Origin of the sequence: Proteiniphilum sp. UBA5384 (assembly GCF_002410825.1) — a bacterium.
Classification (GTDB): domain Bacteria; phylum Bacteroidota; class Bacteroidia; order Bacteroidales; family Dysgonomonadaceae; genus Proteiniphilum.
In genome coordinates, this window is record NZ_DHOS01000030.1 from 173,014 (window position 1) to 230,177 (window position 57,164).

Consider the following 57,164-nt stretch of genomic DNA (forward strand, 5'->3'; position numbering starts at 1 on the left):
TTTCCCCGTCTTTCGATTTCATCTGTACGATTTCAGGAAATTTGAACCCTCTTTCTAAAACATCTTTCAGTGAAGCCTGTTCCAGTTCCATGATAGTGCTTCCCTGACGATCACGAAGTATATTCTTGGGAGGCATGTCCATCCTGGAATAGGAGTCTATCAGGAATTTTCTGTCTGGCGATAGGGAGATGTCGTGATAACCGTTGCCCGGTGTAAGCAGGGTGCATCGGGTCCCGTCGAAACGGACATCGTAGTATTGGCGGTAATATGGATTTATTGTTTTATCTTCCCCGTATGCTTCAAAAATAAAAGAGCGCCCAAGCGTGTCAATCGAGTGGATGGGGCCGGCCACGAATGACCTGTCGGTGATCGGGTTTTTCAGCTTGCCGTCGCCATCATATAGATAGTACTGGCCGTAACCTGATCTTTCTGACCACCAGATAATATCTTTCCCATCGTTCAGTATATGGAAGGAGAACAGCGGTACATTGAAATGCGGGCTACAGGTTTCCGTTATCAGTTCGTTGAATTCACCGGTTTGCGCGTCCAGGCGGCATAGATCGATTTGGTCGCAGGAGCGGCTTTTCCGGAGAAAGTAAACATACCTGGAATTCTCCCCTGGGATCATCCTCGCATATTCCAGTTTTTGGTCCGGATATTTGCTGACATCTATTTTCCTTCCTTCTCCCCTGGCCGCATCAAAGAGGAACAACTCGTACTGCGGCACATATTTGTCACCCGGTATGGGAAATTTATACCGCTTGTATTCCGGTCGCGGTTGCGCAAGGCTATTGATAACTGCCATTTCCCTTACCCGGCGCTTGTCTTCCCGTATTATTACGAGATTTTTTGAGTCGTTGGCCCAATATGCCAGGGAGGTGGATCTTTTCTCGGCCATTTCGTTCTCCTTATCGCCGGAGGATGGTTGTGCAAGGGCGTTTCCCCGGATTGAAACTGTTTTTTTTGCTTCATTGTTACCGGAGAGTAAAAGGCTTATATCGTCGGCAATGAGCGTGCCATCTGTATTGATAAAAGGACTACTATTGACGTAGGAGTAGAATGGCTCTCCATCGAAAGTGAGCTGTAGCGCTTCGTCATCGGGCAGTCCATTTTTTTGGAGAAAAAGATTGTGATTCTGTCCATAGACATAATAAGTGCTGTCTTCCGAATATTTTCTCCAGGGATAAGGGTTTTTGAGATAGGGTGTATATTTCTTTTCCTCCCTTGAAATTTCTTCTAATTGTTTGGTATTTAGGTAATAGTAGAATGACTTTCCTGAATCTTGGAATAAGATTTTAGCCCCATTTTTTGTTCCCTCTACCCGTGCATAGATTTTATGTCTCTTGCGGTCATACTCCTTCCCGGTAAATCCGGACAGTTTCAGATAAAAATCGGCACCATCGAAAAGGCGTGTTTTCTTCTTTTTTACAGGATTTACGAGATAATGATGAACACCCGATTCATCTTCAAAGAAATAACAGAAACTCGCACCATCCTTTTCCCAGGAGGGTGATATGGTGGTCGAATAGATATATTTTTGGAGGCTATCTACGGAATAACTCTCTCCATAATCGAAATTGATTTGCCGGGCGGATATATTGATTGTGATATGAGTCAATGCGGCAAATAAGAAAATGAGTCTTTTCATTTGTTTCTTCTGAATATATTTGTTTTTTTATTATATATTATGTCGGCTTTCAGAAAAGCGTTGTAAGTATTAAGGATTCCTCCGGATGCTGATAAATCCGAAAACAATACATTTTTTCCCTTTTGCTTTTGTCCCGGAAGTTCCACCCGTTCATTTTCCCGTTTTGTAACGGTACTTACGATGATATCTTTTAACTGGGAGGCTGTCAAACCGGGAAAATAGGACCAGATCAATGCGGCTGCACCGGATACCATAGGAGCCGCCAATGAGGTCCCTCCATCTACAAAATCATACCCGTTGTCCGCATCAAGAGCATAAATATTGACTCCGGGGGCAAATAAATCAACCTCTCTTTTCCCGTAATTGGAAAGAGAATACAACTCCCCGTCGGCTTTTGTGGCTCCCACCTTTATATAACCGCCTGGCTTTTTCCCGTCCTTCATGTATCCGGTGGGATAGGAGACCAAGGAGTCAATATCCCTGCCTGTATTTCCGGAGGCTTGCACAAGCAATACATTTCGTTCACTGGCGTATTGGATGGCATCTTTCACCCACTCCTCGTGTGGGGAAAAATCTTTCCCAAAGCTCATATTGATAATGTTTGCTCCATTATCCACCGCATAACGGATAGCCAGGGCCACATCCTTGTCATACTCATCACCATCGGGTATTGCCCTGATGGGCATAATCTTCACATGACCTGCTATCCCGTCGATTCCAAGACCATTTCCGCGTACAGCGCCTATAATTCCCGATACAACAGTGCCATGATAGGCATACGTGTTGATGATAGGATTACCGTAAAAACGGTCATCTATATTCGTTATGTCATCACCTACCAAAGAATCACGAGGGGAAGAAATGTCGTCCAGACTTTGTACACGATTCTTGGCTAATTCAAAATTGGCAATATGATAATCGTACGTTTTTTTCCATGGGGTGAGCGAGTCATACATAAATGTACTGTTTGTGACCACCTCCAAATATTGAGAATAGATGGAATCTGTCGGGTGCAGGGAGGCGAGGTCGCTCAATACGAATTCTTTATTTCCATGTGTGTGAACCAATAAGGAGTCAATTGCCCGGAAAGATTCGGCAATTGCCTGCAGATAGGATGAATAATAAAGGTATGAGCCGATACCTGCTTTTTTTCTTACATTCAGGAAATAGTCATACTCTTCTTTTTCCTTACCGGTCAGAAGAGTGATCTGTTGTTTCTCCATGTCTTCATAGACGGGCCGCAGCCGTTTATACTCGCGGAAGGCTTCCGTTCCGACTTTCTCAAGGACTAAAGTGTCTCCTGTCTTACCCAAAAAATTCCAGCCATGGAGATCGTCCACATATCCGTTTCTGTCATCATCTTTTCCGTTAAGACGTTCTTTCTTGTTTAACCAGATGTTTGCTTTCAGGTCTTCGTGGTCAATATCCACACCCCCGTCTATTACGGCGACAATTATTTCTCTCTGTGGTTTATATTTCTTCTTCGCTATATATTGGTATGTTTGGGTGGTTCCTATTCCAAATACGGAATCAATGTCAAAAGAGAGATGATACCAGTCTGTATTTATATCTTCTTTTGTTTTTTGTGCAAAAACTAAAATATTACACGATAAGCAGATAAAGCCTAAAATTGCTACTATTCTTTTATTAAAACTAAACTTATAAATTAACATTAATATATTTCCCTTTGATAAAACTGATAATAATTCGCAAAGATAGACAAAAAGAATTACTTTTGTTTCAATTAATTATAAAGAGTTACGAAAAAATGTAGTTTTAAGGATAAATGATAGAAAAATGTGAATATTTTGCTTTTTTATTAATTTTATTTTTAATGAAAATAGAGGGTAAAGTTATCATTGACTTTACCCTCCCCTTGGACTAAATTATCAGATAAAAAGAGGCGGTTACTCGTCTTTTTCCTGTGCTTCGTAAGCTTTGAGCAGTTTTTCCTGTACATCGGAAGGAACGAGTTCATAGCTTGAGAACTTCATGGAGAAAGAAGCCCTTCCTCCAGTGATCGAACTCAATGAAGTAGAGTAGGAACTCATCTCTTTCAAAGGTACTTTTGCTTTGAGTTTTTCGAATCCTTTTTCACTCTCCATACCCATGATCATGGCGCGACGTCCCTGCAGGTCGCTCATCACATCGCCCATATATTCACCCGGCACGGAGACCGTCACGTCGTATACAGGCTCAAGGATTTTAGGCCCGGCATTCTTGAATGCAGTGCTGAATGCATTACGTCCCGCCAGCATAAAGGAGATTTCATTGGAATCTACCGGGTGCATCTTGCCGTCGTACACAATCACCCGTACGTCACGGGCATACGATCCCGTCAAGGGACCTTGCTCCATCCTGGCCATGATGCCCTTCAGGATGGCGGGCAGGAAGCGCGCATCGATGGCGCCACCTACGATACTGTTCACAAATATCAGCTTACCGCCCCAATCGAGGTTGATCTCCTGTGTGTCGCGGTTCTGCACTTTGTACTCCTGTCCGTTAAAGCGATAGACTTCAGGAACAGCCATTCCTTCGGTATAAGGTTCCACGATAAGATGTACCTCCCCGAACTGGCCGGCGCCACCCGACTGTTTCTTGTGCCGATAATCCGCTCGTGCTGCTTTGGTGATGGTCTCGCGGTATGGGATTCTGGGCTCCAAAAATTCGATCTCGATCTTGTCGTTGTTTTCCAACCTCCATTTTAATGTACGGAGGTGGAATTCACCCTGTCCGGAAACAATGACTTGTTTCAACTCTTTAGAGTTTTCCACCAGCCAGGTGGGGTCTTCCTCTTTCATGCGGGTAAGCGCTTCACTCAGTTTTTCCGAGTTCGATTCGTTCACCGCCTTGATAGCCCTGCGGTAACGGGGTTCCGGATAACGGATAAAGTCGAATTTGTTTTCATTATCTTTCGCGTTGAGGGTGTTTCCCGTACGCACGTCTTTCAGTTTCACGGCTGCACCGATACTGCCCGCCTGCAGTTCTACTGCCTTGTTGCGGATTTGTCCTGCTACGGTAAAGAGTTGTACAAGCCGTTCTTTTGAACCGCGGTTGACGTTGACGAGGTCGTCGCCTTCTTTTACTGACCCCGACATTACCTTGAAATAAGATACTTCACCGATATGGGGTTCAACTGTCGTTTTAAAGAAAAAGAGGCTGGTAGGTGCTGATGCGTCAGGTTTTACTTCATCACCATCACTATTGGCGGGAGAGGACACATCAAGTGGAGAAGGAGCGACCATGCTCAGGAAGTTCATGATGCGGTGTACAGCCATATTTTTTTCGGCAGATATACAGAATAAGGGAAAGAGGCTCCGGCTGATCATTCCTTTATGGATACCGTCACGCATCTCTTCTTCGGTAAGAGATCCCTGATCGAAATATTTTTCCATTAATCCCTCGTCATTTTCGGCTGCTGCTTCGAGCAGTGCCTGATAATATTCACCCGCTTTTTCCTGTTCACTTTCGGGAATATCCAATACGTCGGGAGCAGTGGCACCCGGTTTCCATTTGTATAATTTTTGTTTCAATACGTCCACGATCCCATCAAAAGAAGTACCGCTGCCGATAGGATACTGTACTGGCACGACTTTACTACCGTACTGGTCTTTCAGGCTGGCAAGGGTATTGTCGTAGTCGGCTTTCTCATGGTCCATCTGGTTCATCAGGAAGACAAGCGGCTTATCGAGTTCGTCCACATAGCGGAGCTGGTTGATGGTACCCACTTCTACCCCGCTGGTGGCATCAATCAGCATCAATGCCATATCGGTCACATGAAGGGCAGAGACAACCCCGCCCACAAAATCGTCCGAACCCGGACAATCGATGAAGTTCATCAGTTTTTCTTTCCATTCATAGGAGAAAACAGTTGAGAAGACGGAATATCCATATTCTTTCTCTACCGGAAAATAGTCACTCACGGTATTTTTCCCATCTACCGTGCCGCGTCGTTTTATAAGACCACACTCGAAAAGCATGGCTTCCGCGAGAGTGGTCTTACCTGAGCCTGCATTGCCAAGTAGGGCAATGTTCCTGATTTCGTTTGTCTTGTAAACTTTCATGATTAGAAAATATTTAAATTAATTAATGTGCCAATGTGATGAATCCCGATAAATCGGGACAAGTAGTACCTATGTGACAATTTGTCAATGGCATGAAAAAAGACTTTGCCGCGGTGTAACAACCGGCAAAGTCTACTATCTAAAATAGCGTCGCAATATATAAAAAACGTACGATAATTGTTGATTCTGCATCTATGTTATATAACATATTTATAGAGTATTTTGATAGCATGTAGTCAGGAGAAATAGTTTCCTCCGGTTGAAACATTTTTTTCTATGGGTTGTTTATTTCATACGTCTTGTATCGTTTGTCCTGCCATGAAAAGCAGGATTATTGTTAAATATGAAAAGATGAAGGATTCCTATTATAATTTACAGGTTGAAGAGGTTTTAGGACAGTTTGAGGTTTCGCCCGAAACAGGTCTTTCTGACGTGGAAGTAAGAGAGCGTCTTAGCCAGTATGGGGCTAATCAACTTGAATCACAAAAGCAAAAAACACTTTTGTTGATGTTCTTCGAGCAATTCAAGAGCATCATGGTGGTTATTTTATTGATAGCTGCTGTAGTGTCGGGGGTGATTGGCGTACTGGAAGGAGGAGGGTTGGTAGAGGCGTTTGTGATCTTAGCCATATTGGTGGTCAATGCGGCGATAGGTACCGCCCAGGAGAAAAAAGCACAGTCTTCACTGGAAGCGCTGAACAGGATGAGCACCCCTCATTCCAAAGTATTGCGGGACGGTCAGGTAGCCGAAATCACATCCACGGAGATTGTTCCGGGCGATATTATTGTGTTGGATACCGGTGATATTATCCCCGCTGATTTGCGCCTGATAGAAGCGGTGAATATGAAAGTGCAGGAATCGGCCCTTACCGGAGAATCGGTCCCTGTAGATAAGACTGAGAAAGTCTTGGATGCAAAAGACCTACCTTTAGGTGACCGTGATAATATGGCTTTCTCTACCAGTACCGTTACTTATGGACGGGGGAAGGGCGTAGTGGTGAGGACCGGAATGGAGACCGAAGTAGGTAAGATTGCCCATATGCTTCAACAGACGCAGGATACGGAAACACCAATGAGCAAACGGCTTGAACAACTGGGTAAGGTGTTGGGGTATGTGGCCCTTGGAATTTGTTTTTTGATATTTGTCGTCGGTGTCCTCTATGGTAATGGCTGGCTGGAGATGCTGATGATGGCTGTCAGCCTGGCGGTAGCAGCTATTCCTGAAGGACTGCAAATAGTCTCCACCATTGTTTTGGCAATCGGAGTGCAGCGACTGGTGAAACTGAATGCGATCGTACGTACATTACCATCGGTTGAGACACTGGGGAGCGTTACCGTGATATGTTCCGATAAAACGGGCACTCTTACGCAAAATAAAATGACCGTGGTGGAGGGGTGGGCTGGAGGCAACCGGATTGATTTTCGCAATCCGCCCCTTCCCGAAGAACTTGATAGTGATGAGCAGATGCTTCTCCATTCATCGTTACTCTGCACCGATGCGCATCTGAGGATATTGTCCGATGGTAAACATGAGACGGCGGGTGATCCTACGGAGATTGCTATTGTGGATGCAGCTCTTGCTCTGAAAATTAATAAAAATGAACTGGAGGGTCGCTTCTCCCGTGTGGAGGAAGTGCCATTTGATTCTGACCGGAAAAGGATGTCGACTATCAACCGAATAGGGGAAGGGAAATTCAGGGTAAACCTGAAGGGAGGTTTGGATGAGGTCCTTGCTATATCCTCCCGAATACTTATCCATGGAAATATAAGATCCATTACGGCAGAAGACATAGAGACCATCAAAGAAGAAAATAGGCGGATGGCACAGTCGGCATTGCGTGTGCTTGCTGTGGCCTATAATGATATTGACTCCCTGCCGGGGGAGGTGAGTGCCGGGTTCACTGAGAGGGATCTTATTTTTGTGGGGTTGCTGGGTATGATAGATCCGGCTCGGCCTGAAGTGGTAGAAGCGGTGAAAAAGTGTAAGACGGCCGGTATCCGCCCGGTGATGATTACTGGCGACCATAAAGTGACTGCGGTAGCGATTGCCGATGAGATAGGAATTTACCGTGAGGGTGATAAAGCAATTACGGGCACTGATGTAGAAGGGATGAACGATGAAACTCTCTATCGGGGGGTGGAAGCCTATTCAGTATATGCACGTGTGGCCCCCGAACATAAGGTGAGGATTGTGAAGGCATGGCAATCCTATGGTGATATCGTGGCAATGACGGGGGATGGAGTGAACGATGCTCCTGCACTCAAGCAGGCTGATATTGGTGTATCAATGGGAGTAGTGGGTACTGAAGTGGCTAAGGATGCTTCCGACGTAATTCTGACAGATGATAACTTCGCGACTATTGTAAGTGCGGTGGAAGAGGGACGTCGTATTTATGACAATATCCTGAAAGTAATACAATTTCTTCTCTCTGCCAATATGGGAGAGGTGTTGCTTATTTTTATCGCTTCAATAGCTAACCTGGGTAATCCATTAACTCCTATTCTTATATTGTGGATCAATCTGGTGACTGATAGTTTACCCGCATTGGCGCTAAGTATGGATCCTGCCGAGAATGATGTGATGACACGCAAACCACGTGATCCCCGACAGGGTTTTTTCACCAAGGGAATGATATGGAGGATCGGTTATCAGGGTACCGTTATCGGCCTGATTTCGCTGGCTGCTTATATGATTGGTTTCAGAGATGGCGGGCAACTTTTGGGACAGACCATGGCGTTTGCTGTGCTGGGATTCTCGCAATTGCTGCATGTACGTAACCTACATTCCAACAAACGCTCTTCTTTTCATACAAATATATCGAGCAATAAACCACTGCTCGGCGCCATCTTCCTTTCAGCTCTTCTGCTCCTGGCTGTACTGTTGATCCCCGGAGCAATGGACATTTTCGGTGTAACGGCGATGGATGGCATTCATTGGGCTTACGTAGGACTTCTCTCGTTAGTTCCTATTGTTGTCGTAGAATTGATGAAACTCTGTAAAATCAACCATAGTAGAGACGAATATTGAGTCAATATGATTATGTGGCAATCGTCCGGTAAGTATGTTCCCACGGTAGAACAATTAAAGGAGATTGCTCCTGCCATCATTGATATGGGTTGTTTTGCCAGGATGGAGACAAACGGAGGAGAGGTCGAACAGATCAACCTGCTGTTCGGGGAAAATCCGATGGCTTCTCGTGTAGCCAATGAAATGGCATTGAAATATGATAAATCGAACCATATTCTGCAATATTGTATGGTCAATAACGTCTCCGGTGTGATCGGGCCAGCGGTCGCTGTGGGGGATTGATCTCGTTTTCAGGTAAGGAAGAATAAGAAAATAAAACCTTTATAAAATGGGTGGTTTACGGACTGCACATTTTTTTGCCATAAAAAATGGATTTCCCGAAAGAAATCCACCTTATCTTAATTATTTAAGTTCCAGTTTAAAGCTTCTTTCGGATTTTTTTTGCAATTTCTTCAAATTCGTCTCCGGTGAGTTGCATTTTCGGATTGGCTAAACTCATGTCTCCTTCTTTTTGGATAGGAATTAAATGAATGTGTGCATGGGGTACCTCCAAACCAATCACCATCAGTCCTACTCTTTTACAAGGAATAGCACTCTGAATCGCTTTTGCTACTCTTTTTGAGAAGATAATCATATCCGCCAGAAGAGAATCCTCCAAATCGAAAAGATAATCGATTTCTTGTTTCGGTACTATCAATGTATGGCCTTTCGACATAGGGTTGATATCAAGAAAAGCATAAAACCGGTCGTCTTCGGCGATCTTGTAGGATGGGATTTCTCCCGAAATAATTCTGCTGAAAATAGTCATCTTATAAGAATGAAAATCTTGAATATTGATTTCGGGACTCTATATAGAAATTTCAACGATTTCAAATATCATTGTTCCGGATGGCACTTTAATTTCTGCCACATCCCCCACTTTTTTACCCATCAATCCTTGGGCGATGGGGGTACTTACCGCAATCTTACCGCTTTTCAGATCGGCCTCGCTTTCAGATACGAGCGTATAGGTCATCAGTTTTTTCGTCTGCAGGTTCTTGATCGTCACTTTGTTCATTATCTGTACTTCATCGGTGCCAATAGTGCTCTCATCAATAACACGTGCATTGGCTATCAGGTTCTTCAATTGCGATATCTTTGCCTCAAGCATCCCTTGCGCTTCTTTCGCCGCATCATATTCGGCATTTTCCGACAGGTCGCCTTTATCTCGCGCTTCGGCAATCTGACGTGATATTTCAGGTCTCTGTACAGATTCCAATTCGATCAAATCGTCTTTTAATTTCCGAAGTCCTTCTTCGGTCATATAAGTTACAGCCATAGTCTCTTTTTTTATTCTTTAAACTTAACGTAAAGAAAAAGAATTCCGGCCTTTATTACAAGACCGGAACCCCTTTTTTCCATGATTAAACTTCTACAAAGGTAACATTTTATTTCAATTGGACAAAATTTCCGGATATGTTTTATAACACTTTATCCAGTTCGGCGGATAGTTGACCATAATCCTCGATACGAGCTATTATGTCCCCTTCGCGGTTGATGAGGAATGCGGTGGGGATTTGCCGTACATTATAAGTCGCCAATAACGGGGTGTTTACCGACCGTGAGTCTCTTACGGTTATCCATGGTAGGTTGGCGGCTGAGGTCTTCCAGAAGTGCTCATCCGAATCGAGTGAAACTTGATAAATTTCCAGACCACGGGATTGAAAACTCGAATATAGTTTATTTAAATCTATATTATGTTTGGGAGAGAAATCAGCACTGTAAACTACGAAATCGAGTATTACTACCTTGCCTTTCAATGAAGATAATTCCACTTTCCTTCCATCCACTCCCGAAAGAATGATGTCAGGTAATCCGCTACCTTCCACTATAGGTATATTCTCTAATAATTTTGTTTGTTGCTCCTGCTTTCTACGTGCTTTTAATGCATTCATGGTGAATTCATAAAGATGTTTGCTCCTTTCCGTATCGGGATAGTACCGATTCCATGAAGTTGCCACCGCTCCAAACATTGCATAGTCCTGCTTGTTATAGGGATCGAATATGAGGTAATCGTTTATTTTCTGAAAAATGGCATAATAAGCAGTCGCTCCCGAAGGATTCCCCAGAATTAATCGGGATACCGATGTCTTGTATTTTTGTAAAACAGTATCCAGTTGTGAAATAAATACCATATCGTCGATAAATCCTGTTTTGTGTTGATTTTCAAGATCAGTGATTTTGCCGGCTGCTTCACGGGTGAGTCCGTCTACTTCTTTCATCTGATCATTGGTAGGAGAATTCTCTACCGTGAAGGAGTGATATAGGTCTGATGCGTCGGCGGAAATTTGAACTGTTTCTGTTGAATCCACAGCAAAAATGACAATCTGTTTGCCTATACGCAATTGATAAAATTCCGGATTTTCCGGTGCCGGTTGTTTAAAGTTAAACGATCCTCCATTTTTCAGAATAGTAGAATCGAGTAGTGTTATACCTGCCAAACCACGATGTTCCAGATACAATGTATCTCCTTGTGCAGAGCCAATAGTTCCCGTTACATTAAATGTTTCTCCCTGCTTGCAGGAGAAAAGTACTATGCCGGCCAGTAAAATCGGTAATAATTTTTTCATATTGTAATTCAGTTGTTATTCGATTATAATTCGAATCTGCGACAAATTTACATGAATTTCTTTTAAACCGGCATGATTATACCGATTATTATTAAATGTGAACTTTTCAATGTTAATTACGTTAAATCAAGGCTTGGAAATTATAAAGTTAAAAAAAATTAAAAAAAATCATCTCTGACTTGTTGTCGTTCTCTTTTTTATTTTTAGAAGTCAAAAATCGTTGCGCTGGATGTAAAAAAGCCTTATCATTGTACTGTATTTAGACACAATATTCATTGAAGGTATAAACACTTCAAAACTTAAAGGTGGCGTAATTATTTGAAAATAAATAGAATTCTGTGCTTTCTTTGTTGACGGCAGGAGAGTATTCCAACGGAGCCTATAGTTACGTCTCCTTGTATTTTTTTAAGTAAAAAATATAATTATGTCACCTTCTCATAAGGTGATTTAGTGAGTTGTATTGAAAATATAATTCATAGGTGTTGAGTATGAACGAACTATTAAATATAAATTAAATTCACATATTAAATAAACTAATTTGAATTGCATTATGGAGACAAGACAAACAAAAAGCAAGGACCTTTCTGCCGGTTTCATTATCATTGGGTGTTCAATCCTCGCCTGTATTTTCTTTTTCGGTGTATGTGCCCATCCAAGCCATTTCGACGAAAAGGGCCATCCCCTGCCGGGTGACGTTTTCGGTACGCTGTACCAGGGTGGTTATGTGATTCCCCTGGTAATCACGCTTCTACTGACCGTGATCACCCTTTCCCTCGAACGTTTCTTCGCATTGAACAGGGCCAGCGGTAAAGACAAAAATGAGCGTTTCGTTACAGGGGTAAAACGGAAAATCGATGAAGGCAATATCACCGAAGCCATCAAGCTTTCCGACGAACAGAAAGGCTCCATTGCCAATATCGTAAGGGAGGGCCTGGTGCGTTATGATGACGTGGAGGACATCCCCAATATCACCAATTCCGACAAGGCTGAACTGATCCAGAAGGAGATCGACGAGGCCACCACCCTGGAATTGCCCTACCTGGAGAAGAACCTGAACATCATCGCTGCCATTTCCACGCTGGGCACGCTGTTCGGACTGTTTGGGACTGTGCTGGGTATGATCCGCGCCTTTGCCGCCATGGGTAACGAGGGTGCGCCCGACTCCACCGCCCTGGCCGTGGGTATCTCGGAAGCCCTGATGAATACCGCCCTCGGTATCGGCACGGGAGCCCTGGCGATCATCACCTACACCTATTTCTCGGGCCGGATCCAGACGATGACCAACGCGGTCGACGAAATCGGGTTCGCCATCGGGCAATCGTTTATAAAACGTCACGGCGGCCTTTCCAGATAACCTCCCCCGTAGAACCAGAAGTCAAGATAATTCAGAGAAACAATGGCAAAAATAAAGAAACATAGTGTCTTCGTCGACATGACCGCCATGAGCGACGTGACGGTGCTGCTGCTCACGTTCTTCATGCTGACATCCACCTTCCTCCCCCAGGAGCCCGTCAGGGTGACGGCGCCGGCCTCGGTGATGGAGATCAAGGTGCCGGAGTACAATGTGATGAATATCCTGGTCGACCTCGACGGGAAGGTGTTCCTGAACATCGACCGTCCCGAGGTTCGGCTCGAGGCGCTTGAGAAGATGTCCGCCGAGTACGGGGTGATAGTTAATGAGCGCCAGAAGAAGGTGTTCCTGGAACAGCCCTTCATCGGTGTTCCGATGAACCGCCTCCCGGCCTTCCTTGATTTACCCTTCGGCGAGCAGGACGCGGCGATGCGCGAGTACGGGATCCCGGCCGACAGCCTGGACAACCAGTTCACCAACTGGATCCAGAAGGCCCGGGAGATAGACGGTGAAATGAAGATAACGCTGAAGGCCGACCAGTCCACCCCTTACCCCCTTGTGGAGAAGGTGATGAAGGACCTGGTCAGGATCAAGGCCAACCGTTACAGCCTGGTGACGGTGCTCAGGGGGGCGCCCGAAGGGTTTTAACCGGATTATTGCGTGAAGCCGGCAGCGGAGCCCGGCAAGCCGGGGCTCCGCCATGGCGGGAAATAGTGTAAAATTATTGAAATAACAGAGAAACAATATGGCAAATATAGATACAGGCGGGGGCGAGGTGCAGAAAGGCAAACCCAGGAAGGAAAACCTGCGGGTGGATTTTACCCCGATGGTGGACATGAACATGTTGCTGATCACCTTCTTCATGCTGGTTTCCACGCTGTCGAAACCGCAGGTGATGGACATCGCGATGCCCACCGACCAGAAGATCGAGGACGACCAGGCCCCCAAGGTGAAGGAATCGAAGGCGGTCACGCTCCTGCTGGGGGAGGACGACAAGGTCTACTACTACCTGGGCAAGCTCGATGAAAGCGCCTACAGCGACTATGGCGTGTTGAAGGAGACCACCTACTCGTCCAGCACCTCCAATGAGGGGCTGCGCGGCATCATCCTGGAAAGGAACGCCGAGGCGGTGAACCGGATGCGCGACCTCAAGCTGGAACGTGCGGAAAAGGGCAACAGGATGACCGAGGAGGAGTTCAACGAACGTTCCAAGGAGATAAAGGGTGACGTGAATGCCCTTACGGTGATCATCAAGCCGATGGAGACGTCCAACTACAAGAACCTGGTGGACGCCCTCGACGAGATGCAGATATGCAGCGTGGGCAAGTACGCTATCGTGGATGTGACCGAAGGAGATGAATTCCTGGTACAGAACTATAAGACCAAGGGCGCGTTCGGTGCTTCTAACCTGGCGCCCCAAGGCCAATAATACAAAGATACGATATGGATAAATTTATAAATTTAGATTCCACCGAGTGGTGTGACCTTGTCTTCGAAGGAAGAAACAAGCGGTACGGAGCATATAGGCTACGCCAGACCTCTTCCAAAAGATATCTTGCGGCATTCCTTTTGGTAGCGCTCCTCATGGTAGTCGTCTCTCTTCTGCCCCGGTTATACGGTGTGGTAGAAAACCTGACGCAAAAAAATATGGGCTCTATGGAACAAGTCGTTGAGTTGTCTGTTCTTCCGATTGAGGAACAAGTAAAACAAGAACTTATAAAAGAAGAACTTGTCCAACAGGACGAAGTTCCTCCGCCCCCTGCTTTGAAATCCTCCATGCAGTTTGTGCCTCCTGTTATTGCAAAGGATGAAGAAGTTTCTCCAGAAAACGAATTTGTGAAGACTCAGAAGGAGTTGCAGTCCTCAACCCTTCAAATATCTATTGCAGATGTGATGGGGACGGATGAGCAGCATGGCATTGATATCAGTGAGTTGAGTCGACCCAAAGTGGTTGTGGAAGAAAAAGTAGAAGAAAAACCTCTTGAGAGCGCAGAGCAGGCACCTTCATTTCCTGGCGGAATGGATGCATTGAATAGGTTCTTATCTGAAAATATCCAATATCCAATTATTGCGCAGGAAAGCGGTATTCAGGGTAAGGTCATTATCAAGTTCGTCGTTTCCAGAACAGGTGAGATCATGGATATCCAAATTATCCGTGGAGTGGATGCTTCGTTGAACCGTGAAGCTGTCAGGGTAGTACAGATAATGCCCAAATGGATACCGGGAAAGCAAAAAGGCAAACCGGTTTCAGTTTATTTTACGCTTCCGGTTGAATTCAGCCTGCAAAGTTAGTCTGAAAATAACTTTATACGAAAAATATACAGTATTCATAAATGAAAGTGTAAAGTAATATGTTTTTCACATTTTTATTCCGAAGGAATATTATTATAGAGATAATGATTGTGTTTGGCGTAATTTTTGCTGCTTATAGTATATTAAGAGGATATAGATTATGAAAAGAACAATGAATCAAATAAGACAGGCTCTTCTTCTATTCTTTATAATTGCCGAAGCCCTTTTTCTGTCATCATGTCATCAAAGGACGGTGAGGACCGATACGGCGACTTCCGGCATTGCCCAGATGGCTGTGGACGAAAGTTTTGCTCCTATTATAGAAGCAGAAATTAATGTGTTCGAATCGCTTTATAATGATGCGGCCATCATTCCTATATACGCTTCCGAACAGAACATTTATAAATCGCTGGTAGATGATAGCATACGTCTAATCATGGGAACCCGTTTACTGACGGAGCAGGAGCAGACCATCATTCAAGAGAGGAAACAGCGTATCCGCAGTCATAAAATAGCGATTGACGGGATCGCACTGATCACTCACAAAGATAATAATGATACTCTCATGACAATAAATAATATAAAGGACATAATGTCGGGAAAGATTGAAAGTTGGAAACAGATCAATCCCGAATCTCCTTTAGATACTGTAGCAGTAATGTTCGATACTCCCAGCTCGAGTATGGTACGGTATATCCGGGACTCAATCTGTGATAATGACCCTTTTGGCAAGAATGTGAAAGCACTTTCTTCCGATAGTGCTTCAGCTGATATAACCAGGGTGGTTTCTCATGGCAAGGTGATCGAATATGTTGCCTCACATCCGAACGCACTGGGATTCGTCGGGGTGAATTGGATTGCTAATCCTGTAGATACTGCTAACTTGAGTTTTATCGATAATATAAATGTCGTATCAGTGAGCAACGCATCGCAGGCTACTCCCAATAACAGCTACAAGCCATACCCTTATCAGTTGGCATTAGAACTTGCCCACCGGGAATCGCCACGTGACTTTCCGACAGGAGGCTACCCTTTGATACGCGATATATATATAATTATCACGGATCCTACAGGTGGGCTCCCCTCGGGATTTTTTAATTTTATTGCGAGTGACAGGGGGCAAAGGATCATATTGAAGTCGGGTATATTACCGGCAAACCGGCCAGTCAGACTGATTCAGGTATCGGATGATTTTTAGTCTAATTTAAACCTACCCCTTTTTTAAGTGGAAATGTCTAATTCAAAATAATTTCTCTAGGCTATAGCGATAAATAGTGCTGGAAGTTGCAATTAAACTGTCCTTTATTTGCAATATATGTTAAAAGTAGGCAGTGAAAAACCGGTGTCGGAGATTTAAAAAAAATTTTTGACAAGGGACGGGTGTAAAGTTCAAAGACCTTATTATAAGAGGTTTCTCTCAATTCATATCTTGGTGCGGATTTTTTATTTCTTTACAAGATTACTCTATGAATATATGTTACCTGTATTTGACCGGTGCGTTATCGGGTAAATTTTTATTGTTAACGGTGCCGGCTTCCCTCATTCACTTACCTATGTTGGATATACTCTCTTCAGGTATATGTTCCAGAAGAACTTATTTGTATATTGGTCTGGTATTGGTGTTGATTATCTCAGGAATATTGATTCGCTCTATTGAACGGGTGAGAAACAAGCGTATACGAGAACAGGTAGAACGCTTACACAGTGATATTCTTACAAAAATAACCCATGAATTCAGGACTCCGCTTACTATTATTCTTGGTTTGAGCAAACAGTTACGTGAGCAGAAAGAACTCGGCGGAAATAATTCTCTTATCTATCTTAAAGCTATTGAACGTCAGGGTAAATATCTTTCTGAATTGGTCAACCAATTACTTGAGGTGGCTAATTTATACATGGCAGACAGAACAATAGAATGGAAAACCGGCAATATTGTGGCTTTTATGGAAATGATCTCTGAAACGCTGCGTCTTCAAGCCGGACAAAAAGAGATTGAATTGTATTTTTTCAGTACTGAAAAGGTTATTGAAACAGATTTTGTACCCGATTATCTTAACAAGATCCTGCAAAACCTTCTTTCTAATGCCATCAAATACAGCGGTGAAGGCAGTCGGGTATATCTTATTCTGGAAAGAGATAAAAGAAATTGTAATAGATTGATCATAAAGATTATAGATCATGGGGAGGGCATTTGTAAAGAGGTGCTTCCGCATATCTTTGATCTTTTCTATAAAGGTCCTTATGAAGGTGAAGCAGACGGTAATGGGGTAGGGCTCACCCTCGCCAAAAAGCTGACAGAAATATTGGGAGGTACTATTGGAGTAGAAACTGAAGTGGGGAGGGGTTCTACTTTTACGGTGCAGTTGAGTATCCGAAAGAATGAAAAACAATTATTTCCTCATTGGAAACCCGAAAAAAGTAATTTTATTATGCCAGTAAATAATAATCCGGAAAAGGGGGGATACGAAGGAATCTTTTTATCGGAGTCGAATGAGAATGATCCTCGTACGGCTATCTTGGTGGCCGAAGACAATAAGGATATCGCTCTCTATATCCGCTCTATTTTTCCTCAGTCGCAATATAATATTATATATGCATCTAATGGGGAGAAAGCGTGGGAGTTAATGAAACATCAGCAACTTCCCGATATTGTGATCACCGATATGATTATGCCGAAAAAGAGTGGCATTGAATTGTGCAGGGAAATGAAAACATCCCCCTTGCTGAATCATATACCAGTGATTATTATATCTTCGGTAAACAAGGAGACAGGTCTGATTGAAGGCTTGAAAAGTGGTGCTGACAGTTATATCCGAAAACCTTTTCATCCGGAGGAATTGCAGATATGTGTGGAAAACTTATTAGGAAGCCGCCAGCTCCTCAAGGAGAAATATCACAGGACAGTATTGAAAGAAGAAAAGATAAAGACTGATAACAGTTATACTGATTTTTTGCGTCATGTAACCGATATTATTTACCGGGAGATGAGAAATGCAGAGTTTACGCCTGCTAAATTAGCACAGGAGTTGGCCATCAGCATTTCGCAATTAAATAAAAAATTGAATGCGGCTACAGGCTATCCTACCTCCGTATATATACTAATGGTAAAACTGGATTACGCCAAAAAGATACTTTCTTCACAAGACAAGACCATCGGCGAAGTAGCGGGTGAGTGTGGTATTTTCGATGTGAATTATTTTTCCAGGGTATTTAAGAAATATAATGGGATTACACCCACGCAATTTAAGCGTTTGCCGCCAAAAACTTCCTCTTTGAATATGTTCGCCTATTGATTATGTAGGAAATAGTGTTAATATTAGCCGTAATGGGTAAATATTCCACGTAAAATAACATAAAAGTTAGCATTCATATCTTTTTATATTTCAACATATTTATATATAAAATGCGCAAATTATGCTAACAGGATGAAATGTTAAAGCGGGTTTAGTCCTATATTTAACCTAATAAATCCTAATTGCCGATTATAAAAAAAAGTATGTTTGTAAACGAAATATCTAAGCGCAATCAAACAAACAGCGATATTTCCAAATCAATGTTCGGAGCCATTACACAAAACTGCGAACCGCAATGGTAACACAACCCAAATAAAAAATCCCTAAAAAGGAATTGCTCCCGACACGATTAAAATGAAACAAACGTTAAAGGTGATACTGCGCAAAATTAGAATATATCCCCTGTAACGATTACATCGAACTCTAATATATAGGTACATGAAGTATAGATTAATTCAAAAGGCCAATCCGCGTGAACTTAAATCACAACGCAAATGGTATGTAAGGCCTGTCAAAACAGGTACTGTCACTAATAAGCAATTGAGCAAGGATATTGCAGCAAAATCATCTCTCACAAAGGGAGCTGTGATGAATGTGATTGAAAACATGGTCAATGAGATTCCCCGTTATTTAGTGGAAGGCTATAGTGTAAACCTGAGTGATTTGGGCACGTTACGTCTTTCGCTCTCCAGTGAGGGTACCGATACTCCAGACAAATTTTCTTCTGAAAATATTAAGAATGTACGAGTGATATTTACTCCTTCCCCGGAATTCAAACGCACTCTGCTGAACGTGGAGTACGAAAGAGACGAATAGAGGAATAAGATATAAAGATCAGCAAATGGTCAGATAGAGAGGTACAAAACTTTTTAAATTATTAGTAACACAGTATTACAAAATGAAAAAAATCTATTTGAGTCTGATAGCAATAGCTATATTGCTATTTACTGCCTGTAACAACAATGATGTGCCGGGCAATGAGGGAGCGGTAGAAGTTGGGACATTAACAGCAACGATCTCTTTTGAAGGGAAAACTTTAAGGACGGCGTCGTCAACGGCTATTCCTACAGTTAGTTGGGCCAATGTAAAACAGGTGCAGGTGTTCCTGTATAATAAAACAACCGGAAGCGTGGCATTTTCCCGTACGGTAAAACCGACTGCCGATGGCCAGAAATTCACTTGGGACAATGTGCCGGTAGGAGAATACCGTTTGGCTTTACTTGCCAACGTGAAAAACAGTACCGATAACATGGCTACATCAGTAGATGGAACGGTAACTGAATTTACTGATGAGAATGTGATTGGTAAGGCTTTCAATTCAAGTCTCAAAATCGACCTGAAGCCGGCTGATTTGCCTACTAAAGCCAGCCCTCAGGATCCCCCTACTCATGATTGGGATGTGCCCACTACCGGTAGAATCGGTTATGCTGCTCCTTCGGAGGTATTCACAGCCTACAAGGATCTCACCATTGCCGCAGGTACCGTAACAAGTATTCCTGCTACCGATTTGGTGCTTAGACGTGAAATTGCGATGTTGCGCGCCCGTTTTAATACAAAAGTAATTCCTACCCAACCGGTAGCAGGGCCTCCTACATTTGGCAATGCCTCCGATTTTATTGCCATTCAACGGGTACCGGTAGGTTTAGGCTTGTTCGTGGGTGATTTCAAGGGAGGTATTTTGAATACTGCATCTGACACCAAGAGGGTGATGGTAGGTGCAACCGGTATGGATACCTATAAAACAGCTAAACCTGCTTCCGGTTATGGTACAGGTGAAATTATTACCGGCGATTTTACTATGTTCAATGATATCCATGTGCTTCCCAATGTATCATTGGATGAAATTACCGAGTATACTGTCAAAAAAGATGACAATGTGCCTGAAGACATAAAAACCAGGAAGTATTTTATCATTTTCAGTGCCCAGGTAAAAAAGGATTATGTATATGCTGACGGAACAATAGCTCCGGATGATAATAGTATGGTGTATTGGTTTGGTACCATTGATGGTGTATTTACCAAGAACGTGATCCGTGAAGTTAATCTGACACTGAAAACGGCCGGTTATCCTGAAATTCCCGGAGGACCTGACAAATTTGGCGGATTGGAAATTGTTGTGGGAGCACCTGAAAACTGGGATTCCGAAATAGTAGACTTGAATATGGAAGTGTAATCTTTTAATCGGCAACGATTGAAAGTAGCAATGGATAATTAATTGTTGTCTCCTGCAATGTCAGCTTGCAGAGAAGAAATGTGTTGCAGGAGACAAAATTTTAACGACGCCTGGTCTGTTTCTAAATAAAATACAGGAATGAATATGATAAAAAGATATAGCATTCATATATTCTCCCTACACATCATCCTCTTTTTCAGCCTGATTTTCTTCGCGTCGTGTACTTATGACTATTTCGAAGATGAGACCAATTACGTAGTATATGCCCCAAAGGCCAATGTTGAACTGACTGCCGATGAATACAAGATCGAGGATATACATATCTATATATACAAAAATGCAACGTTGGTGAACATGAAAAGGGCCTCGCATCCTTTTAAGGAGAGCGCCAGAATGAGAGAGGGAAATTTTAATTTCAGGTTGTTCCCTACAGCTTACGATGTTTTCTGTTTTGCCAATACCGGAGGGATTGTATGGTCCACATTGACATCCCGTCAGGAGGGAGGTTTTGGTTTGCCCGAATCCGAAAGTGGAGAATATCTTTATCCAAGTTCGTTTGCATCCTTTTCAATAGAAATGTTCCATCCCGCAATCGATTACCCTGCCCCTGTGATAACGGATACTGCCTATTTCAACAAACGGTATAGCGGAAGAATTTGCATTGCATTTGAAAAACTGGCCAATTTCAATCCATCATTGACCTATAGTAATATAGGCAAGGTAAAAGTAACAGCTACAGGAACGGGTACCTATCAAAATATGGCGTTGTTGACAGATTCTATCAATACGCGTTCCGGCAGTTATACTTCATGGGACAAGGTGATGATGGAATTTATTCCCTATGAGAATCCGTTTGAACATTATGAGTTTGGAATTGACGGTTACTTTTTTCCTTCATTGAGCGATGGCCGACCAATATCGTTGTGGATGGATTTTTTTGACCATAATGGGAATATGCTACACTCATTTCTTATAGATATTGTCCAGACACTTCATATGAACCAGACGATTTATTTGGGAACAGATGGTATGAGTACGTTTGAATTGAATATTGATGGTCCTGAACAATGGGAGCCTGAAATTGTCGGTGATGATGATGGAGGAATGGGGATTTAAATAACAAATAACTAACTAAGAAATATATCTTGGAGATGAAACATTTAACACGATACGCTTTTTTATCAATTCTCTTTCTGCTTCCGCTTTTTGCAGGGCAAAGTCTCAAGGCGCAGGCTATCAAGACCAATGTCCCGCTTATTCTTACGGGTAATCCTAATATAGGAATAGAGTGGTCAGTAGGGCGCCAGTTTACGGTGAATGCCGATGTATTGTGGGCACCCTATTTATTTAAAAAAGACGAAGAAGTCTTCCGTACATTGATAGGCAGCGTTGACTTCAGGTATTACATCAATCCCCGGTATTATTATACCAATGATCTCTGGGATGGGTTTTATGTAGGACCCTACGCGATGATGGGTAACTTCAATATAGGGCTGAAGAGAAAGGATGAAAATAAAATGAGTTACCGCCATAAAGGGTGGGGTGTATCTTGTGGGGTTTCCTTCGGATATAAGTTCTATCTTTCTCCCCGATTCAGGATTGACATTAACACGGGGGCGGGGTATGCACATCTTCAATATGATAAGTTCCAATTGGGCGGTGAATTTGCCGACTTCCCTCTTGAGATAAAAAATACAAAGGGCTATATCGGTCCTACGAAAGTAGGTGTACACCTGATTTATAATATTTTCAAATAACAAAGCCCTATGCAGCAGCATTATAGAAAAATATCCATCAGTGCTGTCTTTGTGATGCTCCTTTTGGTCTCCTTTATCCCTGAGGCGCAATCACAGGACGAGAGAATGATGGCGCAAGGGGACAGGAGGGCAAGAGGTCTCGAATCCGGGGCCGATCGCAGATTTGCCCGGCAGGATTTCGATAAAGCGATGGCAATCTATGAAACGGCTTTCAAAGACAATATATTAACGCCGGACTATGCTGCCAGGTTACACCTGAAAACAGCTCGGCTTTATCTTACCTTGCTCGAATATACATCGGCTATCCCGCATTATGATGCCGCCATGGCATTGGATGATAATCTGTTCACCACCTCTGATGTATGTAATTATCTGGATGCCTTACGCTTTTCAGGATCAAAGATGAAAGCGATTGGCATAGCCAGGAAATATGGCTATCGTGATGCATATAATGCCGACCGTCGCTTCCAGAATATCCTGCATGCGCTGAATTATGAAGAGGGTATCCTGCCCATCGGTACTGCAGAATTCACCATATCTCCCCTAGAAGAATTCAATACGTCCAACGCTGAGTTTTGGATCGGTGAAGTACAGGGGGATTATTTTTATGCTGCCAGTAATAGTCGTTTTCATGATCCGCACAAAAAGTTTTATCACCGTACCCAATATCTTCCATTGAGTGCCGATGCCGCAGCTATCTCCGGAAAAGGTGACGGTTTCCTGCTCAACAGGATTCCCCAGGCCATGCAAAACGGAGCCTTTACCGTGTCGGGCGACATGTCGAATATGATTATCACCGGTGTCCAATACGAAAAAGGAGGAAGTATCTCCATCTCTGAAGAGGGTATCAATGAATACCGTACAAAATTATATACTTCCAAATATAATAACAGGCGCAAGGGATGGTCGTCGTTTTCAGAACTCTTTTGCGGTAGGGAAGGATATTCCTTTTCGCATCCCTTTCTTTTCAATGATGACCAATCGTTGCTGTTTGCTTCCGATATGCCGGGCGGATTCGGAGGATACGATATTTATGTGATGCATTGGAATGAAGAAAAAAAGGATTGGGGTTTGCCGATCAATCTGGGGACTTACGTGAATACTGCCGGCGATGAAATCACACCTTATATCTTTGAAAACACGCTTATTTTTGCTTCTAACGGACATATCGGTTTTGGAGGATATGACCTTTATGGGGTAGAATACATATATAATAAAGTGACGGTGGGCAGTTTAATGCACTTCAGTTATCCTGTGAACACTGTCTTTAACGATTTCAATATGGTTTGCATTGACCGGAATACCGGTTATATCATTTCAGACCGTAATCCGGACAATAAAGATGATATCTATTATTTTGAACGTAATCTCAATTTTGGTGGATTGGGGGTTACTTATGCATTGTCGGGCAACCAGATGCTTTTCAATAATATGCTTACCCTTCCAATGGGAAATGAGGAAATCACTGCTGCAACGCCCCGTGTGGAAGAGTTGCCTGAAAGTACCCTCTCGGAACTGGCATTAAGCTTATTTTTCGATTTCGATTCCTATATCCTGAACAAGCGGGCACTTGACGAATTCAAGGCATGGTTGGGCAGGATAGATACCAGCCGTATAGAATCCCTTTTATTAGAAGGATATGCCGATGAGTTCGGAGAGGAAAAATATAATATAGAACTGTCGAAGAAAAGAGCCGATACAGTAGCCTACCATTTGAGTATGGCAGGAATCAAAGTAGATATAAAGACTGTCGGAAAAGGTATGATGCCAATTCTGGGCAGTTTAAAGGAGGAAGGTCAGGCTTTAGATAATAATAATTTCCAGTCGGATGTATTGAAAAAACCTGTGTGGTTGACAAAAGAAGCGAGACGAGTGGATATAATAGCAACAATAAAATAAAAAAGAAGAACGATGTATTACAAAAAGAATGTGATCAGAACAGCCTTTTCGGCGATCCTGTTTTTGTTACTCTATGGAAATGCCCAAGCGCAATATATGCCGATAGTGTATGACAGGACATACGGCAGCGATATGACGTATCAGCATACCTGCGCTGTTTCTCAGGGTGAAGTAGCCCTTGTGGCAAATGGCGATAAGCAAACGACAGTTACCTGGGTAAAAAGGGACGGTGAAGTATTGTTTTCTCAATCGCTTTCCCAGAAATTTAATGTTGTAAATAATGTATACTACATTGGAGGACGGAAACTACTTATTATCGGTCAGTCCCAGAACTGGACCTCCCGCAGGACAGAAAAGAATGTGTGTGGAAGGGCGGTGATTGTGGATAATACCGGTACTATCCTGAACGATGTGTATGCGGGGGAAAACGGTAGCGAGTTCTTTTGTGGCGGACAGTTGAAAGATGGTAATCTTATTTTAGGCGGATATGAAATCAATGCTACCGGAGTGCATCTGGGCATGCTGACCAAGGTAGATAAAACAGGAAAGTCAATCTACAAGTATGTTTCCGAAGAGAGTGGCCCTTGTATCGGTTTCGAAGTATTAGGCAGTATGACCGAATATGTGCATGCTGCATTCACTTCCAGCGAAGGTACGGTCTCTTCTATTGTAAGCCTTGATAGCAAAGGCCAAGTGGCGTTTATTACTAAATTCCCGGAAGAGGGGATTGCCATTAATAAAATGATCACCACTCAGGATGATTTCCTTTTCCTTATCGGAAATACCTATGCTGGTGACGGGCGTGTCATCAAAATCCGTCCCGAAGGGGATATCGTTTTCAACAAACAAATTGTTCCTTCTTCTGTCAATGCAACGATTGATCATTTATATATAACAAATGAAGGCAATGTATTGGTAGGCGGCAATGGTGGCGACGGTAAATGTTACTATTCACTTTTACGCAATGATGGTACAGAATTACAGAAATATGTGGTTCCCGGCTATATTTCCGGAATGGGCCTTAACATTGTTTCAGGAGAATCTGTAGTTGCCAGTTTCGATACTGAGCGGATGAGAGGAACCATTACTGGTTTAGGAAAAGACGGACGTCAGATATACCAGCGGTCATCTGACGGAAATTTTGATGAAGTATATGTTACTTCCAATGGTATTCTTTTGGCAGAAACTCTCACCGGCCGCCTCTGTATGTTATCTCTTTCGGGTGAATTGTTATTCGACCGTTATGTGACGGAAGAAGGCAAAACCAATTTCGATGAAGTGTTATTCGTCAACAATGGCGATATTCTTTTTAAAGGAGCTAAAAACAGGCTTGTAAAAATGAGCCATGGATTATATGTGTCTGACGTGAAGGTGAGCAAGCCGGTTGACGGCTATGTGACCGCCTTGTTCAGTGTGACCCTTACCGGTTTTCCCACTTCTGACGAAGGGACACCTCTGCCGGTACGTGTGGAATATTTTACCAAAGACGGAACGGCCAACCAGAGTGAAAATTATAGTCCTGTAAAGGGAAGCCTCTCTTTTGTACCTTCAAGCGATGGTGCCGGACGTTATATGATCAAACAAGACGTGGAGGTGCCCATCAAGGCCAACAACTTGTTTGAAGGACAAAAAATGTTTGAGTTGAACCTGGCCAATGTAGAACAGAGTTATCTGGTAAAGCCTGCCGGTGTGGCTACTATTGAAGACCAGGAGGTAGTGGTAAAACATATCAATACCCAGAATGGGCTGGAAGGCCAAAGGGATGTGGTATATGAGTTGGGAATTTTCAAGACCAACGGACAGAAACTGATCAATGCCACAGGATCGGATATTATTGTGGAAGGGTATTACGGTAAGGGTTCGGCTGACAAGCTGGACTTCGATATGGGTGTGGCACCGCGACTGGTGATCGGCAAAGGTGCCACAAGCGGTACGTTCAATGTAAATACCCTGGTGGATACCCGTTTCGAATTACCCAAGACGGTAGTAGTTGATTTCAACAAGATATTGACCATCAATGATGCGTCGATCGGATTCGAAGGATCTATCCTGAGTTGTCGCGGGTCAATTATGGACCAGTCTGCTGTCATCGCCATTACTTCACTGGGAGACCACGGACGTATGAATAATATAGTATCGGGATTTTTCAAGATTTCACTCTTGCGTGCATCCGACAATCATCCGCTGATCAATGCTACCGGTGGTGATATCGGCATTGTATGTTCCATCCTCCCGCAGACAAACGCTGAGGAAGGAAAGGATTTCGTATTGACCAATATGCATAATCTAAGGATATTGGGCGATGGAAACCGCAGTGCGGTCAACCTCGATGGTATCGTATTGTTCAACAGGGAAAATTCAGGATCAAAAAAGATCATGATCGGCATCGACTCGATTTTTAAACCTGACAATACACCCGATATCATTGTGTCGTCGGAAATGGCGGCAGCTGAATTTTCAATTGTTGAATAAACATAAGCGGGGCTTCCCGGGGGGAAGCCCGCTTATCTGTTTTCTCTCTCGTAAAAAGTTGATTGGAAGAGTATTCGTGAATTTTTTGTACACTAAGAAAATGAATCAAACAGGAAAATATATTGTATATCTGCTTTTCGGGTTGCTTACCGCCGCAGCTTTCATCTCCTCCTGCACGGACGCAAATGAACCGGGAGATATCACTCCTCCAAAGGATAAGATTTCACTGTCTATATCTTTTCAATCCGAACAACAACTAAGAGCTGAAAACGGATTAAAAGCAAATGAAGGTGGTGAAATTGACGCCGGTGTGTACGAGCGTGAGAGTGCAGTTTACAGCCTGGCGGTATTTGTGTTCGACGGTAATAAACTGGACGGAAGTAAGTTTATTAATCGTGAACTTAAAGCAGGAACAGAGGCCACAGATAGTAGTTACGTGGAACTGGATAAAATAACGGGTATTGAGCTAACTGCCGGCGTGAGGGATGTCTATATTATCGCTAACGCTCCGGATGCCGAGGATGGAGGATATTTTAGCAATGTGACAGATTTCAATTCTTTCAAAGCAAAAATGGAGGAATTAAGTAGGCAGAAAATATATGGTCATGACAGGGGAGCAACAACAGATCCGGATGGTCCCCCCATTGGTGGAGTGGATCCGAACGACCGATTTACCAATTTGGTGATGAGTCAGTCATTTAAGGACTTACCTCTCAATAGTGGTGCCCCGAAACATTACCTGGGATATACAGGCGGCGTGCCTGCCGGAGAATCCGGTACGCTTGTCAATGGTTACAATCCCGTTGAACTGGTACGCCTTATGGCCAGGGTGGCTATCCAGAAAATAGAATTCGAGTTGCCGGATCCATTAACGATTGACGGCCAATCAATCGATAAGGATAACTACAGCTATTTGCTGGATGGGGTATTTATGATCAATGCAAAAAAACAATCATCCTATTTCCCTGAAGTTGTTGGTTTTCAATCCCCCGCCGGATCATTTGGGCATGGAAGTAATGAAGGATTCGATTACCTAAAGACATACACTAAAATTGACAATGGAAATACTTACCAGAAGTACCTCTATATTCCCCTCCCATTCAAAGAATATGATATAAAGGAAGATATTGATGAGCAAGGATATGCCCCCTTGTGGTTCTATGCGTTTGAAAATAACGATAGCGAGACATCTCCCACCTGTCTTGTAATCGGTGTGAATTATCAATATAGAGACATCACAAATAGTGGGTCAATAAAGGCGAAAAAGATATATTACCCGGTAGTGGTCAATCGGAATGGAGCCACTAGTGCGGGGCATGCTTTTATAAAACGGAACAATCAATACGGCATCAAGGTAAAGATAAAAGGTTTGTCCGAAGATTATCCCGATTTGAAAAGTGTCACGGTTCGGGCAATGAATGACCTTTTAGATACAGAAGGAATAGTGGAAATAACGGAAGAGGTTGGTTCATATCTTTTCCCGTGGACAGGCAACGTATATCAATAAATAGGAGACGATGAATATAAACACATTCAAAACAAACATGCGTTATTTTTATGGAATAGTCCTTTTGCTGTTTGCTATCCTGCCTTATTCATGCGGCGATAGTAATGAAGGAATCGAGAATCCTGTAGAATCGGCTTTTGCACTGCAAATGAGAGGGACTGATGCAGAAACATTCCTGCAAAATACTTCCATCTACATGTTCGACAACGCCAGTAATTTTGTCGAAAAGAAGCTGAATGTGCAGAAAAGCGGGACTAAACTTACTACCAGCGTGAAGGTAGGAACCTGGAATATTGCGTTATTGACCTGTGATACGGACATTTTACAAAATACCATTATACCGGCATACGGATTACCGATGGCAAGTTCACCCATGTGGGAAACCAAAACAACAGTAACCTCTGAAGGCGAGTTCTTATCGCAAACCCCTGATGAACTCAGGTATGTAATGCTTCCCGACGTGGAAATAGAAAAAGATGTCACAAAGAAGGTGAGTACCCTGTTATACCGTAATGTGGCAAAAATACGGGTAGTCCTGAAAGAATACGGCAATTTTGACACTATTACTGAAAGCAATCGCTCCATGGCTTATGCGGAGCTTTTGGATGTCCCCACCACTTTGGCGTGGAATGGGAATTTGTATCCTAATGGTGCTAATCCTGATGTTTCAACAAAACCAATGCGGGAGAGATTCACTTTTGATGCAAATGGGAAATCCGATACATTGAATTTTATCGTTCCGGCTCATAGAGGAGATGCCTTTACCATTCAAGACGGCGAATTGAAGCCAAATCCGTCGTCTACGAATTTATCAACGCATAAATTGAAATTACGTGTCTCCATGCCGCTAGGAGGTGCGGAGTATTATGGCCGAAGTGCCGGTGGTCTTGAGATAGAACATGTACCTCAACCCAACAAGATTATTCTGGTTAATGTAACGTTTTACGGAAAGACTACTCTCGATATCAAGATCGATGTGAAGCCGTGGGAAGACTGGATTACACAGGACGAAACATTCCCTTGATTGTGTGATATCTATCCGGGAGTAAAAATATTCAATAGTTAAAATCATAAGCAGAAGAGGTACAGGTATGAAATTTGGAAATGTAAATAACAGGAATCGCGGAAACGGGAAAAAATATTTTTTCTCCGGTGTAATTTTTTTTACTTTTCTTGCCGTGTTTTCTTTCTCAATATATGCGCAGGATACCGACAATACGGAGTTCTGGTTCGTGGCCCCTGATGCGGCTAAAGCACATGACGACCGCCCGACATTTTTAATGATCACTACCGGAGATAAACCGGCAAATGTTACCATCAGTATGCCGGCTAATTCCTCTCAATTCAAAAGCTTGTTTGCTAAAACAGACCGTCTCATACCGGCAAACTCTTATTGGAAATTCGAATTTTCAACAGATGATGAGATGGCGCTTATCGAAAACTCTATTGATGATTCCGGGAAATCGACCAATAAGGGAATTTTCATCAAATCGGATGTCCCGGTCTCAGCCTACTATCAGGTTGACGGAAGCAAAGGTGCCCAAAAGGAGATATTTACATTGAAAGGAAAGAAGGCATTGGGAAATAATTTTTACATGCCATTTCAGGAAGTGTATAAAATATCAACTGCTTATGAAGGGCAAGGATATCGTCAGATACAGATTGTAGCGACAGAAGACAACACTGTCGTTACTGTTGTCCCTAAAGGCCCGCTGGCTTCCCAAAATGGGTATATTGATCAAAATTCAACTGAGATGCTGAGACAGAGGACACTGAATAAAGGGCAGACCTTATTGTGGCGAGAATATAAACGTAATACATCCAATATAACCGGTACGCAGATCCTTTCTAATAAACCGGTCGCCGTAACATTGTTTGAAGATTGCGTGGACGCATCTCCCAGCCAGGATATCATCGGTGATCAGATGGTGCCTGTTGAAAATCTTGGAAAAAACTATATCGTCGTGAAAGGATATAGCTATAAGAGTCCCGCAACTGATCATGTGGGCATATTGGCTGTTGCAGATGGTAATACAGAAGTAAAAGTAGGACATAAAGATGGTCGTTTAGAGACAAAAAATCTCAAAAAAGGAGAATATTGGGCTTGGGATTTAGGGGAAGGTATTGCCGAACCAAGCGCATATTTTGTGACGGCTGACAAGCCGGTGTATTGTATGCACCAGTCGGCTGTTGAAACCGAGTTAGGGGGAGCTTTGCTGCCCAGCTTGTATTCTATATCCGGAAGGCGTATTACTTTTATAAAAGGATCCTATAAGTATGATCCCGATGTATCCAGTTATAATGCTATGTTCCTCGTTTTTCAGGAGTCGGCGAAAGATGGATTTATACTGGATGGTAACCCCTTACCAATGGACCATAGTTCTGTGCTTTCATCCGGAATGGTTGGGTTTGAAAAATGGATGTATGCCAAAGTAAAACTTGATAATACTACAGGTAAAGAGCAGGTTTGTACAGTAGAAAATAAAGAAGGATCATTTTCTTTGGGATATTTCACAGGGAACAATGTGACTTCATTATATGGTTACTTATCAGCTTTCGGAACATTCTCTTTTGGCGCAGATACTATATACCATTGTGGTGACAGTTACCAGTTTGACGCTCCTTACGCAAGAACTTATAAATGGACATTGCCTGATAATAATATATTAATCGATACAAGTAGGTATGAGGCTAAAAAAAGTGGACGCTATATTTTGAAGGTTGAGCAGGATCCTTATGAGATAACAGATACGACCTATCTTAAACTTCAAAATTTCCGTCATATATTGCATGCTCCTGAGCGTCTGCTTGAAAATAAATCTTATAATTTCTCCATCGAGTTGAACCCTCAAAACGACAAGGATAACAATTATAAGGCGGCGTATGAATGGAGTTTCGGAGAAGGATCCCAAGTCGAATTAGGCACTGTCAATGATCGGGAAGTAGCAGTATACTATAGTACTCCCGGTACTAAAAATATTTCCCTGAAAGTATTCAATCAGGATGCGAATTGCGATACAACCATTACGCATGTAGTTGTTGTGCCAGAGAAAGTCGAAGTCATGTACTGGAAAAGTAATGCGAAAGACCGAGACTGGAATAATGAAGATAATTGGGTAGATGCTGCCGGAAATCCACTTTCAGTGGTACCTTCGCCTGAGACAAAAGTATATCTTCCCGGCAATGCCACAGGTTATTATCCCTCTCTGAGAAAAGGTGAAACGGACTGGAGATTTTACGGCCAGCCGGAAATAAATGAAATCGTATTCCGTTATGGCAGTGAGCTACAATCCCAGCACCGGTTGAAATACAATAAGGCCTATGTGAATTATAACTGGTATTATTACAATACTCAATCTACAGGACAACCGGAATCCTCGATAGAAGGGGGAGCCAAAAGGCTGGATCGCGATATATGGCATATCCTTGCTGCCCCGCTAAAAAGCATGGCTACGGGAGATTTCTCCCTGGCGGGTCATCCGTTCTCCTGGCAGCAGCAGTTCCGGGTGAGTAACCCCCAGGGTGCAAACATTACGGAAGCCGATTTTTCCAAACCTTTCGCAACGAATGATATAGCACTTGTGGATAACAATAATGCCATTGCTGTAAAAATGGTTTTGTATAAGAATGAGAACGGTTATCGCCAAGATTATCTGGATGGCCTGAAAGGGATAATCGAGATCCCTTATTTTGAAAATAGTGTTGTGTCTCCTCTCTATCCGGCACATAATTATGATGCTCTTTCGAAAAGAAGCTATTTCTACTATTTCGATACAAAGACATTGAGAATCCTCAATTCTCCCGTGGGGACGATGAACAGGTCAGGGGAAGCTTACCGATTTGTGTATGAAGATAAAGATGGCAATCCCCCCGAAGGCGAAATTTATAAGATGGAAATAAAAGTGCAGGGGGACAACCTTGAAGTAATGGTGGGTAATCCGCTTCTTGCGCCGATTGTATCAACAGGTTTCCTGTATGCGAACCGGGGAACTATAGATGAAACATATGGCTATAAAATGTTATCGGAAGATGGAACAAACTGGGTACATCATGAATTTGAAGATAAAGATACAATCCCGGCTTGGAAAGCGTTCGTCGTTCGCTTGAAAGATACATCATCATTGAGAGCGGGTGCTTCATCACAAGAAATCACTTCAACCGTTTCGTTCCCGCTGGATTATGTTATACCCACCAGCATGTCTGTCACCCCTGCATCTGGCAATACCCGTAGTGCTTATGCAGTTTCGGACGATGCGTTGTATGTGCAGGTACTGAAGGGTGGAGTCCGATCCGGAGATGCCGCACGTTTACAATATAACCGTAATGCTGACAAACCCGATATAAGAAAAATGATTCTGCCGGATGGTCATCGAACACCTGAGGTCTTCTTTATTTCGTCTGACGGTAAATCTTCCAACCTGATCCAACAGTATAAATCGGGAGAGAAAGAGGTGGCGATAGGAATTAAAACTTCAGATGTAAACTCGCGTTTATTACTTGAATTCGACAATATCGCAGCGTTCAGTGCTTCCACGGGTGCCAGTGTAATTCTTATGGATAAATACCAAAATGTAACGCAGGATTTAACCCGCAATTCCGTCTATTCGTTTACCCAACAATCGGTAGGGCTGGATAATCAATATGTGGATCGAACTCGTTTTGTTTTGCAACTGGGTGGTGATACCGGATCGGAAATGCAGGAAGATGCCATAAAAGAAATAGAGATAATATACCGGTCCGGTATATTGGAGGTCACCTCTGACGAGAATATCCATACGGTTTCGGTATATGACCTATACGGGCGGTTAGTATTCTCCAACCCATCGGTCAATCTTACCCGGTACAGCTATCCCATATCGTTGCAGGGTAAAATGTATCTGGTTCGGGTAAAAACAGTTTCGGGAAAAGAGACAGTCAGGAGGGTAATGGCCAATTAATTACTTAGACGGCTTACATAGCCGGTAGGTTATTATTTTATTCAGGACAAACTATAAATAAGAGAAAAAGTGGATATACATTTTCCATATTCAGAAAATAAGGGTCTTACAGGAGATAGTATTTTAAATAAGGTGCTGTTATTGCTGTGTGTATTGGGCGTTTTTTCTTTGCCGGTCGTTGCACAGAGCGGTGATTACATATACAACGTTCCCTCGTTATTGATGAAGGACAAACCGTATACCTTTTCGATTAAGAAGAGTGACAATGGTGCGTTACCTCCTGTTCTATGGAGTTTTGGTGATGGTGCGGATCCTTCTTCTTCCTCTCAACCATTCGTAGAGGTTACCTATTCAACGGCAGGAGTAAAAACAGTAAAGTTAACGGTGGATGGGTCAACTACTATTGACCGGACAATATATGTTAGTGAAGCACCGGACAATATCGAAGAGATCGATTGCTATATTGAGCCGGAAACAACGAACTGGCAACCTCAATTGAAATTTACAAGCCCGGAAGAACAAGGGGACGATAAAGTGCATATCCTGGCACAGCCTTTCGTAGGTGATATTGATGGCGATGGAGTGTCGGAAGTGGTGGCCACTAATAGAACCCTGACAGGAAGCTATACCTATTCCAATAAAATATTGATTTTTGACCAGGAACTGAAACGCAAGAAATCCATATCCACTCCGCAGATGTATAGTAATTCCGCTTTTCCGCTTGTGCTGGTAAGGCTCAATCCTACGGATAAAGAAGCTTTGATTATTATTGCTACTGCCGATACTACAGTAGGTTATAAGCTTCGAGCGTATAAACCTGATGGCACGGTGGTCTGGACCTCTACACAGGAGATATTTAGCACGGGGAGTACTTCCGAAAAAAATGCCTCGGTGAGTTTGGTAGTGGGCGATATCAATAATGACGGTACGCCGGATATACTTGCCGGAGACCGTATCTTTAATGCCCGGACAGGCGCCTTGGTCTCTACCCTTCCTGCGGGTGGACGGGGATATCGATTGTTGAATTCGGGAAATCCTACCTATATGCCTTTATTAGCCGATATGGACAATGACGGCCAATTGGAAGTGGTCACCGGAAATACCATATATAAGGTGACTAATACCAATGGTAGTTTCAAAACTACAGGTACGGTGCTTTCCAAGATTAGTCAGGGTGACGGTTTTGTGTCGGTCGCCGATATCGATATGGATGGCCAATTGGATGTGGTATCAATCATTGGATCAATCGCAACAGCATCCAAACCTAAGTTGGTGGTATGGACTTTGGAGAAAGGATCAACAAACGGAAAGATTATAGCCGGCCCTATAGAGCCTGTTAATCAAAATGGACTTACTTCCGCCGGTGTTGGTGGATCAAGGGTTTTTATTGGAAATGTAGACGACGATATTTATCCCGAACTCTTTTACTCCTATGGGTATAGGTTGGTTCGGTTTGACTATAATAAAGATGGAACAACACCTGCAACGAGATTGAACCAGAAATGGCTTGTGGAGACCAGTGATCAATCGGGTGCCACTACCTTGTCGATGTTCGACTTTGACCAGGATGGCAAAGCCGAACTGGTCTACAGGGATATGTCAAAATTGCGTATTATTGATGGAGATACCGGGGCGGACAGGCAATCATTCGCTTGCTTTTCAGCCACCCACTCGGAATACCCGGTAGTGGTGGATTTTGACCGGGACGGACATGCCGATATATTGGTGTCAGGCGCAGTGACTGGTATGACCAATTCGGATGTCCGGCTTTATTGGTTCTCCGGGGATAAGGATGCGTGGGCTCCTGCACGTACCGTGTGGAATCAACATGGTTATAACGCGGTGAATGTGAATGAAGACCTCACTATTCCGAAGTACCAGTTAAATCCCTCTACCGCTTTTGCAGGAAAAGATAAACTGATTGGTACAAGCGATGATGTCTATCCCTATAACTCTTTCCTGCAGCAGCAAACATCCATCAGCGGGGATGGTGTGCCTTTTTTCAATGCACCGAGAGTGGAGTTCCCGAATAAAGAGGTAACGTATGACTATGATGCGGACAGCGATGTGTTGACCGTAGAAAATATCAAAGTGACCAACACGGGTGATGCGATTTTCACGGGCCCCCTTCATGTGACTGTTTATAAAAATAAGGTACACCCTGATTCTGTAATCCATAAGTACAATCGCCCGGGAGATATAGCCAAAGGTCAAACTGTCACCACGGAATTTACGGTAAATAATTTCAGTAAGTGGCTACCGGTAACAGAACTGGTGATTCGTGTCAATGATGCCGGTGATGGGAAAACCTTCCATAGGGTATGTGATGACACGGATGCCGAAAGTTCGACGGATGCATTCCTCTATATTCCGCTCGACAAATTGGCTTGGGCGGATAATTACCGCAAGTGTGAGGGTGGAGAGGTGACTTTCCGGTCAGATAAAAAAATGCATGATGAGAATGTAAAAATAGAATGGTGGGCTCCCGGTGCGGCGCGGAAATTCAGTGGTGATACTCTTGTAACTCGTTCTCCTTTGCAATTGAATGATGCGGGAAAATATCTTTTCCAAGCAAATATCAAGGAGCAATTGCATATCAAAGTTACCTTGCCTTATTTGTCTGTAGCACCCACAGTGATGTACTGGAGAGCCGATGCACAGGATGGCAACTGGAACAATCTGGACAACTGGGCAAAAAGTGCTGTGTCGGGAGATAATATATCTGCGGTGCCGGGACCATGTACAAAAGTATATCTTCCGGCCGGAGCAGCAAATTATCCTTCGCTCGGGAGGAATGTGACCGACTGGTCTCTTTATGGACAACCGGAAGTGGATAAAATTGTATTCAGATATGGGAGCGAACTGTACTACCAGCATTTACTGAAATACAATAAAGCGTATGTAAACTATAACTGGGGATATTATGGCAGTAATCCGGCAAGTGGAGAGCAACCCGGTCAATCGTTAGAAAACGGGACGAAGCTGAAACGGGATGTCTGGCATATCCTTGCCGCCCCGTTAAAGAAAATGGCTTCGGGTGACTTCTCCCTGGCAGGACATCCTTTCTCATGGCAAAAACAGTTTCAGGTAACAAACGTGGGAGGTGTGACAGAAGGCGATTTCTCGGTATCATTTCCAACGAACGATATACCTCTTGTGGATAACAATAATGCCATCGCGGTGAAAATGGCGTCGTATAAGAACGAGAACGGTTACCGCCAGGATTACCTGCAAGGATTGGACGGGGTAATTGAAATTCCCTATTTCGAAAATAAAGGGGGCACATCGCTGTACCCGGCCCACAATTATGATGCCCTCGCCAAAAAGAGCTATTTCTACTACTTCGACACCAAGTCGTTGAGAATTATGAATTCTCCGGTAGGGACGATGTCCCGGGCTGATGAGGCGTACCGCTTCATCTATGAAGATGATCAGGGGGAAGCACCCGGAGAAAACTATGAAGTGCAGTTGAACACGGAAAAAATTGGAAGTACAGGTGAAGTAATGCTCGGTAATCCTTTCCTTGCGCCGATCTATGCCCGGGTTTTTGCGGCAGCAAATACAGGAAAGATAGACGCTTCAAAAGGCTATAAACTCCTGAATGACGATGGAACATGGGTACAGAAGTCTTTTAATGATTACAATGAGATTCCGGCATGGAAGGCATTTGTGATCACATTGCAGGGAAATCCTTCCGGCCTTTCATTCCCCATACCGGAGGAACTGGCTAACAGGGAGGTTTCAGGAGCCGGTGCGTACGCGCTTCGTGCTTCGCTGGATAGCGACTGGCAGGGAGACGGACTATCCGTGCGTATGCTGAAGGGGGGGGCTCTCTCCGGCGACATTGCTCAATTACAGTATAACCGTTATACCGGTAATCCCGATATCGCGAAAATGATCTTGCCGGATGGGCACCAAACACCCGAGGTTTTCTTTATCTCTTCCGACGGTAAATCTTCCAATCTTATTCAGCAATACCCGGCAGGGGAGAAGGAGATCGCGATAGGTGTCAAAACCTCAGACGTGAATTCACGCCTGTCTCTTGAATTTGGCAATATCGCAGCGTTTAGCGCTTCCACCGGGGCAAGTGTGGCGTTGGTGGACAAACGCCAGAATATAAAACAGGATCTTACCCTCAATCCGGTGTACTCTTTTACCCAACAATCATCGGCACTCGATAACCAGTATGTGGACAGGAACCGTTTTGTACTGCAACTGGGAGGAGATGCCGGCACCATGGAGCCGGAGGATACGGGCAGCGGTGTGGATATATCCTACCGGTCGGGTATATTGCAGGTGACACTCGACGAGCATATCGACAAGGTATGGGTATATGATTTGTACGGCCGCTTGCTATTCTCGAGCCCTTCGATAAACCAACCCCGGTATAGCCATGCCGTGGTGTTGGAGGGTAAAGTGTTCCTGGTACGCGTAAAAACAGTTTCCGGAAAAGAGAAAGTCAAAAAAATAATGAGCAATTGAGATATAGAACGTCTTTAATAAATTGGATATGAGGAACAAACTTATTTTACTGGCAGCGAGCTTTTTATTTGCCGGATTCTGTTATCCTGCAGAGAGGCCGGATATACAAAAGAAGGACAAGGATAGTGCGAAACAAAAAAATCAGGTGGAAGAATTTGAAGACCGCAATACAGGTTGTAAAATACGCTATGAATATTACAGGGATGGGAATGGGAACAAGATCAAACATGGCAAGTATACCCGGAAATGGTCGATCGAGAAAAATGACCGGAATCTCTGGTCGGGGAACGAAAATATTACTGCCACATTCGTGGATGACAAACTCAATGGTCCGGTGATTATCAATTGCGAGAAGTTCAAGTGGAAGAGAAAGAGCGAGTTTACAAAGGGAAAGGGAAGACAGATTACCATGGTACCCGTGGAAGCTTACGTGGTGCGTAATTTAAAACTGGATGTCAGAAATGACACTCTGGCAGGCACCTTTAATTTCGTATTGGGACCCTATAAATATGAGGCGATGGGATCGGTCAATGAGCAGGGGGAGATGAAAGGAAAATATACACTTTACCAACTAAAGGAATCCGACGACCTGATGAGGGATTTGAGGAAAGGTGAGGAGCAATGGTCTGTGATGGAGCAATTCCTGTGCGATCCCGATTATACCTATAAGGATGCCAAACCTATGGTTACGGAAGTGAGTTTGGGTTACCCGGGAACCACAAGGGGGGAACACCTGCACATCAAGATCCCGCGGTTACGGTTAAGCATGAATCCATTGTAAAATTAAGAAATCATTGTTTTAGATTAGGAATATGAAGAAGTACAATCTGTTTAATTCTGGACTGTTATCAGCTGTCGCAATTTTTGCTTTTATAATTACAATCTCTTCTTGCGGGGCAAGGAAAAATAATCGGAAGTTGGATATAGAACGATTATTTATGCAAACGACCCAACCGGAAATCACCTTTTCAGGTGCAGGTGGCCTTGAAGGTATGGATGGATCCCGGTCGGTATCGGAAGAGGTTACTTTCTCCAAGTCTTACGGAGACCTTTCCAATAATGAGGTGATGGTTGATGAACTCGACCAGAAACTGGATACCACCAAAACATACCGTTTGTCCGGTGTAGTGGTGAAAGCAAAATCTAATTTTGCTACCGAAAGGGATGGGAAGGTACATGTCGATTTCGATATTATTGCCCCCGTCGATGTGCTCGACCCATACTGGAGATTGACATTGGCCCCTTTTTTGGTGGACGGCGACAGTATTACTCCCCTAGATACAGTGTATGTAACGGGCGAAGGGTTCAGGGATAAACAGTTGGGAGACCTCGAAGCTTATCAGGATTTCCTGAATACCATCGTGGATCCGGAGGCGTACGACTCCCTGTTCGTAGACTATAAAAATATGAACAAGGAGATATACAAGGTGCAAAGACGTAACTATAATGATTATAGGCGTAATTATGACCTGATGATGGATTATGAAAACTGGAAGAAAATGAATGAAATGGAATATCTCCGGATGGAAGCTATTGCCAGAAGACATAAACTGCATGTTCATGAACATCATTGGCGCAAAGCGGAGAAAAAAGCATTGAACCAGTTGAGCCACAAAAAAGATACAACAGGTATTTACGCCCATCATATGGAGAAATACCGGAAAGAGTATACCAATTATCTCAAAAGACAGTTCTCCTTCGACTGGCTGAATGAGGAACTTACTCCCGATATTAATATCCATGCCCACAAAGACAGTATCATGAGACGTAGTCATATCCCGAAAAAATACCGGGAAATCCATCAAAATGGGTTGACATTGAGAAGCCTTCCGGCAAAACCCTTTACAAAAGAGGATTCGGCAAGAATTGCCAAACATCATTATCTGATTGATGAGATTGTGCTCAATGATATGAATATAGAGCGGAGAGGTGAAATATATAATGAGGTGGTTGAATTTCCTATCCCGGAGGAGGGTCGGCTGGGAATGAGACTGGATACCATCACTACGGCGGAGTATGATTTCAGGTATCCCTATAAACAACCATGGAAGATTGAGAAAGGCACCAAAAAACTGGAAGTGGTGATGGCTGCCATGGTAGAGGGTGTGGACCGGTCGACATTCGTCTTTCCCTTGACGGATACCCTGACCTATTTTATCGCCTCACTGGCACAACTGGCGGATGAGTCGATGGTGACCGAACGCAAGATGCTTCACAAGAGTATGGTTGATAACCAAAGCGTATACCCTGATTATCGTACACGGAAATCATCCAAATTCAAGGATATAAAGAACCCGGACATATTTGATAAAATTCTGGACGCATATAAAATTTATAATGAACAAAAAGATTTGGTGGTGGATAGTATCACTGTACGTGCTTTTACCGACCTTACCGGTATGTGGCATGAGAATTACGAACTTTCACAGGAAAGAGCTATAGAGGTTGCCGATTATTTAAAACAAAAAGGTGTGAGACATGTGGCGACCAAAGCCGCAGGGGAAGACTGGCCTACTCTGGCTAAACAAATACAGGCACATAAAGGGTTGCTTTATCGTCAGGCCATATTGGATTCTCTTGCCAATGCCGTATTTCCTGACATGACGGAAGAGAACATTCAAAGAGATTTTCCGGATGATTTTAAAATCATTAAAAATGAGATATATCCTAAATTGAACCGACTTGACATAACGCTTCATATAAACCGCCCTGCTATTGACGGTGATACCTTGCAGGAGACTTATCGTGAAGATTATGCTGAGGGTATAAGACTCCTGAGAGAAAAAGAGTATATGGAAGCGTTGGAATTATTGGCTAAATACGCCGACTATAACACAGCTTTGGCTTTGGTTTGCCTGGGATATAATGATAAGGCGGAGGAAGTTCTGGATGCATTGCCGGAAAGCGGAAGAAATGAATACCTGCTTGCTATTGTAACGGCAAGAACAGAGCGAAAGAATGAGGCAGTGAAGCACCTGCAGAAAGCTTGTGAACTGAGTCCGGAGTTGTATAACCGTACCAGACTGGACTCTGAAGTAAGGGATTTGGCGGATGAGTTCAATTTATGGGAGACGTTGAAAAATTAAAAGTGACAGCCGGAGACTGGCGATTGATAACCAGAAAGCGGTACTAAGAATCGAGCGAAGATAGAATATAATAGATAAAATAATGATTATGAAGACAATGAGGTGCGTATTCCTGATTATGTGCTTGTGCTTATCGTTCCATGGCTTTGCACAACATCAGCCCGACGCGATCACAACCGAGTGGGAAATAATTTCACAGGGGAAATTGCAGAAAAAGCCCCGGTTCAAGGAACCTTTGATTACGGTGAGATTTATATATGAGAATGGAGCACAATTTATGAACCTCTCCCTGAAATATATGTTTACCGATGCTGTATTTGATGAAGCTGTTCCAGTAGAATATTTTAAGGATGAAAGGTTCGAAGTATATACCGATAAAGGTAAGTATGAATTAAGTGCGGCACGTTATGCCAAGGCTCGCCGGATGAATACCGTCGCACAAAAGGTGGCTGATATGAGGGTTGTTTTCGGAGGAAATCTGTCATTCCTGTCAAATCAATCTGTAAAGAAGTTTGTTGTACATTTTGCACAAGGATATCAGAACATCGACCTTAACTCACAGGAAGCATCCTTGTTGAGTAAAGCTTATACTAATTTCTTGGCAACTCTTCCAGTACCGGTGACACCTGAAGTAAACAGGGTAGGGACACAACCGGTAAGGCCGGTGGTACCACCACATCGTCAGGGGCAACAGGTGGAAGAACAAAATGCCGAGGTGAAGCAACAGGCTCTCCCCCAAAGGGCAGAGACTATTGACGATATGCGTCAACGTGCCAGGAAGTGGAATAAGTAGAAATAATAACATGTCCGATCGTAGATTACCCAATACAGACAACGCCCGCATCGTAGCCTTGAGATCTGCCGTTGAAAAGGCGGTCGATACGGATTATCAGGAGCTATCTCTCTCGATAGCAGTACTGGAAGAGGCTAAAAGTATTTTGTCGCATTTTGAACGTTTATCGGCACGCTATCAACAGTTGTGTGATATCGAGGAAAAAGTCGGTCGATCTTTTTCCAGGACAACCGATAAGGCCTGTATGTATGTTTCTCATTTCATACAGGTACTATACCTGTGTGTGGTGCGTGCCGAGATCAGGGAGGAACAGTTGGATTTCTATGGGTTGGGTGAATGCAATATGGCAGTGCCTGATCTGTCTTCCTGCGAATTATTATTGGAATGGGGGGAGAAGATTATCTCGGGAGAGTATGAACGGATAGCACATAATGGCGTACCAATCTATAATCCATCGATTGCCAGGGTGAATGTGCTGTTTGAACTTTTCAAAGAAGGATATCAGACACAGAAACTACATCATAAGGCGACCGACAATGTACTGCAGGAAATGGTTGCCATGAGGAAAAAAGTAGATGAGATTATTCTTGAGATATGGGAAGAGGTGGAGATGCACAATATTGATTTGCCTCCCGATAAGCAGCTTGCACGAAACCGTGAATACGGTATAGTGTATTACTGAATTATGGCAATTCATCGTTTAAATATAAAAGCATCCTATGTGCTCTTTCTGGAAAACAGGAATGTCCTTTAATGGAGATTCCTGTTTTTTTATTAGTGGCGATGCATCAAGAAACCAAAACTTTATGTATCTTTGGGGGATTTTATGCAAAGAAAATAATAACTTATCATTTATGACGAATCCAATTGTAAAGCAAATCGAGTTGTCAGATGGACGCACGATTACGCTGGAGACGGGGAAACTGGCTAAGCAAGCCGATGGCTCTGTTACTCTAAGAATGGGTGACACTATGCTGTTGGCTACTGTTTGTGCCGCTAAAGATGCCACCCCGGGAACTGATTTTATGCCATTACAGGTTGAATACAGGGAAAAATTTGCTTCCTCCGGACGTTTTCCGGGCGGTTTTATGAAACGCGAAGGAAAGCCTTCCGATTCGGAGGTGTTGACCAGCCGGTTAATTGACCGTGCACTCCGCCCCCTCTTTCCCGATGATTACCATGCCGATGTTTTTGTGAATGTCATACTTTTCTCCTCTAACGGTGAAGATATGCCTGATGCATTCGCCGGTTTGGCAGCTTCCGCTGCGCTGGCTGTTTCAGATATACCTTTCAACGGACCCATCTCCGAAGTACGTGTAGCACGTATCGATGGACAGTTTGTGATTAATCCTACATTCAAGCAATTGCAACAGGCCGATATAGATATTATGGTGGGGGCAACCATCGACAATATCATGATGGTGGAAGGCGAAATGAATGAAGTATCCGAAGCGGAAATGCTCGATGCTATCAAATTTGCCCATGAAGAGATCAAGAGGCATTGCCAGGCTCAGATAGAACTGACCGAGATGGTGGGTAAAACGGTGAAACGCACCTATTGTCACGAAGAAAATGACGAAGAGCTCCGCAAGCAGGTCTGGGATACATGCTATCAAAAGGCTTACGCCGTAGCTTCTTCTCAAAATCCTAACAAGCACGAGCGGATAGAGGCTTTTGGAGCAATTCTGGATGAATTTCTGGAATCATTCCCCGAAGAGGAGAGAGAAGAGAAAAAATCGCTGGCTGCACGTTATTATCACGACGTGGAAAAAGAGGCAATGCGTCGCTGCATCCTTGATGAAGGTAAACGTCTTGACGGTCGGGAAACTACCGAAATACGCCCTATCTGGAGCGAAGTAGACTTTATACCGGGACCTCACGGGTCAGCCGTTTTCACCCGTGGTGAAACGCAATCGCTGACTACCGTCACATTGGGTACCAAACTGGATGAGAAAATTATAGACGATGTATTGGTACATGGTACCGACCGTTTCCTGTTGCATTATAACTTCCCGCCGTTCTCCACTGGAGAGGCCCGTCCGCAACGTGGTACAGGCCGCCGCGAGATAGGACACGGAAATCTGGCACATCGCGCTCTTAAAAGGATGATTCCGCAAGGATATCCTTATGTGGTACGTGTGGTTTCGGATATCCTGGAATCGAATGGCTCATCTTCTATGGCTACTGTCTGTGCCGGTACATTGGCGATGATGGATGCCGGGGTAGCCCTCAAAAAACCGGTGAGCGGTATTGCCATGGGATTGATTTCGGAAAACAAGGGTCAGAATTATGCTGTTCTTTCCGATATTCTGGGTGACGAAGACCACTTGGGTGATATGGACTTTAAAGTATGTGGTACCCGGGATGGTATTACCGCCACACAAATGGATATCAAAGTAGACGGGCTCTCTTATGAGATACTTGAGAAAGCGTTGGCACAAGCAAAGGCAGGACGTGAACATATCATGGGAAAGATGATGGAAACCATTTCTGAACCGCGCGCCGACCTCAAACCACATGCTCCGCGGATCGAGGTGATCGAGATACCGAAAGATTTCATCGGTGCCGTGATTGGCCCGGGAGGTAAGATCATTCAGGGAATGCAGGAAGAGACAGGTACTGTCATCACCATCGAGGAGATTGACAACAAGGGCCGCGTGGAAATATCAGCCAATAACAAGGCTTCTATTGATGCTGCCATGGCAAAGATCAAAGGCATTGTAGCCATTCCTGAAATCGGTGAAGTGTATGAAGGTACCGTCCGGTCGGTAATGCCTTATGGCGTTTTTGTTGAGTTCCTTCCCGGAAAAGACGGACTCCTTCATATCTCCGAAATCGAATGGAGGCGGTTGGAAAAAGTGGAAGATGCAGGTATCAGGGAAGGGGACAAGATTCAAGTGAAACTGATGGATATCGACCCGAGAACCGGCAAATTCAAATTGTCGCGCAAAGTATTGCTCCCTCGTCCCGAACGCCCCGAAAGAGGCAATCAGGGTGCAGAAGAGTAAACCGATGCACGAGACTATATAATAAAAAAAAGAGGGGGTTATCTGAAAAGACACCCCCTCTTTGGTTTTTATTGGGTTGAATCTTTACCTGATTTATATTTTTCGGATGCGGACACCCCTGACAAAATGGCACTCTCCTTTCTCAAGGATCAAGTCAGCCCTGAAACGGGTGGGAAGAATGTTCTGCAGTAGATTGGGCAGGTTGATTTCATCCCATACCTCATTGGCAAACTGAAGCAATTTCTCTTCCGAATAGGAGGCATATCGATGAAAATAAGAATCGGGATCCTGGAAGGCTGTTTGTTGTAATTTTTTAAACCGTTCGATATACCATTCCCGTAAATCTTTTTCGCTTGCATCCACATAAATCGAGAAATCGAAAAAATCAGACACAAAAACCCTTCTTCGCATCTTTTTACCCAGTGATACCTGTAGTACGTTAATTCCTTCTACTATAAGAATATCCGGTCGCTCAATCGTTTGCTTCTTTCCTTTGATCAGATCATAATAGAGATGGGAATAGACTGGGACTTCGAACGTGTCGCGCCCTGATTTTACTCCGGCGAGGAATGACAACAGCTCCCGGGCATCGTAACTCTCCGGAAATCCTTTTTTATTGAATATGCCCCGCTTTTCCAGTTCCTCATTGGAATAGAGAAAACCGTCGGTAGTGATTAACTCCACTTTTGGCCGCTCGGGTGTCATGGAGAGGAGCTTTTGCAGAACCCGGGCAGTGGTGCTTTTCCCTACCGCCACACTGCCGGCAATACCAATAATATAAGGGATGGGTTTGCTTTTGTTGGAGAAGAACTGGTCCCGTTCATTGTGCAGGTTACGATAATGGGTGAGGTGTATCTGCAGCAATCGAACCATGGGAATATAAATATCTTCCACTTCGTCGAGGGTGAGGGGCTCATTAAGCGCTTGCAGCGTGGTGAGATCGATATCGGAAACGGGAAACATGGGGTGATCCTCCAACTTGCTCCACTCTTCACGGGTGAAAGCACGAAAAGGGGAAAAGGTCACCTCGTAGGCTTTGTTCATTGCACAACTTTTTGCTGCAAAGATAAAGTAAAAACCGATAAACAATAGTTGTTTGCCGGTTTTTTACTTTCCAATCCCAAGTATTGGTTCTTGAATCTTGGTTCAAATTTCAAACCATCTCGAAACTCCTTTTCACAAAATTGCTCAATGCTTCACCTTTAAGCATTCCGTTGGAAAGGAGGGCAAGGTCTACCAATTGTTTCAATCGGTTGTCGGACGAAACCTGGGCGATGAGCTCATCTTTCTCCTTATTTTCACTTTCGTCGATAAGAGTCTTGATCAAAGGGTGCTCTACATTCAATACAATTTGATATGTGTCGGGCATCTCACCATAGAAAGCCATCTGCTGCTGCATCGCAGCCATTTCTTTCATGCGTCGGGAGAATTCGTCCCGGGTAACCTGGATAGGTCTGGCGTTTTCTCCAAGGGCTTTAAAATCGACGTTGAATTCCGTTTTTTCGATGGTTGGCAATTGTGATTTTACTGCTTCCGTCATATTTTCTTTCTGTTTGTCGGTCAGTTCCACTTTTGCTGTCTCTTCTTTTTCGATAATATGTTCAATGGTGTCGCTGTCTACCCTCACGAAACGGGTTTTTTCCGATTTTTGTTCCATAAGTCCCATCCAGTGGGTATCAAGCTGGCCATCCATCAGAAGCACATCATATCCTTTCTCTTTCGCTGCTTCGATATAGGTATATTGTTCTTGCCGGTCGGTAGCATAGAGGTAAATCAGTTCTCCGTTCTTATCGGTTTGGTTTGATTCGGTAAGCGTTTTATACTCTTCTGATGTGAAATATCTACTTTCCATATTTTTTACTAATGCGAACTTAAGAGCCCTGTCGCAGAATTTCTCGTCGGAAAGCATACCGTATTCAATAAAGAGTTTCAGGCTATCCCATTTCTCTTCGTATTTACTGCGTTCTTTTTTGAACAACTCTTCCAGCTTATCAGCCACCTTTTTTGTGATATGGTTCGATATCTTTTTCACGTTCTGGTCACTTTGGAGATAAGACCGGGAAACATTTAAAGGAATATCGGGGGAATCGATCACTCCATGCAGCAATGTCAGGAATTCCGGTACGATACCCTCTACCGAATCGGTCACGAAAACCTGATTACTGTATAGTTGGATTTTATTGCGTTGCAGATCAAGATTGTTTTTTATTTTTGGAAAATAAAGGATGCCGGTGAGGTGGAACGGATAATCCACATTCAAATGGATCCAGAACATTGGTTCGTCATTTAATGAGAACGGATACAACTCCCGGTAGAAATTAAGGTAGTCTTCTTCTTTTAGTCCTGCCGGTTTCTGTCGCCAGAGCGGGTTGGTATCGTTGATAATATTATCTTCTTCGGTATCCACATAGTTACCATCTTTCCACTCCTGTTTCTTTCCGAAAACGATGGGTACCGCAAGGAATCGGCAATATTTTTTAAGTAACGATTCAATCTTGTTTTTTTCTAAAAATTCCTTGTTTTCATCATCTATATAGAGGATGATCTCTGTACCACGATCCTCTTTTTCTACTTCCTCCATCGTGAATTCAGGCGTGCCATCGCATGACCATTTTACAGCTTTTGCATCTTCCTTGTATGATTTGGTGATAATCTCCACTTTTTGGGAGACCATGAACGAGGAGTAAAACCCCAACCCAAAATGGCCGATGATAGCATTCGCATTTTCCTTGTATTTGTCCAGAAAATCGTTGGCTGAAGAGAGTGCTATCTGATTAATATATTTGTCTACCTCTTCGGCAGTCATGCCGATACCGCGATCGGATACGGTCAGTGTTTTCTTTTTCTTATCAACGGAAACATGTATAGATATATCACCCAGTTCACCTTTGAAATCACCTACGTCAGACAGTGTTTTCATTTTCTGGCTGGCATCGACTGCATTCGATACGATTTCACGGAGAAAAATCTCATGATCACTGTAGAGAAACTTTTTGATAATGGGGAAAATGTTGTCCGTAGTTACCCCAATTTGTCCTTTCTGTACCATAATTTATTTTAATAGTTATTTAGTTGTTATTCAAATTTACGTTGTGAATACGGCGAAGCCGAATAACCCCGCAAAGCAGGGACCAATATAGAATAAATTGCAAATTGTATGCCATAACGCTACAATGACAAGTCGATATTGAAATATTATCATCGTTTATTTAGGAGATTGTCGTATAAATATTTTTTATCTGTTATTGAGGTCTTCATGTGGCTATTTTTTTATATATAATTAGTTGTGTTTCAATATCATTTGAGAGATTCTTTTTTTGTTAACACTAATTAATCGTTTTTACGTGGAATGAAGGAATTGTTTTTAAATATATCTCTATATATTTGCAGAGACAACGATCATTTAACACATTAAAGGCGCATTGCTTATGAAAACAAAGATTTCTTTCGAAAAACAGCTATTAGGTCTGCAGGACAATATGTTCAACTTTGCACTGACATTAACTGCCGACAGGGAGGAAGCTAAAGATCTGTTGCAGGAAACTACCCTTCGTGTATTGGATAATAGGGAAAAATATTACGAGAATGTGAACTTCAAGGGATGGGTTTTCACCATCATGCATAATATTTTCGTAAATAATTACCGTAAAATTGTCAGAAGCCAAACGATTATCGACAAGACAGAGAACCTTTATCATCTCAACTTGCCGCAAGATTCAGGTTTTGATACACCCGACGGTGCCTATACTATCAAAGAGATAAATAAAGCAATCAACAGCTTCACGGACGAGTACAAGGTGCCATTCTCAATGCATGTTTCAGGATATAAATATGAAGAGATCGCGAAACATCTGGGATTGCCTATTGGAACTGTAAAAAGTAGAATATTTTTTGCAAGGAAAAGACTTCAGGAACTGCTTAAGGACTTTAGATTTTACTCAGAGTAATATAATGAGTGAAGAGATAAATAAAGAATTATACAAAAGACCCCTTTCATGTAAAGGGGTTTTTTATGAATAAAAAAGTATCTGTTGCCTGTTCCTCGTGGGTAGATTGAAATAATAAATTATTTTTTGTAATCGATAAAAAAGAAATTAGCATATGGAGATTGTCTGGTTGTTATTGTCGTTGGTTATTTTGTATTTGGGCGCGGAGGGATTGGTTTCCGGAGCATCTTCACTGGCGAAACGCATTGGTATCAGTCCATTGGTTATCGGACTTACTATTGTGTCTATAGGTACCAGTGCGCCGGAACTGGTAGTGAGTGTGAAAGCTGCATTGAACGGACAGAGTGCACTCTCAATAGGGAATGTGTTGGGATCAAATTTTTTTAATATAGGTATTATTTTAGGATTGTCCGCCATCATCTATCCGTTGGCGGTAAAGCGGCAGCTATTGAAGTTGGATGTGCCGGTGATGGTATTGGCTTCTGTGTTGTTTTTTCTGCTATTTCTTGATTCAAAAATATCAAGGGGTGAGGCTCTGATCTTTATGCTGCTATTTGTTTCATATACAGCGTATCTTCTGATATCTTCAAAAAAGAAAGACACAACAAATACTGGGGATAAAAAGAATGAAGACGAGATACGATTAAGCAAGCATTGGGTAATAGATGTACTTTTTATTGGGGTGGGTTTAGTGGCTTTGGTCTATGGATCCGATTTGTTGGTAGATAATGCGGTCATTATTGCGGAGCGGTTGGGGATGTCGGAAGCGATAATCGGTCTCACTATCGTGGCCGCTGGTACGAGTATGCCGGAACTGGCTACTTCGGTAGTGGCCGCCATCAAGAAGCGGTCAGATATAGCGATAGGGAATGTAGTAGGATCGAATATCTTTAATATTCTATTGATCCTGGGGGTTGCCGGATTGATTCAGCCTATCAGTACACCCGATATCAATTATATGGACAGTTTGTCTGTGATTGGCATCAGTTTGTTGTTATGGTTTTTCATGAAGAAGAGCAGTCGTATTGGACGTTGGCAAGGAGTCGTATTTATTCTGTTTTTTTTAACTTACTTTTATTTCAAACTGTCTTCGATGTAAAAAACAGCATATCCTAAGAAGCTCGGAGCTGATAGGATATGCTGATGTTACTTTTGCTATTTTTCCACCTTGATTGAAAAATCTTTTGGATGATCAACTTTCTCTTTTAGGAGTGCGAGATCTATTACCTCTTTTACGTCCTCCACATAGTGAAAAGTGAGTCCTTTGACATATTCTGGATTGATCTCATCGATATCTTTTTTATTTTCTTTACAAAGGATAATTTCTTTAATTCCTGCCCGTTTTGCTGCAAGGATCTTTTCTCGGATACCCCCTACGGGAAGGACCTTACCCCGAAGTGTAATTTCACCGGTCATTGCAAGGTTGGAACGTACCTTCCGTTGTGTATATTCAGATACCAGGGAGGTAATCATCGTAATACCCGCAGATGGTCCGTCCTTGGGTATGGCTCCTTCCGGCACGTGAATATGGGTATTCCAGTTTTCAAATACAGCCGGATCAATTTCCAAATCCTCTGCATGTGAATGGATATACTCCATTGCCAACATCGCCGATTCTTTCATCACGTCACCCAAATTTCCGGTGAGGGTGAGTTTAGCTCCTTTTCCCCTGCTGAGCGAACTTTCCACGAAAAGGATCTCGCCCCCTACCGCAGTCCATGCCAGTCCTGTTACAACGCCGGCATATTGATTACCCTGATAGCTATCCCTGCTGTATTCTTCAATGCCGAGATATTCTCTCAGATCTGATATTTTAAGACTTTTTGGATAGGGTTCATCAGATGCGATTTTCCGGGCCACTTTGCGCATGATCTTGGCAATCTTTTTATTTAGTTCGCGTACTCCCGATTCTCTTGTATAACTTTCTATGATCTTTTGGAGGACAGATTTGGGAATTGAAAATGTACCTTTCTCGATACCATGATTCTGAAGTTCTTTGGGAATCAGATGGCGGAAGGCAATTTCAATTTTTTCCTCGGTAATATAACCTCCCACATTGATCAGTTCCATACGGTCGACAAGGGGTTGGGGAATACTATTGAGATTGTTTGCAGTAGCAATAAAAAGAACTTTCGACAGATCGTAATCAATAGAAAGGAAGTTGTCGTGAAATGTTGAATTCTGTTCCGGATCTAATACCTCTAGCAGAGCTGAGGAGGGGTCACCCCTGAAATCATTTCCTATCTTGTCTATTTCATCGAGCACAAAGACAGGATTCGAGGTTCCTGCTTTTTGTATGTTCTGAATGATTCGGCCCGGGATGGCACCAATATACGTGCGACGATGTCCACGAATTTCAGCTTCATCATGTAAACCGCCAAGCGAAACGCGTACATATTTACGATTCAATGCTGCGGCGATGGATTTACCCAATGAGGTTTTCCCAACACCCGGAGGCCCGTAAAGACACAGTATGGGAGACTTTAGGTCTCTCTTCAGTTTCAATACTGCCAAGTGTTCGATAATCCGTTCCTTTACCTTTTCCATGCCGAAATGGTCTTTATCAAGCACTTTTTGGGCATTTTTCAGACTGAAATTATCTTTACTATAGATATTCCATGGCAGTTCGAGAATAGTTTGAAGATAACCGAACTGTACTGAATAATCAGGAGATTGAGGATTTAGTCGTTCCAGTTTTTGTACTTCTTTTTCGAATATCTCTCCGACTTCTTCACCCCATTTCTTTTCCTTCGCCTTTTTTCTGAATTCATCAATCTCGATCTGTTGCGTATTTCCTCCCAGTTCTTCCTGAATAGTTTTGATCTGCTGCTGCAGGAAATATTCTTTCTGTTGCCGGTTCAGGTCTTCACGAGTCTTCATCTGGATATTCATTTTTAACTCCAGTATCTGGGATTCACGATTGAGGATCATCAGCAAGCGGTAAGCCTGCTCTTTATCGTCGTTGATGCTCAGTAGTTCCTGCTTCTCATGTGCATCTATGGGTAAATTAGTCCCACTATAGCTGATGAGCATACTGGAGAATGATTCACTGCTGAGGGTTTGTATTAATTCTTTGGGAGGATCGCCCAACAGGTGTATCATCTGTAGCAGAGCATCGCGGATGGAATCGAGAATTGCTTTGAATTCTTTGTCGTCTTTTGAGGCTTTTATATACTCTCTTAATTTGAAAGTAGCTTTTAAGTATGGCTCAGTCTGGGTAATCTGCTGCCATTCAAATCTTTTTTTTGCTTGCACGATAATACTCAGGTTATTGTCGCCAAGCTCAATGACACGTATTATTTCGGCGAGAACACCGACCGGATAAAGATCGCCTTCTCCGGGATCGTCCACGTTGGAATCCTTTTGGCATACTAATCCTATGTATTTTTGTTTTCCACCAAGCGACTTGATCAGATCCAATGATTTTTTTCTTCCTACAGATATAGGTAGTGTACTGCCCGGGAAGACTATAGTATTACGTAGGGGAAGCAAAGGGAGTGTTTCTTTCAGCAGAGATTCATCAATTTCTTGGTTGCCATCGATAAAATCGCTGGCAATGAAAGATATTACATTTGCCTCCGGATACTCCTCAAGTGTCGTATGTTTTTTGAATGGGTTCATCTTTTATATTGTTTCCTGTAATCCAAACAGAAAAATGTTTATATTTGTTTTTAGTTTTTGTATGGTATACAATACCAAAATCCGTGCCAAACTTATTGTAATTGACTTTTATCAATCGTTACATCAGTAAATCATCACATCATCACATTAATATTATGAGCAATCCTTATTTCCGGTTTAAACAATTTACTGTTTTCCACGACAAGTGTGCCATGAAAGTGGGTACTGATGGTGTACTGATTGGAGCATGGACTAATGTGCAGGATGCTGCTCATATATTGGATGTAGGTACGGGTACTGGACTTATTGCATTGATGGCAGCACAGCGCAATCCTAATGCAAAGGTAGTGGCAATTGATGTGGATGACCATGCTGTGGAGCAGGCAATAGTAAATATAAAGAATTCTCCCTTCCCTGACAGAATTACCGTAGCTAGTTTTGCTTTTCAGGAATTTGCACAACAAAATGCAAACCGTTTCGATCTGATCGTGACGAATCCGCCCTATTTTTCAGATTCCCTCATGCCATCAGATGAAAAACGGGCAAGGGCCAGACATTCTATTTCGCTAACCCTGGATGAATTGTTGCATTGTGCTAGAATGTGCCTGGGTATGAATGGCATACTCTCAATCATCCTCCCATACGGCAAGAGCTCCGAACTGGAATCTCTATGTAAAAAGCATATGTACTTCGTGAAGCGGAAAACAATTGTATATCCATTGCCCGACAACGAACCGAAACGGATTTTGACTGAATTGGCATTAGCCCCGGTGGTAAGGACTGTAATTGATTCGCTGACGATTGAGGTTTCCAGACATCAATATACTGATGAATTTATATCTCTGGCAAAAGATTTTTACCTTACATTGTGATTTTGCATTAAATTCTTCCTTTTCCAGAAGAAGGAGATTTTTTGTTGTCACTCCCCACTCTTTATTCTTAAAAATTTTCGTGTGATTGTAAAAAGTAGTAATTTTGGCGTTTTAAAATTCCATCATAGTGAAAGAAGTCATAACCATCAGGGATAAGCAATTTGAGTTGTTTATTGAGCAGGAAATCATTGAAGAAGGGATAAAACGGATTGCCGGCCGGATCAATTCGGATCTCGAAGGAAAGAACCCTATATTTCTGGCCGTACTCAACGGTGCCTTTATGTTTGCCGGAGAGTTGATGAAAGAGGTATCCATCCCCAGTGAAATTACTTTTGTGCGTCTCGCATCCTACCATGGAACAGCCACTACAAACAAGGTACAGGAAGTGCTGGGATTGAATGAAAGCATTGAAGGACGCAGTGTAGTGATCATAGAAGATATTGTGGATAGTGGAAATACGATGGTGGCACTCAAGAAACAGCTTGAAAAATATAATCCTAAAGAGGTGCGGGTTGCCACTCTACTTTTTAAACCCGCTGCTTTACGGCAAAAATTTTATATCGATTATGTAGTGCTTGAAATTCCCAATGATTTCATAGTCGGTTATGGATTGGATTATGATGGTTACGGCCGGAACCTGAAAGATATCTATAAGGTAAAATAACCGACCTTCATTAAACCTACCCCTGCTTATAATGTCATAGCGGTAGACAGTGAACGTGAGATGCATTATTTAATGTAAAAAAATGGATAAGGGTCTATAAAGAAATTAAAAAGGACTTTTTTCTGGAAATTTCTTTATAAATTGTAGTCCGAAATGAAAAAATAGCTATTTTTGCAGTTGAACAATGTGAGAGAACAAGCAGTAGAGATAAAAAAGAACACACAATGGACAAAGATCAAGTAAAAAAATCGCCGAAAGCGAATTTGGAGAAGCATAGAGGTACATATATCCTGATGGGATTAGTACTGGGTGTTTCTATCCTTTTCTTCGCTTTTGAATGGTCGACCGAAACCCGCAAGCTGGACGAGACTGTTCTTGTTGCGGATGTCTTGGCCGAAGAGGAAATCGAGATTACTCGTCGCGAACCGACTCCTCCGCCCCCTCCACCTCCACCGGAACCGGAAGCCCCCGAGATCATAGAAGTGGTAGAAGAGAAAGTGGAAACAAGGATGGAGATAAAGTCGGAAGATGACCAAACACAGAGACAAAACCAGGTTTATATTCCGCCTCCACCACCCAAACCTAAACAGGAAGAGGTAACTGAAGAAATCTTTGTGGTAGTGGAAGAACAACCTGAATTCCCTGGCGGAAATGCGGCTATGATGAAGTTTTTGAGCGACAATATCCGGTATCCGGTCATTGCACAGGAAAACGGTATTCAGGGTCGTGTAATCTGTAACTTTGTGGTAGAACGGGACGGTAGCATTACTGACGTGCAGGTGGTTCGTGGACAGGATCCCTCTCTTGACAAGGAAGCTGTCCGTGTAATCCAGCAGATGCCTAAATGGAAACCGGGCAAACAGCGTGGATCTGCGGTACGTGTTCGGTTTACACTACCGGTAGTATTCCGTCTGCAAAACTAAAATAACTATAAATTAGGGGAAAAGCTGCTTTTGATGTTCAAAGGCAGCTTTTTGCTTATAATCTATTATGATGGAAGATAAAATTGTTGTTTTTGAAAAAATCATCGACAAGTCGATTAAGCGCGTATTAAAAGGTTATCAACCCCGGACCTTATTCGTTCCTGCTGAATATATATTATCTTTGGGTGGAAAAAGACTTCGGCCGCTATTGACGCTGATGGCGGCAGATCTCTTTGGCAAAAATCCAGAGGAGGTGATCGATGCAGCACTTGCTGTGGAAATATTCCATAATTTTTCTCTTGTCCATGACGACCTGATGGATAAAGCTGATTTGAGACGGGGATATCCTACCGTACATCAAAAATGGAGTGACAATAGTGCGATCCTTTCGGGTGATGCCTTGGTTATCGAAGCATATAAATATATTGCAAAAGTGCCGGAGAAAGTGCTTCCCGATATCTTGCACCTTTTCTCCTCTACAGCGATGGAGATATGTGAAGGACAGCAATATGATATGGACTTTGAACAGCGCCTCGATGTAACCGAAGAAGAATATATTGAAATGATTCGACTGAAAACGGCTGTACTTGTTGGATGTGCACTGAAAATTGGAGCTATTATTGCCGGTGCCCCGGCTAAGGATGCCGATTCAATTTATCAATTTGGCATCAATATCGGTCTGGCTTTTCAGTTAAAGGATGATTTGTTGGATGTCTATGGGGATACTAAAACATTCGGTAAAAAGATAGGCGGTGATATTTTGTGTAATAAAAAGACCTTCCTGTTGATACGAAGTTTAAAAAGCGCCAATAAGGCACAAAGAGAAGAGTTACTCAAATGGCTGGTCGCCACTGAATATAACCCCGAGGATAAAATCAAATTCATTAAAAATATTTATGATGAGTTAAATTTAAAATTCACCGTTGAAAATCTGATTGAAAAGTATTACCTTGCATCGTTGGAGTATCTGTCATCGATTAATATCCCGGACAACCGTAAAAAAGATTTGATAATCCTGTCGGAGAATCTGATGTACAGGCAGAAATAAATTATCAATCGCATGCCCTATCGTAGATTGCCAAATACAGATAATGCCCGTATCAGGGCTTTGAGTGCAGCCGTGGAAAAGGCTGCCGATACAGACTTTCAGGAACTTTCCTTTTCAATAGGTGTTCTTGAGGAGGCGAAAAGTGTATTGACGCGTTTCGAGCATTTATCAGCCCGTTATCAACAGTTGTACGATACCCAGGTGAAGGCCGGTAAGTCCTTTACGGGGAAGGCAAAGAATGCCCGCATGTATATTTCCCATTTTATACAGGTATTGTATATGTGTGTGATACGATCGGAAATCAAAGAAAAGCAGCTCTCTCTCTATGGATTAGAGGAGAATAATATGGTGGTTCCGGATTTGATCTCTAATGAGCAATTATTGGAGTGGGGACAAAAAATCATTGAGGGGGAACAACGGCGTACTGCTCAAGGAGGTGTACCGATTTATAACCCATCTATCGCCAAGGTCAATGTAATGTTTACCCTTTTTAAAGAAGGGTATCAAACTCAGAAATTACATCAAAAAGCAACTGCCCGTGTCTTACAGGAAGTGGCTGATTATAGGAAAAAAGTTGATGAAATTATTTTGGAAATCTGGGAAGAGGTGGAAAAACACAATACCTCTTTGTCCCCGGAAGAACGACTTACCCAAAACCGGGAATACGGCATTGTTTATTATTACAGAAAAGGAGAAATTGCGAAATGAAGCTTATCGATACCCATGCGCATCTCTTTGCTGAAGAATTTCAGGATGATTTGTCGGCGGTAGTTGCCCGGGCAAAAGAGATAGGGGTGGAGAAAGTGTTATTACCTAATATTGATGAGGAATCCATATCCCGCTTGAATGTATGCGGATTGAATTATCCCGGTTTTTTTTATCCTATGATGGGACTTCATCCTACCAGTGTGAAGCCTCATTGGCAAAAACAATTAGAACCTATCTATCGGGAATTGAATAGCGGGGATTATATTGCTGTGGGGGAAATAGGAGTTGACCTCTATTGGGATACTTCGCTACAGGAGGCTCAGATAGGAGCCTTTGAAGAACAATTAAAATGGAGTATAGAAAAGGATCTCCCTGTTTCTATTCATTTCAGGAACGCTACTGAAGAAGTGATAAAAAGTATTCGAAGAGTGGGGGCATCATCATTGAGAGGAGTCTTTCATAGCTTTGGAGGTAATAGCGCCGAGCTTGAAGAGATACTAGAATTGGATAACTTCCTTATAGGAATTAATGGTGTGGTAACTTTCAAAAATTCGGGCTTATCCGGGATACTTAAACATTGCCCAACCGATCGGGTAGTACTTGAAACTGATTCCCCCTATCTTGCTCCTGTTCCCTATAGAGGAAAAAGAAATGAGTCTTCTTATCTGACGTATATTCTCGCACAATTGGCGGAAATATGGAATCAGAGCATAGAATTGGTTGCACAGACTACCAGTTGTAACGCTAAAAAATTATTCAACTTTGAAGATGATGATTGATGTTCATATTTCAAGCGGAAGAGTGAAAATAGTTTTTTATTAAATTTATTACGGTAGAAATGGTATATAATTGATAAATTCCGTATTTTTGCTACCCGAATGGAGCGGGAATGAAATTTTTTTTGTAATTTGCACCCGTTTTCGGAAAAATCTCTTTCAGAAGAGATTTTCATTCTCTAAAGGGAGAGATGCTCGAGTGGTTGA

The 57,164-nt window shown here is 42.9% G+C and carries 40 protein-coding genes (1 of these 40 running past the window's edge); 31 read left to right on the top strand and 9 right to left on the bottom strand.

The features are described from left to right. From B4G81_RS06085 to B4G81_RS06095, 3 genes are all read right to left on the bottom strand, one after another. Positions 1-1,648 carry the 5' portion of a S9 family peptidase gene (locus B4G81_RS06085; protein WP_294081093.1) on the bottom strand. 785 nt of this gene lie to the left of the window's left edge, so only the first 1,648 of its 2,433 coding nucleotides appear in the window; its start codon is at positions 1,646-1,648; its stop codon lies off the left edge, out of view. After that, positions 1,645-3,321 carry a S8 family serine peptidase gene (locus B4G81_RS06090; protein ID WP_294081094.1) on the bottom strand — a complete coding sequence of 559 codons (1,677 nt, stop codon included), beginning with the start codon at positions 3,319-3,321 and terminating at the stop codon, positions 1,645-1,647. The genes B4G81_RS06085 and B4G81_RS06090 overlap by 4 nt, the downstream gene beginning before the upstream one ends. 234 nt (positions 3,322-3,555) lie before the next feature. Further along, positions 3,556-5,712: an elongation factor G gene (locus B4G81_RS06095; protein ID WP_294081095.1), complete on the bottom strand. Its 2,157-nt coding sequence runs from the start codon at positions 5,710-5,712 to the stop codon at positions 3,556-3,558. 351 nt (positions 5,713-6,063) lie between these two features. Between B4G81_RS06095 and B4G81_RS06100 the strand changes: the two genes are divergently transcribed. Both B4G81_RS06100 and B4G81_RS06105 read left to right on the top strand, forming a co-directional pair. Then, positions 6,064-8,739: a calcium-translocating P-type ATPase, PMCA-type gene (locus B4G81_RS06100; protein ID WP_294081096.1), complete on the top strand. Its 2,676-nt coding sequence runs from the start codon at positions 6,064-6,066 to the stop codon at positions 8,737-8,739. A 183-nt stretch (positions 8,740-8,922) separates the two neighbouring features. Next, positions 8,923-9,021, top strand: coding sequence for a hypothetical protein (locus B4G81_RS06105; protein ID WP_414703171.1), 99 nt, complete (start codon positions 8,923-8,925; stop codon positions 9,019-9,021). 136 nt (positions 9,022-9,157) lie between these two features. Here B4G81_RS06105 and B4G81_RS06110 read toward each other — a convergent pair whose 3' ends face one another. The 3 genes from B4G81_RS06110 to B4G81_RS06120 all read right to left on the bottom strand — a co-directional run bounded on the left by B4G81_RS06110 (position 9,158) and on the right by B4G81_RS06120 (position 11,348). Beyond that, on the bottom strand, positions 9,158-9,547 hold the full coding sequence (locus B4G81_RS06110) for an HIT family protein (RefSeq protein WP_294081097.1): 390 nt from the start codon (positions 9,545-9,547) through the stop codon (positions 9,158-9,160). Positions 9,548-9,586: 39 nt separating this feature from the next. Continuing rightward, complete coding sequence (greA, locus tag B4G81_RS06115) at positions 9,587-10,057, bottom strand: transcription elongation factor GreA (RefSeq protein ID WP_294081098.1); 471 nt, start codon at positions 10,055-10,057, stop codon at positions 9,587-9,589. Between the two features lie 142 nt (positions 10,058-10,199). After that, positions 10,200-11,348 (bottom strand): redoxin domain-containing protein, encoded by a 1,149-nt coding sequence (locus B4G81_RS06120; RefSeq protein WP_294081099.1) that lies wholly within the window; start codon positions 11,346-11,348, stop codon positions 10,200-10,202. A gap of 550 nt (positions 11,349-11,898) precedes the next feature. On the opposite strand from B4G81_RS06120, the gene B4G81_RS06125 reads away from it, so the two are divergent. From B4G81_RS06125 to pnp, 21 genes are all read left to right on the top strand, one after another. Further along, entirely contained in the window at positions 11,899-12,702 is an 804-nt protein-coding gene (locus tag B4G81_RS06125) for a MotA/TolQ/ExbB proton channel family protein (RefSeq protein WP_294081100.1), read from the top strand. A 42-nt stretch (positions 12,703-12,744) separates the two neighbouring features. Next, entirely contained in the window at positions 12,745-13,347 is a 603-nt protein-coding gene (locus B4G81_RS06130; protein ID WP_294081101.1) for an ExbD/TolR family protein, read from the top strand. A 97-nt stretch (positions 13,348-13,444) separates the two neighbouring features. Then, entirely contained in the window at positions 13,445-14,128 is a 684-nt protein-coding gene (locus B4G81_RS06135; RefSeq protein ID WP_294081102.1) for an ExbD/TolR family protein, read from the top strand. A gap of 14 nt (positions 14,129-14,142) precedes the next feature. Continuing rightward, the gene (locus B4G81_RS06140) at positions 14,143-14,991 is read left to right on the top strand and encodes an energy transducer TonB (protein WP_294081103.1); all 849 of its coding nucleotides are present in this window, start codon (positions 14,143-14,145) and stop codon (positions 14,989-14,991) included. A gap of 172 nt (positions 14,992-15,163) precedes the next feature. After that, positions 15,164-16,189: a PstS family phosphate ABC transporter substrate-binding protein gene (locus B4G81_RS06145; protein WP_294081104.1), complete on the top strand. Its 1,026-nt coding sequence runs from the start codon at positions 15,164-15,166 to the stop codon at positions 16,187-16,189. Positions 16,190-16,457: 268 nt separating this feature from the next. Further along, positions 16,458-18,284, top strand: coding sequence for a hybrid sensor histidine kinase/response regulator transcription factor (locus B4G81_RS06150; protein ID WP_294081105.1), 1,827 nt, complete (start codon positions 16,458-16,460; stop codon positions 18,282-18,284). A gap of 438 nt (positions 18,285-18,722) precedes the next feature. Beyond that, positions 18,723-19,100 carry an HU family DNA-binding protein gene (locus B4G81_RS06155; RefSeq protein ID WP_294081106.1) on the top strand — a complete coding sequence of 126 codons (378 nt, stop codon included), beginning with the start codon at positions 18,723-18,725 and terminating at the stop codon, positions 19,098-19,100. Positions 19,101-19,182: 82 nt separating this feature from the next. Continuing rightward, entirely contained in the window at positions 19,183-20,457 is a 1,275-nt protein-coding gene (locus B4G81_RS06160; protein ID WP_294081107.1) for a FimB/Mfa2 family fimbrial subunit, read from the top strand. A gap of 138 nt (positions 20,458-20,595) precedes the next feature. Further along, positions 20,596-21,573 (top strand): hypothetical protein, encoded by a 978-nt coding sequence (locus tag B4G81_RS06165; protein ID WP_294081108.1) that lies wholly within the window; start codon positions 20,596-20,598, stop codon positions 21,571-21,573. A gap of 35 nt (positions 21,574-21,608) precedes the next feature. Then, positions 21,609-22,214: a DUF3575 domain-containing protein gene (locus B4G81_RS06170; RefSeq protein ID WP_294081109.1), complete on the top strand. Its 606-nt coding sequence runs from the start codon at positions 21,609-21,611 to the stop codon at positions 22,212-22,214. 9 nt (positions 22,215-22,223) lie between these two features. Continuing rightward, positions 22,224-24,113, top strand: a complete 1,890-nt coding sequence (locus tag B4G81_RS06175; RefSeq protein ID WP_294081110.1) for an OmpA family protein — start codon at positions 22,224-22,226, stop codon at positions 24,111-24,113. 12 nt (positions 24,114-24,125) lie between these two features. Next, the gene (locus B4G81_RS06180) at positions 24,126-26,585 is read left to right on the top strand and encodes a Calx-beta domain-containing protein (protein WP_294081111.1); all 2,460 of its coding nucleotides are present in this window, start codon (positions 24,126-24,128) and stop codon (positions 26,583-26,585) included. Between the two features lie 100 nt (positions 26,586-26,685). Next, entirely contained in the window at positions 26,686-28,092 is a 1,407-nt protein-coding gene (locus B4G81_RS06185) for a fimbrial protein (RefSeq protein WP_294081112.1), read from the top strand. A gap of 10 nt (positions 28,093-28,102) precedes the next feature. Next, positions 28,103-29,116 (top strand): hypothetical protein, encoded by a 1,014-nt coding sequence (locus B4G81_RS06190; protein WP_294081113.1) that lies wholly within the window; start codon positions 28,103-28,105, stop codon positions 29,114-29,116. A gap of 67 nt (positions 29,117-29,183) precedes the next feature. After that, positions 29,184-33,029 (top strand): PKD domain-containing protein, encoded by a 3,846-nt coding sequence (locus B4G81_RS06195; RefSeq protein WP_294081114.1) that lies wholly within the window; start codon positions 29,184-29,186, stop codon positions 33,027-33,029. A 69-nt stretch (positions 33,030-33,098) separates the two neighbouring features. Beyond that, positions 33,099-37,511, top strand: a complete 4,413-nt coding sequence (locus B4G81_RS06200) for an FG-GAP-like repeat-containing protein (RefSeq protein ID WP_294081115.1) — start codon at positions 33,099-33,101, stop codon at positions 37,509-37,511. Positions 37,512-37,539: 28 nt separating this feature from the next. Beyond that, positions 37,540-38,292 carry a hypothetical protein gene (locus B4G81_RS06205; RefSeq protein WP_294081116.1) on the top strand — a complete coding sequence of 251 codons (753 nt, stop codon included), beginning with the start codon at positions 37,540-37,542 and terminating at the stop codon, positions 38,290-38,292. A gap of 157 nt (positions 38,293-38,449) precedes the next feature. After that, a complete protein-coding gene (locus B4G81_RS06210; RefSeq protein ID WP_294081117.1) occupies positions 38,450-40,597 on the top strand; it encodes an OmpA family protein in 2,148 nt (715 codons plus the stop codon). A gap of 88 nt (positions 40,598-40,685) precedes the next feature. Beyond that, entirely contained in the window at positions 40,686-41,390 is a 705-nt protein-coding gene (locus tag B4G81_RS06215) for a hypothetical protein (RefSeq protein WP_294081118.1), read from the top strand. Between the two features lie 10 nt (positions 41,391-41,400). Next, the gene (locus B4G81_RS06220; protein WP_294081119.1) at positions 41,401-42,072 is read left to right on the top strand and encodes a hypothetical protein; all 672 of its coding nucleotides are present in this window, start codon (positions 41,401-41,403) and stop codon (positions 42,070-42,072) included. Between the two features lie 172 nt (positions 42,073-42,244). Continuing rightward, complete coding sequence (pnp, locus tag B4G81_RS06225) at positions 42,245-44,398, top strand: polyribonucleotide nucleotidyltransferase (protein WP_294081120.1); 2,154 nt, start codon at positions 42,245-42,247, stop codon at positions 44,396-44,398. 93 nt (positions 44,399-44,491) lie between these two features. On the opposite strand, the gene coaA is transcribed toward pnp, so the two are convergent. Both coaA and htpG read right to left on the bottom strand, forming a co-directional pair. Further along, positions 44,492-45,442, bottom strand: coding sequence for a type I pantothenate kinase (coaA, locus tag B4G81_RS06230; protein WP_294081121.1), 951 nt, complete (start codon positions 45,440-45,442; stop codon positions 44,492-44,494). Between the two features lie 109 nt (positions 45,443-45,551). Further along, positions 45,552-47,447 carry a molecular chaperone HtpG gene (gene htpG / locus B4G81_RS06235; RefSeq protein WP_294081122.1) on the bottom strand — a complete coding sequence of 632 codons (1,896 nt, stop codon included), beginning with the start codon at positions 47,445-47,447 and terminating at the stop codon, positions 45,552-45,554. A 379-nt stretch (positions 47,448-47,826) separates the two neighbouring features. Here htpG and B4G81_RS06240 point away from each other — a divergent pair, with 379 nt between their 5' ends. Together B4G81_RS06240 and B4G81_RS06245 are read left to right on the top strand one after the other, a co-directional pair. Then, positions 47,827-48,345 carry an RNA polymerase sigma factor gene (locus B4G81_RS06240; protein ID WP_294081123.1) on the top strand — a complete coding sequence of 173 codons (519 nt, stop codon included), beginning with the start codon at positions 47,827-47,829 and terminating at the stop codon, positions 48,343-48,345. Positions 48,346-48,499: 154 nt separating this feature from the next. Further along, a complete protein-coding gene (locus tag B4G81_RS06245; RefSeq protein WP_294081124.1) occupies positions 48,500-49,444 on the top strand; it encodes a calcium/sodium antiporter in 945 nt (314 codons plus the stop codon). A gap of 56 nt (positions 49,445-49,500) precedes the next feature. On the opposite strand, the gene lon is transcribed toward B4G81_RS06245, so the two are convergent. Continuing rightward, complete coding sequence (gene lon / locus B4G81_RS06250) at positions 49,501-51,966, bottom strand: endopeptidase La (protein ID WP_294081125.1); 2,466 nt, start codon at positions 51,964-51,966, stop codon at positions 49,501-49,503. A gap of 155 nt (positions 51,967-52,121) precedes the next feature. On the opposite strand from lon, the gene B4G81_RS06255 reads away from it, so the two are divergent. The 6 genes from B4G81_RS06255 (at position 52,122) to B4G81_RS06280 (ending at position 56,960) form a co-directional block, all read left to right on the top strand. Further along, on the top strand, positions 52,122-52,838 hold the full coding sequence (locus B4G81_RS06255; RefSeq protein WP_294081126.1) for a tRNA1(Val) (adenine(37)-N6)-methyltransferase: 717 nt from the start codon (positions 52,122-52,124) through the stop codon (positions 52,836-52,838). Positions 52,839-52,965: 127 nt separating this feature from the next. Next, the gene (gene hpt / locus B4G81_RS06260; protein WP_294081127.1) at positions 52,966-53,502 is read left to right on the top strand and encodes a hypoxanthine phosphoribosyltransferase; all 537 of its coding nucleotides are present in this window, start codon (positions 52,966-52,968) and stop codon (positions 53,500-53,502) included. 224 nt (positions 53,503-53,726) lie between these two features. After that, positions 53,727-54,425, top strand: coding sequence for an energy transducer TonB (locus B4G81_RS06265; RefSeq protein WP_294081128.1), 699 nt, complete (start codon positions 53,727-53,729; stop codon positions 54,423-54,425). Positions 54,426-54,495: 70 nt separating this feature from the next. After that, the gene (locus B4G81_RS06270) at positions 54,496-55,473 is read left to right on the top strand and encodes a polyprenyl synthetase family protein (RefSeq protein WP_414703172.1); all 978 of its coding nucleotides are present in this window, start codon (positions 54,496-54,498) and stop codon (positions 55,471-55,473) included. 12 nt (positions 55,474-55,485) lie between these two features. Next, positions 55,486-56,181, top strand: coding sequence for a hypothetical protein (locus B4G81_RS06275; RefSeq protein WP_294081130.1), 696 nt, complete (start codon positions 55,486-55,488; stop codon positions 56,179-56,181). Further along, positions 56,178-56,960, top strand: a complete 783-nt coding sequence (locus B4G81_RS06280; protein WP_294081131.1) for a TatD family hydrolase — start codon at positions 56,178-56,180, stop codon at positions 56,958-56,960. The genes B4G81_RS06275 and B4G81_RS06280 overlap by 4 nt, the downstream gene beginning before the upstream one ends. Positions 56,961-57,164 lie beyond the last annotated feature (204 nt).

Excerpts from the sequence above, each read along its gene's own strand:
- pnp (WP_294081120.1), top strand. The coding sequence starts at position 42,245 with ATGACGAATCCAATTGTAAAGCAAATCGAGTTGTCAGATGGACGCACG.
- B4G81_RS06150 (WP_294081105.1), top strand. The coding sequence starts at position 16,458 with ATGAATATATGTTACCTGTATTTGACCGGTGCGTTATCGGGTAAATTT.
- B4G81_RS06110 (WP_294081097.1), bottom strand. The coding sequence starts at position 9,547 with ATGACTATTTTCAGCAGAATTATTTCGGGAGAAATCCCATCCTACAAG.
- greA (WP_294081098.1), bottom strand. The coding sequence starts at position 10,057 with ATGGCTGTAACTTATATGACCGAAGAAGGACTTCGGAAATTAAAAGAC.
- B4G81_RS06155 (WP_294081106.1), top strand. The coding sequence starts at position 18,723 with ATGAAGTATAGATTAATTCAAAAGGCCAATCCGCGTGAACTTAAATCA.
- B4G81_RS06215 (WP_294081118.1), top strand. The coding sequence starts at position 40,686 with ATGAAGACAATGAGGTGCGTATTCCTGATTATGTGCTTGTGCTTATCG.
- B4G81_RS06165 (WP_294081108.1), top strand. The coding sequence starts at position 20,596 with ATGAATATGATAAAAAGATATAGCATTCATATATTCTCCCTACACATC.
- B4G81_RS06265 (WP_294081128.1), top strand. The coding sequence starts at position 53,727 with ATGGACAAAGATCAAGTAAAAAAATCGCCGAAAGCGAATTTGGAGAAG.
- B4G81_RS06175 (WP_294081110.1), top strand. The coding sequence starts at position 22,224 with ATGCAGCAGCATTATAGAAAAATATCCATCAGTGCTGTCTTTGTGATG.
- B4G81_RS06120 (WP_294081099.1), bottom strand. The coding sequence starts at position 11,348 with ATGAAAAAATTATTACCGATTTTACTGGCCGGCATAGTACTTTTCTCC.
- B4G81_RS06125 (WP_294081100.1), top strand. The coding sequence starts at position 11,899 with ATGGAGACAAGACAAACAAAAAGCAAGGACCTTTCTGCCGGTTTCATT.
- B4G81_RS06090 (WP_294081094.1), bottom strand. The coding sequence starts at position 3,321 with ATGTTAATTTATAAGTTTAGTTTTAATAAAAGAATAGTAGCAATTTTA.
- B4G81_RS06180 (WP_294081111.1), top strand. The coding sequence starts at position 24,126 with ATGTATTACAAAAAGAATGTGATCAGAACAGCCTTTTCGGCGATCCTG.
- B4G81_RS06190 (WP_294081113.1), top strand. The coding sequence starts at position 28,103 with ATGAATATAAACACATTCAAAACAAACATGCGTTATTTTTATGGAATA.
- B4G81_RS06135 (WP_294081102.1), top strand. The coding sequence starts at position 13,445 with ATGGCAAATATAGATACAGGCGGGGGCGAGGTGCAGAAAGGCAAACCC.
- B4G81_RS06220 (WP_294081119.1), top strand. The coding sequence starts at position 41,401 with ATGTCCGATCGTAGATTACCCAATACAGACAACGCCCGCATCGTAGCC.
- B4G81_RS06240 (WP_294081123.1), top strand. The coding sequence starts at position 47,827 with ATGAAAACAAAGATTTCTTTCGAAAAACAGCTATTAGGTCTGCAGGAC.
- lon (WP_294081125.1), bottom strand. The coding sequence starts at position 51,966 with ATGAACCCATTCAAAAAACATACGACACTTGAGGAGTATCCGGAGGCA.
- coaA (WP_294081121.1), bottom strand. The coding sequence starts at position 45,442 with ATGAACAAAGCCTACGAGGTGACCTTTTCCCCTTTTCGTGCTTTCACC.
- B4G81_RS06210 (WP_294081117.1), top strand. The coding sequence starts at position 38,450 with ATGCAAACGACCCAACCGGAAATCACCTTTTCAGGTGCAGGTGGCCTT.
- B4G81_RS06245 (WP_294081124.1), top strand. The coding sequence starts at position 48,500 with ATGGAGATTGTCTGGTTGTTATTGTCGTTGGTTATTTTGTATTTGGGC.
- B4G81_RS06185 (WP_294081112.1), top strand. The coding sequence starts at position 26,686 with ATGAATCAAACAGGAAAATATATTGTATATCTGCTTTTCGGGTTGCTT.
- B4G81_RS06100 (WP_294081096.1), top strand. The coding sequence starts at position 6,064 with ATGAAGGATTCCTATTATAATTTACAGGTTGAAGAGGTTTTAGGACAG.
- B4G81_RS06140 (WP_294081103.1), top strand. The coding sequence starts at position 14,143 with ATGGATAAATTTATAAATTTAGATTCCACCGAGTGGTGTGACCTTGTC.
- B4G81_RS06130 (WP_294081101.1), top strand. The coding sequence starts at position 12,745 with ATGGCAAAAATAAAGAAACATAGTGTCTTCGTCGACATGACCGCCATG.
- htpG (WP_294081122.1), bottom strand. The coding sequence starts at position 47,447 with ATGGTACAGAAAGGACAAATTGGGGTAACTACGGACAACATTTTCCCC.
- B4G81_RS06205 (WP_294081116.1), top strand. The coding sequence starts at position 37,540 with ATGAGGAACAAACTTATTTTACTGGCAGCGAGCTTTTTATTTGCCGGA.
- B4G81_RS06195 (WP_294081114.1), top strand. The coding sequence starts at position 29,184 with ATGAAATTTGGAAATGTAAATAACAGGAATCGCGGAAACGGGAAAAAA.
- B4G81_RS06280 (WP_294081131.1), top strand. The coding sequence starts at position 56,178 with ATGAAGCTTATCGATACCCATGCGCATCTCTTTGCTGAAGAATTTCAG.
- B4G81_RS06105 (WP_414703171.1), top strand. The coding sequence starts at position 8,923 with ATGGCATTGAAATATGATAAATCGAACCATATTCTGCAATATTGTATG.
- B4G81_RS06145 (WP_294081104.1), top strand. The coding sequence starts at position 15,164 with ATGAATCAAATAAGACAGGCTCTTCTTCTATTCTTTATAATTGCCGAA.
- B4G81_RS06160 (WP_294081107.1), top strand. The coding sequence starts at position 19,183 with ATGAAAAAAATCTATTTGAGTCTGATAGCAATAGCTATATTGCTATTT.
- B4G81_RS06275 (WP_294081130.1), top strand. The coding sequence starts at position 55,486 with ATGCCCTATCGTAGATTGCCAAATACAGATAATGCCCGTATCAGGGCT.
- B4G81_RS06270 (WP_414703172.1), top strand. The coding sequence starts at position 54,496 with ATGGAAGATAAAATTGTTGTTTTTGAAAAAATCATCGACAAGTCGATT.
- B4G81_RS06170 (WP_294081109.1), top strand. The coding sequence starts at position 21,609 with ATGAAACATTTAACACGATACGCTTTTTTATCAATTCTCTTTCTGCTT.
- B4G81_RS06095 (WP_294081095.1), bottom strand. The coding sequence starts at position 5,712 with ATGAAAGTTTACAAGACAAACGAAATCAGGAACATTGCCCTACTTGGC.
- B4G81_RS06255 (WP_294081126.1), top strand. The coding sequence starts at position 52,122 with ATGAGCAATCCTTATTTCCGGTTTAAACAATTTACTGTTTTCCACGAC.